The sequence below is a fragment of the Mycobacterium lehmannii genome (assembly GCF_002245535.1).
In the GTDB taxonomy this organism is placed as follows: Bacteria; Actinomycetota; Actinomycetes; order Mycobacteriales; family Mycobacteriaceae; genus Mycobacterium; species Mycobacterium lehmannii.
The window spans coordinates 1-55,408 of sequence record NZ_NKCN01000029.1 but is presented as its reverse complement, the minus strand read 5'-3'; the positions used below and the strand labels follow the sequence as shown (position 1 = coordinate 55,408).

Genomic DNA, 55,408 nt, shown 5'->3' with positions numbered 1-55,408 from the left:
GCTGATGTGACGCTCCCACCACCACCAGCCGGCAAGGACCGCCACCGCGCCGACAACGCAACCGAGGGTGGCAGGCGATGCCCAGCCCCACGTCTGGCCCTGGCTGATCGCCAGCAGCAGCGCCGACAGTCCCACCGCCAATCCGACCGCGCCCAGCCAGTCGATCGATCCGGCGACGTGGCGCGGGCGTCGTGGCACCACCAGCAGCACGATCGCGATCACCGCGACCGTGAACGCGGTCGTCAACCAGAACACCCGGTGATAGCCGGCGTCGCCGGTCATCAACAGGCCCACGACGACGAGGCCGGTTCCGCCGCCGAAGCCCAACGTCCCGGACAACACCGCCATCGCCGACATCAGACGATCGGGGGGCAGTTCCTCGCGCAGGATCGCGATGCTGATCGGGTAGAGGGCGAAGGAGGCGGCCTGGAGCACGCGGGCGACGATGAGCAGTGCGAGGGAAGACGTGACGGCCGCGAGCAGTGATCCGGCCAGCACGACGACAAGCACGCCGAGCAGGACGCGGTGCTTGCTGTGAAGGTCCGCAAGCCGGCCGAGCAGCGGCGTGGCCGCGACGGCGGCCAGCAGGTTCGCGGTGACCGCCCAGCTGACGCCGACGATGGATGCGTCGAGTTGGTCGGCGATGATGCCCAATACCGGGACGACGGCCGTCTGCAGCACCGCGACGGTCAAGACGACGATGGACAGCCCGGCGACCAGTAGGCGAGGGGAGCGTTCGCGACCGATCGAGGGCGAGTGCGCCGCGCCGGTCTCGACCACAGCCGCTCCGATCCTTAGATGACCTTCCGTTCGGTCGATTATGTCTGCGCGTTCCGGAGGTACCTGTACCGGGCGGTGCAGGGGACGCGGCTACGACTCGCTGTAAATGACGGGTTGTCCGGCCGACTGCGCGGTCGTGGTGATGAAATCGTCGAGCAGGTCCACCACCTCACCGGGGCGTTCCACATGCGCAAAATGCCCGACGCCTTCGAGCACTTCCAGCCGGCATTCGGGCCGTGCCTCTTGCGCCACGTACGCGTGACCGACCGGAATGATGCGATCCTGGTCACCCCAGATGGCCATGATGGGCATCTCCGATGCGACGTGCAGCCGGTTCAGGGCGCTGACGGCTTGGCCGCGATAGTCGACGACCGAGCGCAGTGTCCGAAGGAAGGCGTGGCGTGTCTGCGCGTCGGCCAGTGAGGAATAGGCACTCCACATCTCCGCGCCGCGTGGCGATTGGATGCCCGCGGTGGAGAACCAGTTGCGCAGCCGGTTGCCCGCGGCCAAGACGGCCCGGGGCGCGATGAGCGGTAGCAGGAATTCCGAACCTGGCGCCGAGAGCAGGCGAAGCGTCCAGCCGACGTCGGGTCCCAGCCCGCCGCTGCTGATCAGCACGAGGCGTTGACAGTAGTCGGGATGCTGGTAGACGAACTGCATGGCCACCCCGCCGCCCAGCGATTGGCCGACGATGGTGGCCTTGGACACCCCGAGTTCATCGAGCAGGTCGCGCAGCCACACCGCGAACGCGCCCAGCGAGTAGTCGCCGCGGGGCTTGTCCGATTGACCGTGCCCCAACAGGTCGGGCGCGATGACGCGATATCGCCGCGACAGCTGGGGGATCACCGCCCGCCACGTTTCGGAGCTTCCGGCCATGCCGTGGATCAGCAGCAGCGCTTCTTCACCGCTGCCGACGTCTCGGTACGCGACGCGGTCGCCGTGCAACTCCAGATAGTTCATCTCAGTCATGAGCGTGGTCCCTCCCCGGTTCGGCCTCATATACCCGGATCGAGCCCTACGTATTGCTCGGACGGTCAGGATCGGCGTGTTCGGCGGCGAGCTGCTCGACCGATGCGCCGTCGACCAGCCGGTCCAACGCCCCGGTCATCGTCGGGCATTGGCGGGCGGGGTGGTCGGTGAGGCAGTGCATCGCATGCGTAAGGAACTGCTGGGCGCCGCGCGCCTGCGCGATCACCTCGTCGAGTTGGCCGATCTGCTGGCGCACGAGTTCGCGCCACTGCGGGCTGGGCGCGTCGAGGACGGCCGCAGCGGTGTCCAGCGGCAGCCCCAGTTTGTTGAAGATCTTCAGCAGCGCCAAGCGGCGCAGTTCGTCGATGCCATACATGCGCCGACCGGCCAGCCGCTTCTGAGGACGAACCAGACCGCGCTCGTCGTAGTAGCGCAACGTCGACGAGGCCATCTGCAACCGGGCGGCCGCTTCGCCGATGGGAATCGCGTCCATACCGCCATTTGACTTCAGGCCGACTTGAAGCGGCAAGCTTGTGGTCGTGAGCGCCGCCGATAATCTGCCCGTCAACCATCACGCCGACCATCCCGGCTTCGCAGGCCCGATGGGCGCGCTGGTCGGGCTCGTCTTGATGCTCATGGGGCGGCCGAGTGCCCGCCTGGCCGCGGACCTCACTGGTGTGTCGGCCGCGGACACCGTCGTCGACATCGGGTGTGGGCCCGGGTCCGCGGTCCGCGAGGCCGTCCGCCGTGGGGCGGCCGCGACCGGCGTTGACCCGGCGCCCGTGATGCTCCGGCTCGCCCGCATGTTCACCCCCGACGGTTCCGTCGCGTGGACGACGGGCACCGCCGAGGACGTGCCGCTCTCGGACCAGTCGGCGACCGTGGTGTGGTCGCTGGCGACCGTGCACCACTGGCAAGACGTGGATTCAGGTCTGAATGAGGCGGCTCGACTGCTCGTTCCCGGTGGCCGCCTGCTCGCTATTGAACGACAGACGAAACCGGGTGCGACGGGCCTGGCCAGCCACGGGTGGACGCGCCAGCAGGCTGACGCGTTCGCGGAGCGGTGTCGCTCCTGGGGTTTCGCGGACGTGACGGTCGGCGGGCACAAGGCCGGGCGGCGCGACGTGTGGGCGGTCTTGGCCGTTCGCCGGTAACTTTCGGTGCCGATCTCCGGCCTCGAGTGTGCGATCTGCTACACCTGAAGGACGCGCGTCAGCACTCCTTGGTTTGCGGATGCTTCACTGATCGGCATACGCGTTCTCTGACAAGGGATCACGAAAGGACAAGTGAATGAAGACAGCGGTCGTCACCGGCGGCGGCTCGGGGATCGGACGCGCGGTCGTGGATCGGTTGCGTGCCGACGGCTACCGCGTCGCGAGCGTCGACTTGGCGCCGAGCGACGAGGAGTTCACCTTCACCGCCGACGTCACTGATCGCGGTCAGGTCGACGCCGCGCTTTCGGCCGTACGTAGCCAGCTCGGGCCGGTGGCGATTCTAGTCAATGCTGCGGGCCTGGACGGCTTCTCGCGGTTCGGCGACATCACGTTCGAGCAGTGGCAGCGCGTGGTCGATGTCAACCTCAACGGCGTCTTTCACTGCGTGCAGGCGGTACTGCACGACATGGTGGACGCGGGTTGGGGTCGGATCGTCAACATCTCGTCGTCGAGCACGCATTCCGGTGCGCCGTATATGTCGCACTACGTGGCGGCGAAATCCGCGGTGAACGGGCTGACGAAGACGCTGGCGCTCGAATACGGTCCGGCAGGCATCACCGTGAACGCCGTGCCGCCGGGCTTCATCGACACGCCGATGCTGCGAGCGGCAGAGGCGCGGGGCTACCTCGGCGACATTCAGGCCACCATCGACGCGACTCCTGTGCGCCGCATGGGTAAGCCCGAGGACATCGCGGCCACGTGCGCATTTCTCGTCTCAGAGGAAGCCGGCTACATCACCGGTCAGATCATCGGCGTCAACGGCGGTCGCAACACCTAGCAGAAGCGCGTTTGGCTCCCTGTGCGAAGATCCGCAGATGAGCACTGACCCCGCGTATTTCACGCCGACGGCGGACGGCGCATACATGCCGTCGATCTTTGCCCAGAGCCACTGGGGTGATGATCACCTCAACGGACCGGCCATCGTCGGGTTGGCCGCGCAGGCGCTCGAGAAGGATTGCGGTTCGCCGGAGTTCATGCCGACGCGGATAACTGTCGACCTGTTCCGGGCGGCGCGCAACCTGCCGACGACCGTTGAGGTGCGGGTGATCCGTGACGGTCGGCGCGTACGCAACGCGGAATGCGAAGTGGTGCAGGATGGTCGGCCGGTCGCACGTGCCACGCTGGTGCAGTACCGACGATCGGCTGCGCCGCCCGGTGAGGAGTGGGTCGCGCCTGGCGGCGTCCCGCAACTGCCGACTCCAGACGAGGAACTCGTACCGTTCATCGGTAGCGACGATGCGGGTTGGACGCGTTCGCCGGCAGCGCACCAGAACACGTCGCGCAAGCGGTTCTACTTTTCCTGCGCGGACATCGTTGCGGGAGAGCCAGTCTCACCGTTTGTCAGGGCGGTAACAGTGGCGGAGTCGACGAGCCTGGTGAGCAATCTGGGCACCGAGGGGATCGGTTACATCAACGGGGACCTCACGGTTGCGTTGACGCGGATGCCATTTGACGACTGGGTTCTGGTGCAGGGCGACTCACATTGGGTGGCTGACGGAATCTCGGTCGGCACGGCGACGCTGTTCGACCGGCAGGGCGCCTTCGGGTCGGGCATGGTGACCGCGGTGGCGAACCCGGCGGCCCAGATCGACTTCCGCGGCCGGCCGTTCCCGCGCGGTGAAGTCAACTACGAATGATCGCTCGGCGGCTTGCCGTCAGGGTTTCTTGCGGGTGCGCCCACCGGGGGGCTTCTTTTCTGCCGGCGGGCTCGAGGTCCGAGATGCAAACCGGCCCACCGTGGCAACGCCGGGGATCCGGCCAACGGCGTTGTAGACATCGTTGCCGGTGGCAATCAGCGCCTCGAGCTGCGGCACGATCGCGTCCATGGTCCGGATCATCGGATCGGCCAGTGCGAGATAGCGTTCCGCGCGGTCGATCGCCGCATTGAGACGCTCCGTCGCCGCGGCCATGTTCTCGATGAGGTCCGGCACCTGGGCCATCATCTGTAGCGATGCGGGTGGGATGCGCATCGCCTCACTGGCGACCGTCTGGGCGGTCTCGGCGGCCGCCTGCGCCGCTTCTCTGATTTCTTTAGGGGTGGGAACCTTGGGGCTCATGTGACAACGATCCCGCACGGTGACCGCATTGTCCGGTATTTGCCGCGAACGATTCGCGCGATGGACAGGCGGGGAGTGCGCAAATCGTCACGTGACATAACGATGGGCGTCTGGGGCGGGAAGAGCCGAGGGGTGAGGTCGCTGCTTTGGTGGTGCCGGCGACGGCACGAGCCCGATGACGCGCGCCCTTCTCGATATGCGGGGTGGCCGAGCTTTTGGTTGCTATCAGTCTGGCGGGTCGCATGCTCGAAATAGCCTCGGGGCGAGCGCTTTCCAGGTCCGGCTAGGTGGCATCAAATCGTCACAGTGACAAAATGACATCGCATAGCGGGGAAGTCGGGAGGTACCGATCGAGGCGTCCGAGCCGGCCTGGTTGTCCGTTCTCATTGATTCTGGGGCATTCTCATTGAATCTGGGGTAAGTGCGTGTCTTTCTCATTGAATCTGGGGCACGAGGCTTAGCGTTTATGTGTGCTGACGTCGGCTGTTTCGGCTGGGCCAGGTGTAGCGAGTGCAGTGGACTTGGAGTTCAACACCCGCGAGGGATGCACGCGGCAATCGCTGGACCGATGTGCTGCAACCCGGTTTGAGTTGGACTGTTCACCAGTGCGGAATTTCCCCTCGTTTCGAGGTCAGCGTAACTTTCCCGGGCTGTGGTGGTTCGCCACAACCGGCGCACATGTAGGTCACGAGTCCTGGGTAGAACGTGACCAGTTGATGGCGTTGGATGCCGATCCGGATGTTGTTGGTGTTCTGTCGCAACCATTTTGGATTCATTGGCGTGACGGCACGCGGCATGCTCCTGACTACTTCGTGCGGCGCCGCGATGGATCTGTCGTCGTAGTCGACGTTCGTGAGGACGACCGGATCTCTGACGCTGATCGGGACGTGTTCGATCGGTCTGCCGCCACGTGCGCGATGGTCGGTTGGGATTACCTGCGTGTCGGTTCCCTCGATCCAGTGCTGCGGGCGAATCTACGTTGGTTGTCGGGTTATCGGCATCCGCGAGTATTGAAGATCGGTTTGGCTGATCAACTGGCGGAGGTCTTCGCTCGGGTCCGTCCGTTGATGGCTGGTGTGCACGCGGTCGGGACTCCTTTGGTGGTGCTGCCCGTACTGTTTCATCTGCTCTGGCACGGCCGTTTAGTTGCCGATCTGCAAGGAGCGGCACTTGGCGACGACACGGCGATTGGCCTCGGGACCGGGTGGTGACCTGACGTGCGAACGGGTGTCGTCCGAGAGGGAGACGAAATCCGTTTATCAGCAGGTGTTTTCACCGTCGTAACCCTGTCGGGCGGATCAGCTCGACTGGTTGACGCTGTCGGCGAGCAGATTGTGGTGCCGCTCTCGCAGCTGATGGTTGATCCGGCATTGGAATTGGTGTCGGGGTCGCGACCGCCACTGTGTTCTGAGGAAATGCTGGCTGGCATTCCCGAGGCAGCCGTCGAGCAAGCACGGTGGTGGGAGCGCCACATCGTGGAGATCCTCAGCGGCCGCCCGCCTGGGACGGCCGCGGGCATTCGTCCCCGCCCAGAGTTCGACACGGCGAAACGATCTCTGCGGCAGCGTGAGCTGGCCAAGTTGGACGAGCTGCGTGCCGCCGGCCACGACGTGAGTCGGAATGCGTTGCAGCGTCGCCGATTTGCCTACGAACGGGACGGGCTCCTGGGAGTGGTTGACGGGCGCCATAATCGGCGGCGCGCGGTATTCGGCCGTGTGGACGACCGTGTCGTCGCCGCGGTGCGGGATGCGATCGAGGGCGAGACCGACCTGTCAACGGGAACGGTGCAGCGTCTGCAACGGCGGGTCGCCAAGACGCTGGTGGCCACCTATGGTGCCGACGACGCGCCCGCGATGCCGTCGCAGCCCACCTTCTACCGGCTGGTCAAGCGCCTCGCGGAAGGACGGCACACGTTCGGGTCAGCACGGACGCGGCGATCGCTGTCCAAGCAGCCCGATGGCCCATTCGGGTCGATCACCGTGGTGCGCCCCGGCGAGATGGTGGAAATCGATTCAACCCTTCTGGATGTACGGGTAGTGCTCGATGACGGCATGGTAGACCGAGTCGAGCTGACTGCGATGGTCGACAACGCTACGCGGTCCATCCCGGCCGCGGTGCTGCGACCGACGACCAAAGCAGTGGACGCGTCACTGCTCTTGGCGCGGGCATTGACGCCCGAACCGATGCGCCCGGGATGGGCCGATGCGCTGCGGATGTCCCGGTCGGTACTTCCGCACCACAGCCTGACCAGTGTCGATCAGCGCCTGGCCGATGCTGCGGCCAGGCCGGTGATCGCTCCCGAGACGATCGTCTGCGATCACGGGAAAGCGTATCTGTCCCAAACATTTCGGCAAGCGTGCTGCACATTGGGGATCAATCTGCAGCCGGCTCATCCCGACTGCCCGACCGATAAGCCGAAGATCGAGCGGACATTGCAGTCGGTGGGCACCCTGTTCGCACAGTACGTGGCCGGTTACGTCGGTTCATCGGTGGAGCGGCGTGGGAAAAACGCCGAGGACGACGCGGTGTGGTCGATGATTGAGCTGCAGGCGCTGCTGGACGAGTGGATCATCGCGGTGTGGCAGAACCGCCCCCACGATGGCCTGCGGGATCCGGTGACGCCGGGGAAAGCGTTGTCTCCCAACGAGAAATACACTGCCCTCGTTGAGGTGGCTGGCTATGTACCGGTCCCACTGGACGCCGACGACTATATCGAATTGCTTCCCGTGCAGTGGCGCACAATCAACAGTTACGGGGTCCGGATCAACCATCGCACCTATGACGCCAAGGCGCTCAACCCATACCGGCGCCAGCATTCCGGGGTCGATGCCCGTAACGGACAGTGGGAAGTGCACTACGACCCGTATGACGTGTCGAGGATTTGGGTGCGCAATCACCACGAAGACGGATGGCTGGCCGCGACGTGGACGCACCTTCGGTCCTCGCCGGTGCCGTTCGGCGAGACACTGTGGCGCCACGCCCGCTCCGTAGCCGACCGCAGAGGGGCCCAGAAGACCCAGGAAGCGGAGATTGCGGCCATCGCGGAGGACTTGCTGGACCGCGCCGCCGCTGGGCCGCAGCAGCAGACGAAAGCCGAGCGCCGAGTGACTGGACGGACCAGCGCCGCGAGCGCCGGCCGGGACTGGCCGGACCCGACGGAATCATCCGAACATCATGGCCCGTCACCGTCGGAACGGGCCGCCGACAACGAGACTTTCGACGATGACGGCGAGATGGCGGAGGTCATACCCCTGCCGGTGTTTGATGCACGCAAGGAGGCCCAAACGTGGCGACTGTGACCGAGATTGCGGCGGTGGGTCAGTTAGAGGATCGCCGCCAGCCGACCACGACGCTGGAGGGCTGGCGGCGTTTTGTTGATGCCGATCCGCCGGAGTTCACGTTGCTCGCCGACGACGAGTGGGCCAGCCTCGGTGAGGACGAGCGGACGGCCTACAACGAGGCCCGGGTTGCGCATCATTCGGAGCTGGTGGTGGTCACCACGTCGGCGATCGAAGCGATCACCCATCAGGGCCGGCTGTTGACATTGCTCAACCAGCGCGAGATCGGGGCCCGGCGCGGGCTGATCATCTCCGGCGGGGCAGCGACGGGGAAAACTACGGCGATCAAGCAACTGGGTCGGTTTCACGAATTGCGCACCCGTGCACGGTTTCCCGGCGATGAGAGCCGGATTCCGGTGGTGTATGTGACGGCCCCGCCGAAAGGGTCGCCCCGCAAGTTGGCGATGGAGTTCGCACGGTTTCTGGGGCTTCCCACGCTCAATCAGCGGATGAACGTGACCGATATTTCCGATGCCGTGTGCCAGGTGCTCATCGATGCCCGTACCGACATCGTGGTGGTCGATGAAATCCACAACCTCAACCTCGACACCCGCGCCGGCGAAGAACTGTCCGACCACCTCAAATACTTCACCGAGCATCTGCCTGCGACATTCGTTTACGCCGGGATCGAAGTGGAACGCTCGGGGCTGTTCACCGGCACGCGGGGACGGCAGTTGGCCGGCCGTTGCGGGGTGATCCACACCAGCGCATTCCCCGACGCCAAGGAGTGGCGACAACTCGTCGCCGCCATGGAAGGTACCTTGCGTCTGCATCGACACGAACCGGGAAGCCTTGTCGCCCAGGCCCGTTACCTGCACCGCCGCACCGGCGGGATGATCGGCAGCCTGGCCCACTTGATCCGGGCTTCAGCAATCCAAGCGATGCTCGACGGCACCGAGCACATCACCCGCGAGGCCATGGACGATATTTTGATCGACTACGCCGCCCACACGGCCGCGGCCCGCACGGCCAGCTGACGTGGCAACTGTCAGGCCGTGGCCGCGCGGACCACGCCAGCGGCTCCCGCGAACGATCGCACCGTTCCGTTGGGAAGCCGTATCGTCCTACATCGACAGGCTGGCCCGCGCCAACCATATCGGCGTCTCCACACTGCGCGGCCATGTCGCCGAATCATGCGCAGCCCGGCCGCGACCGGACTGGTTGGCCGTCGTCAGCGGCCAACCTGAGCAGGTAATCCGGTCCCGTCTCTGCGGGCTTGCTGGCGACCCCACCGCGCTCAAGCAATATCTCCGCCGCCCTTTGTGTCAAAGATGTATGGCACGCAAGGGAATACACGAACCCGTCTACTGCTACCTGCCTGCACATGTCTCCGTATGCCACCGTCACCGACGCTGGATCGGTTCACCAACGCGCGTTCTTGACGACCAGGTGGATCTTCGTGACCGGCCCACGGTGCTCAGTGCCGGGCGCACGCATCGGCGCTTGGCCCGTCAGTATTCAGAGGTCGACCTTCATGACGCCTTGGGCGACGCCCGCCACATCCTGGTCTTCTGGGCTCACGCAGAGCGTCACGTGGCGGCGGGGATTCTGCAGAATGGCCTAGAAGCGCACGTGGTGGCCTACCCCGATGTGATCGCCGTAGCCGCAACATTGCTCACAGCTCGCCCTCGGGTTGAACAGCCCAGGACGCCAACGGAACCCGCCTGGCCGACGCTACTGCTCGACCGCATCAACGAACGCACCGGCGCCCACCATGCCGACGCCACCCCCGTCGAGCAATGGGCGCAGTACCGACGCCTATTCGCCACTGCCGTATTGACGACACGCTCAGACGGCGCAGAACTGGCGTGTCGCGCTTAGGGGTCGGCAGTCTTGAATGTGCCTTATCAGTAAGGCACTTGTGGTGTGCATCTGACTGTGTCCGACGGTTGTATCTATCGGCTTTCTAATCGTTAGGGACAGTGGTATCTGGCTGGGTGTATCGGCCGGTGAATCATCACCGGCGGCGCTGCTTGCCGGTGATTGGCCGGCGGTGGGTGGTCCAGCACGCGGCCACCGCGCTGACCACCACAGCGAAGGCGGCAATGACGCTGGCCGGGAGGGCGTGGTCCTGCAGCCATCCGGTCGCGGTGGCCGACCAGCCGGTGAGCAGGTTGCCGCCGCTGGCGGTGTGCCCGGTGGCCGCGGGCAGCCAGTACCACGCGAGGTAGGCGCCGGTGGCGATGAGGACAACGGCGGTGACGCGGGTCCCGTGGCGGGCGAGGATACCCAGATGCCGGGTCAGGGCCGTGCCGGCGATGGCGGTGCCGACGCTGACCAGCATCAAGATGGTGGCGGCACCGGCTGTGTATGCGGTGAACACTGCCAGCAGACCGCCCCATCCGCTGGTGGCCTGGGCCTGGGCGATCACCGCGAGCAGTACCCCGAAGGTGCAGGACAGTGACGCCAGGGCGTAGCCGATTCCGGCCGCGAGCACACCACCGGCTGTTGGGGAGTCCGGCCGATGACGCGTCCGGGCAGGCATACGCAGACCGATGGTGCGGCCGGTGAGCATGAAGCCGCCCAAGATGGCCAGGGTGAGCCCGATCGTGATCCCGAGCCAGGGAGCAGCCGTCACCAGGGTCCGGGCACCGGCACTGATCGCGATACCGGCGAGGGTGAGGGTGCCGGTGAACCCGATGGTCAGGACGGCCCCGGTGCGCAGTGCCCGGGCCAGCCGCACGAGCACCGCATCGGTGCCGCCGGTGGCGATGGTGCCGGTGATCCACGCCGGTAGCAGCGCGAACCCGCAGGGGTTGACCGGGGCGAGCATGCCAGCGGTAAACGCGAGCGCGAGCAGGTTCACCGTGCGGCGCTGCTGCCGAGGGCGGCCAGGATCTGATCCTGGGACGGGGCGTGGCCGCGGTAGCTGATCTGCCCGGACGGGTCGATGACGAGGGCGGTGGTCGGCGCGGTCACCTGGTAGCGGCTGGTCAGGGCCCCGTTAGTATCGACGACCGCGGGCAGGCTGGTGCCGCCGATCTGGTCCAGGAAGTGGCGAACATCGGCGGGTTTCTCGGTGGGGACGATGTCGACGGCTAGGAACTTGGCGCTGCCTCCGGCTTTCTCCACGGCCGCCCGAGCAGCGGCCAGGGATTTACCGCCGCCGACGCATTCGCCGCACCCGTAGGAGAAGAACAGGATCGCGGTCGGGGCGGCAGCGGGCAGTTCGACGGTTTTGCCGTCCACCGTGGTCAGTGTCGCCGCCGTCGCCTGGGTTGTGGCGTTGGCGTGTGGCGGTGAGGTCGGATTGCTGGTTGTGGCCGATTGGCCGCACGCGGTCAGCGCGCCCGCTGCCAGCATCACAGCCGTAACGCCCGCCCACCTGTGGGGTGTAAACGAACGCGTTTCAGACATTGTCGATGCTTCCTTTCGTCAGGTCGTCGAGCGTGTGCGTCGCGGGTGAATGGCTGTCGGCGGGACAGCAGTGATCGCCGCGTTGACCGCGGCGGGCGAAGGCGACCACAGCCGCCAGCAGCAGCGCGACGGCTGCCCCGATGACCCATGGATTCTCGAGCAGTCCACACACGGCGGCGAGCGCGCCGCCGGCGATCAGGACTGGCGCGGCGCAACACAGGGCCGTCACCAGCACCGCTGCCGCACCCAGCAGCACGGGATTTCTTCGTGGACGTTGATTCATTGATTTCTCCTCATCAGGTTGGGTGCGGCTGGTCAGCTGCAGCAGCCGGGGTGGGCAGTTGGCGGGGTATGGAGCTGGGTAAGGATTTGTGTGGTCAGGGCTGCGCCGAGTTGGTGGGCCTCAGCGACGCTGACGATCTGACCTTCGGGGTGCTCGGCGAGCCACGGCGCGGCGTCCTGCGCGCAGGTGAAGTAGTGCACCTGGTTGCAGAATGAGGACCGGATCGAGGTGAGGTCGTCGGGGTTGACCAGCGAGACCACCGCGGTCTCGGGCTGCACGCTGGTGACACCGTTTTCGCCGACCGAGACCCTGATCGGGTGCCCGCTGACGGGTGATTCGGATTCGATGCTGGCGGGCCGGTCCAGGATGGTGGGAAAGATGAGGGTGTCCAGGGCGCACCAGGTGTAGAGCTCTTGGCCGGCCACGGTGAATCGGTGGCGGGTCGGGCGCAGGGTCAGGCCCTGGCCGACGATGCGGCCCTGCTCGTCGTATTCGGTGTCGGGTACCGCGGCCAGACGCCGGGTCACCTCGTCAACCGGGAGGCCGACGGCCGCGGCGAGCGCCTCCACGGTGACCGGCTCGCCGGCGGCGAGCAGCCGCAGCAACGGCACCAGCATCGTCGGGTCGAGCCCGGACTCTTCCGGAATGGTCAGGCGGTCAAGGAAATTGGGCATCAGGAACCTTTCGAGTGAGCCATGCGTCAGGATGCGCAGCAGGACAGTCGGGACATATCGGCGCTGAAGGACTGGGCGGCGATTTTGATGCCTTCGGCCATGGTCAGATACGGGGCCCAGGACCCGGCGACCTGGTCGACGGTCATCGCGGCGTCGAGGATGTAGACCGCGGCGGCGGCGATCTCGCCAGCATCCTTGGCGACGGCGGTGATGCCGTGGATGCGGCCGGTGCCGGCGTCGGCGACGAGTTTGATGAAACCGCGGGTGTCTCGGTTGACCACCGCACGCGGCACATGTTTTAGCGGCAGCACCCGGCAGTCGCACCGTGTCCCGGCGGCGAGGAGCTCGGCCTCGGTCGTCCCGGCCGCACCGACCGCGGGGCTGGTGAACGTCACGCGGGGCAGATGGCGGTAGTCGACCCTGCGGCCGGCGTCGGTGAAGATGTTGTCGGCGACCATCGCGCCGTGATGGGCGGCGACGTAGACGAACTCGCGGTGCCCGGTCACGTCGCCGGCCGCCCAGATCCGTGGGTTCGACGACTGCAGCCCGTCGCTCACCACGACCTCGTTGTTCTCGCCGGTTTTGACCTGCACCGCTTCGAGATTCAGGCCGTCGGTGTTCGGACGGCGGCCGGTGGCGACGAGGACTTTCGCGGCACGGAACTGCTGCGTTCCGCCGGTGATGGTCGCGGTGACCGTGACCTGATCGTCGGCCTGCTCGACCTCGCTCACCGTGGCGCGGCGCACCACCCGGATGCCGTCGTCGGCGAACACCTCCAGCAGCGCCATGCCGACTTCCGGCTCTTCCTTCGATGCCAGCGTGGAGCGGACCAGCACCGTCACCGTTGACCCGAGCCGGGCGAACAGTTGCGCCTGCTCCAACGCGACGTAGCCGCCGCCGATCACCAGCAGCGACTCCGGGACCTCGGTGACTTCCATCGCGGTGGTCGAGGTCAGGTAGGCGACGCCCTCGAATGCGGGCGGGATGACTGGGTTCGCGCCGGTGGCGATCAGGTAGTGCTCGGCCTCGATGGTGGCATCGCCGACCTCGATGACGGGCGCGTCCGGGGTTCCGGCGAACCGCGCTTGGCCCTGAATGCGCTGCCAGCCATACGATTCGGCCACGTTGAGGTACTTCTCTGAGCGCAGCGACTCCACCAGATCGTGCGTGCCGGCGATCAGGGCCGCCATGTCCACCGGGCCGGCCGTGGTGGCGATCCCCGGGAACCGGGCAGTGTCGGCTGCGGTATGCCGGGCCTCGGCCGCTGCGATCAGGGCCTTTGACGGCACGCAGCCGGTGTTGACACACGTGCCACCGAAGATGCCGCGCTCGATCATGACGACGGACTTGCCGAGCGCGGTAGCGCGGATCGCCGCGGCCATCGCCGCGCCGCCGGAACCGATGACCGCGAGGTCCAATCCCTGACTCATGCACCCATCCTTGACCTTCAAGTAGGCTTGAAGGTCAAGTGTTCTGAGGAGACATCGTGAGAATCGGGAAGCTCGCCGAGGCGACCGGGGCCACCACCGCGACGCTGCGCTACTACGAAGACGAAGGCCTGCTCCCGCCCGCCGAACGTTCCCCGGCGGGGTATCGCGACTATGCCGCCGACACGATCGCCCGGGTCGGCTTCATCCGACGGGGACAGGCCGCCGGGTTCAGCCTCGCCCAGATTCGGCAGATCCTCGACATCCGTGACAGCGGCCACGCGCCGTGCACGCACGTGCGCGACCTGCTCGACATCCGACTGACCGACCTCGACGAGCAGATCAGCGCACTGGTGGCACTGCGCGAGACCATCGCCCGGCTGCGGCAGGGCGCCGAAAGCGTCGACCCGGAATCATGCAGCGCCGATGACGTATGTCGATACCTCTAGGAGCCACCTCCGTGGCACCGGAGGCATGTATTTCGTCAAGTCCGTTGACCCCGGCAGTCGTCATGAATTTCCGCCCCACTGGAGGTCGTTGGTGCGCGGGAGCGCGGGGCCTGCTGAGCAGTAGGCTCACCCGATGCGGTGGGATTTCACTCGAAGCTGGTCGCATTGGCCGTGCTGAGCCCAGCCACACTCGTTCAGGCGATCGCCACCTTCGCCATCACCAATATCGACGACATCGTGGTCCTCGCGGTGATGTTCGGCCAGGCGCCCGGTCATCGTGGCGCAGCCATCCGAGTGACCGCCGGTCAGTACCTCGGCTTCACCGCCATCTTGGCAGTTTCGGTCGGCGGCGCACTCCTGGGTGCCACGCTGCTTCCTCCAGCCGCACTGCCGTACTTCGGGCTGCTGCCCATCGTGTTGGGGCTGCGGGCGGCATGGCTGGCCTGGCGGGATCGCCGCACCCAACCGGCGCCGACCGATGATCCCGCAACACTGTTGACGCCTGGCACCTGGCAGGTCGCAGTCATCACCTTCGCCAACGGCGGCGACAACATCGGCGTGTACGTTCCGATCTTCGCCGTCTCAACGATCGCCACCATCGGTGTTTACATCATCGTGTTCCTCATCGGTGTGGCCATCTGGTGCGCGGCCGGCCGATATTTCGCCTCCCACCCGATCATCGCCAAAGCACTCTCACGCTGGGGCCACATCGTTCTGCCCGTTGCACTGATCACAATCGGGGCCCTCATCCTCATCAAAGGCGGAGCGTTCGCCCTCTAGCTCGGAGCAACTTCACCACTCAGGGCCAGGAGGCGCTCCTGCATCGGCATGTGTTGGCGTTCAACCACTTTGGTGATGTCCCGGCCCGTATCCGCTATGACAATCTAAAACGGGCGGTGGCCAAGGTGCTCAAAGGCCGCAGCCGGCACCCGAACTACCAACACGAGCGAGCGCACCACAGAATCATGATCGTGTGTCACGAGAGACACGATCACAGTAGTTATACCGAAGACGTACCCGAGCCAACGGAATCGACAGGAGACCATTCCGGCTACCCTGCTGCGCTCGCAGCCGGGCGCGGAAGCAGGGTAGCCCCAGATTCAATGAGAAACGTCGCGATCGAAATTCTCATCCAATCTGGGGCAATGCAGGTCAGACTAGTAAATGTGCCCCAGATTCAATGAGAACGGACACTGGTTGACGACGCCACGAAGCGACCACGGTTCACCGGGCCTGATGTGGACATCGCTAACCGGTTGATCGCGCGCACGTGGTGCGTGGAATCAACCAGTTAAGGGTCGCCGGACGGCGTGTTGGCCGGAACGGAGCGGTCCGCCGGCAGGCGCTCCGGGACGCCGGCCGTAACGAACAACCGGCCCGGCAACACATCCGCCAGGTCAGCCAAGTGCCGATAAGCCACATTATGTCAAGTAGGGTCCGCCTGATTGCGCTGCGACCCAAGGGTTCTCGCTTATCGAGCAAGGCCGAGGAATGCCATCATCGGTCGCTCACTCGACGACTTGTCGATCATCAAGTCACTGCACTGAATCAGTGATCCGGGTGGGTGACCACACGTAGGTCTAGCTGGGGTATCCCAGAGAAGTCACTGGGATTGCATGTGTATAACGGCACACCGTGCGCGACGGCACTGGCCGCAATGAGCGCGTCGTAGGCTCGCGCAACTGGTTTGCGGCCCGACGTACGCAGCGCGGCAGCGATGCCTCCAAACGCGCGCGCACTTTCGGCGTCGAATGGAAGGACTTCGAAATCCGCCTCCGCCTGCTGCAGGTGTTGCTGGCGTGCGCTGCGTTCGACGTCAGCTTGGGCGACATGCGGACCCACGGACAGCTCAGCGAGTGTTATCGCGCTTATTACAGACTCGTTTGGCAACTCGTCGGGATCTGCCAGCCGGCCGAGCAGAATTACCGTCGACGTGTCGAGCATGCCTCTCGACCGGCCGGCCGATCCCCTCACAGTGACGGATCCACCACGCTGTCCACGTCCGAACGCAACTTCTCCACGTTCACAGGTGGCAGGTTCCGGCGCCGGCGAATCAGCTCCCTGGGACTCACGCTGGGCCGCGGCAACGGGGTCAGCTCGGCTACCGCCGCACCATCACGCGTCACCACTATCCGCTCACCACGCTCCACTCTGCGCAGCACTTCCCCACCGTGGTTGCGAAGGTCGCGAACAGTCACCACCTCAGTCATACGCACCAGAGTATCACCGGTGAGACATATCCGCACGGCCCGATGCCCGTGAACCCTGGCGAGCCCACCACCCTCCATCCGCGCGTCGTCGAGGTGGCCGCACGCCTTAGGGATACGGCGGAATCGAAAATGGCGGACACAGCCGGTGCTGTCTCGCGTTGATACCTCCAGCGCAGGGTGTCGAGGTGGCCCTCACGAAGTCCTGGACTCTGCATCGCGGTGGTCCTCATGGTGCAGACCCTTCTGCTAGTCACTCGTGATCGCAATCTCGGCGGGCAGGGCGGTGAGAAAGAGGAGCACGCCAGCGATACCAACGATCCAGCTCACGGTGGTGCGCGAGTTGGCGGTAAGCCTGCGCTGCCAGCGTTCGAACCGTTCACTCATCCGCTCGCGCAGAAGTGTCCACGCCAGAAACAGCACGATGCCGGGCAGGATCATGATGAGTACGTAGGCCCCTAGTAGGACGAGCCACTGAGGCGGTTCGAGGCTGGCGGAGGTCATGATGCCGATCGCCGCGAAATACGGTATTGCCGTGTAGAACTCGAACAGCCATGTCCCCAGCCCCAACAGCACGATCGACTGCACGGTGAACGTCTCGACACGGGGCTGGCTCGTCTCCCTGGCGGGGATGAACCAACTGCCGATGAACAACGCGACCCCGATCCCACCTTGCACCCACGCCCACACCCCCGGGTCGATCACCGGAAGCAGTGCGCCGAGCCCGAGCTTGAGTAGGACGCCAAGAACGAAGTACGCGCCGGCAACGGTCGTCAGGTAGACCGCCAGCAACATTCCGACCCTCCGCGGGCGGGCGAGAAGGAGATAGAGCGTCACGCCAATGAGCGCAGGGCTGAGCATGTCGAGCGCCGCAAGCGCCAGCACCGCCCCCACGGTGACTATTGGCATTCAACTCCCCCCTTGCTCTATCGGTGAGCGGCGAGCATCGGAAATAACACGCCCGTGTTACCATACCGCAGTGCCTCGGCTCGTGGATCACGATCAGCGGCGCGCCGAGATCGCTAGCGCTGCCCTTCGGGTCGTGCTCCGTGAAGGGCTTGACGGTGTCACCGTGCGCGGCATCGCTGCCGAAGCGGGTTGGTCGACGGGCTCTTTGCGGCACTACTTCGCCAACCAGCACGATCTGCAGGCATACGTCATGCAAACTGCCACTGACACTCTCCGCACACGAGTGCTCCCCCGCGTGCAACGACTGCGCACCAGCGGCTCGGTGGTTGAACGCGTCGCCTCTATTGTGGAGGAACTCCTTCCTCTGGATACCGAACGCCGAGAGGAGTACGCGCTGTGGGATGCGGTGACTGAATGGGAGCGCCGTCATCCGCCGGCAGGCGGGTCCCGCACGTGGCAGGACCAACGCGCCCTGTACCGCCAGTGCATCGCCGCACTGCGAGACCAGGAGACCACGAGCGATCCCGAACTGGCCACAGTTCCCCACGCGGACAACGAGATCGAGGAGTGGAGCGCTCTGCTCCATACCTTCGTCGACGGACTGGCCTCGCAACTCACCAATACACCCGGAGAAGTGACACCAGCGTCGGCCAGAAACCTCCTCCTCTCGCTACTGCGGATCGCGCATTCGGAATCGACGAAGACATGACGCCAGTTCTTTCGGCAGCCTGGGTGGACCGCCGCCGTTAGGACGGCTCATACCCGCCACTGGAGATAATCGCGTCTAGCAATCCTCGCTTCCGCAGCTCATCCGCCCAGCGCCCGGCGGCCGTGCTGATTTTGCGGCTGAAGATCGACCAACGGTCTTGATGCCCGAAGCAATCGTGCAGCCTCGTCACGTATTCCGTCAGCGTATCGATGTCATCAATTGCAGCCAGGTACCGGCAGGTCTTGTCATATTCGATGAGCAGGTTGTTGTCGACTGCGTATCGCACCAATTGCTCTGTGGTGCTTATCCGTTCCATCTCAACCAGTACCAAGTCAAAGCCGTCGCAGAGCGCGCCGGCGAACTGCCGCATGTCGGTGCGACGGTCGAACCGCACCTCGTATGGCAGATCGGGTACCAAGTCCTCCCACCGACGTTGCAGCAGCGAACCTTTGAGGGGATGTCTCACTCGCTCGTATCCAGGACATGCGGCGTCGACCTCGACTGATCCGATACCGACGTTGACGAAGAACCCGTGCCACGACATCGTGCCGTTGTGCCAGTCGGGCTGAAGGTGGATCACGTCGTAGAGCGGCCCCCGCTCCCGCTTGAAACTGCAGTCCGATATGCCAAATCCGCGCGCACGTAGAAACGGGCCGACATCGGCGGAGACGACCGCCTCGTAAGCCCGTTGCAATGAACCGTTGACTGCCCCCTCGCCCATGACTCAAGGCTAAGGCGGCGGCGCCATCCTTCAGCGCACCAATTTGAAGCTACTCAAGGGCGACGCAGCCGTGCCCGACCATGAGGGCGAAAACTACCTTGCCCATTAATGTGGTAGCGGTGAGATCCCGGGGCCATCAGGGAGTTCGACCTGACGCCGAATTCGATTTCATCATCGTGGGAGCGGGCAGTGCCGGCTGCCTGCTCGCCAATCGCCTCAGCGCCAACCCCGACCACCGGGTACTCCTGATCGAGGCCGGCGGCACGGACAACTGGTTCTGGATCAAGGTGCCGGTCGGCTACCTGTACACCATTGCCAACCCCCGTACTGACTGGTGCTTCACGACGGAGCCCGACCCAGGCTTGGCCGGCCGAAGCATCATCTACGCGCGGGGTCGCGTGATCGGCGGATGTTCGTCGATCAACGCCATGATCCATATGCGCGGGCAGGCAAGCGATTACGAGGTGTGGGCGCAAGCCACAGGAGACGAGCGGTGGCTTTGGGGCGGCCCAGACGGTCCAGGCGAAACACTCGCAATCTACAAAGAGTTGGAAGACTACTTTGGCGGAGCCGACGACTGGCATGGCGCCGGTGGTGAGATCCGCGTTGAGCGACCGCGGGTGCGCTGGAAGATTCTGGACGCCTGGCAGGCCGCCGCGGCCGAACTGGGTATCGCGCCGATCGAAGAGTTCAACCGGGGCGACAACTCCGGGAGCGCCTACTTTCATGTCAATCAACGACGCGGACGGCGCTGGTCGATGGCCGATGCCTTCCTGCACCCCGTCACCCACCGCTCCAACCTCACCGTCTACACGCAGACTCAGGCTCTCCAGTTGCTCATGGACGACCAGGTCAGCGACGATCAGCGTCGCGGCGCCTGGACCACGGCGCGGCACCGCGTCACCGGCTTACGGCTGCTCAAAGACGGAAAGATCGTCGACGTCCGAGGCTGTCGGGAGGTGATCCTGAGCGCCGGCGCCATTGGCTCGCCTCATCTGATGCAGGTCTCGGGGTTGGGCCCGGCGGAGTTGCTCTCCCAGCACCACGTGCCGGTGGTCGTTGATCTGCCAGGTGTCGGCGGAAACCTCCAGGACCATTTGCAACTTCGAACGGTCTACCGCATTCGGGGCGCGCGAACCGTCAACACGCTGTACCGGAATTGGATCACCCGGGCGGGCATGGGAATTCAGTACCTGCTGATGCGATCGGGACCCATGACGATGCCGCCGTCCACACTGGGGGCTTTCGCCAAGAGTGAGCCCGCGCTGGCCAGCCCGGATATGGAGTGGCACGTGCAACCCCTGTCGTTGGCCAAGTTCGGCGAGCCGTTGCACCGCTTCGGCGCGATCACACCTTCGGTCTGCAATCTAAGACCCACTTCGCGCGGGCACGTGCGCCTGGCCGACGCGGATCCGCTGACCTACCCGAAGATCATCTGCAACTACCTGTCCACTGATGCCGACCGTGAAGTCGCCGTGCGCGGCCTTCGGATGACCAGGCAGATCATGGCTGCCCCTCCTCTAGCCCGTTACTGTCCGGAAGAAATGCTCCCCGGGTCGCAAGTGGTGAGCGACGAAGACCTACTGGCGGCGGCGCGTGAATTGGGGACCACCATCTTCCATCCGGTGGGCACCTGCGCGATGGGTGCCTTTGATACACGCGGTATGCCACGGTCGGCCGCCACGGTGCTCGACACCGACTGCCGCGTGTTTGGTGTCGCGGGTTTGCGGGTGGCCGATGCTTCGGCGATGCCCACCATCACGTCCGGGAACACCAACGCGCCGGTCATGCTGATCGCAGAGCGCGCGGCGCGGACGATCCTAGAATAAGTCGGTCACACGGCTCGTACCGCGGCGTTTCACGCAGGTCTCGGATAGCCCCATCGATTTGCTTGAGTCGTGACCGTCAGTCCTCTTCGTCGTCGTCACGGTGCGCGGCTTCGATCACCTCCGGTGGTGCGGGCTTCTGCAACCAGGCGCGGATCCGCAGTAACCCGCCGGCGACAGCCCCGCCGGCGAATACCGCAACCACAATCCAAAGCGCAGTGGACATGGATCAATTCTCCGCCCGCGGCCGAGTATCGAAGCTACTTCCGCACGTTGCCGACAAGCCTGTCGAGCCAACGGCAGCAAACACCTTCTAGAGCGGCGCCGTCGTAGCCAAAAACGAGTCACCACCCCACTGCGGTGACCGGCGTGAGGGCAGTTGGAGCCGGGTGCCGCGACGACATGTTAAGACGCTTAGGCGCTATTCGTATGATCTATCTCGCCTGAAGCTCGCATCTGCCTCGTAAAACGCTCCCTACATTGACACCGATCCGGTGATGGTCATACGCTTCGAAACAAAACGTCTAACTCGTGAAAGTCGCTTCTGATGACCGTGACCAGCGCCGCTTCCAATGTCTTCGATGCGGGCCTCCCTTCCTTCGACTACGGCCTCACCGCGACACCGCACGACATCCTCGAGGATGTCCGAGCGGCGCAGGCACGTGCACCCATCGCCATCGGCCCCTTCGGGCCGGAAATCCTGTCATATGAACTTTCCCGCGAGATCCTGCGCGACAGCAGATTTCGGCTTCCGCCCGGCATTACTCTGGCCTCGCAGGGCATCACGTCGGGTCCCTTGTTCGACAAGATGGCGAACAGCCTCCTGGGGCTGGAAGGCGCACCTCATATGCGCCTACGCAAACTCGTGTCCAAGGCGTTCACGCCGCGGGCGACATCGCGTCTTCAAGTCACCATCCAGGAAGTGGTGAACGGGCTGATCGATCGAGTGGCGGACGCCGGACGGTGCGACGTCGTGACCGACATCGCGCGCCCCTACCCCACTCCGATCATGTGCGCGCTCATCGGTGCGCCCCGGGAGGATTGGCGCCTGTTCGCAGATTGGACTGAGGAGGTCTTCAAGGCCCTCAACTTCCAGCCCGACGCCAACTTCGACGAGTCCGCGATTATGCGGGCGTGGGGCGAACTGGACGCTTACGTCGACGACATGGTCGCCGCCCGTCGAAGCAGCCTCACCGATGATCTGCTCTCCGAACTCATCCGCGCCGAAAGCGACGGCGACCGCCTGAATCTCGACGAACTCCGCATGCTGGTGGCCGGCTTCCTGATGGCCGGAACGGACACCACGCGGAATCAACTGGCCGCGTCGGTCCAGGTGCTCTGCGAGCACCCCGATCAATGGATGATGCTGCGCGACCGACCGGAGCTTGCGATGCAGGCTGTCGAGGAGAGCATGCGACACTCACCGGCGGCCAGTATCGTGCCACGGGCCGCGACCGAGGATGCCGAGTTCGGTGGCTACCTGTTCCCGGCAGGCACCTTCATACTGGTGAACACCTTTGCGGCCAACCGTGATCCAGCGATCTATCGCGATGCCGAGCGGTTTGACATCACCCGCAAAGACGTACCCCCGATTCTGACTTTCGGCGGTGGTGCCCACTACTGTCTGGGAGCCAACCTCGCGCGCCGCGAGCTGGCGGAGGCACTTGTGGTCCTCACCCGCCGTCTCGATGCACCCCGCCGCGTCGGTCCGGCGCCGTGGAAATCCCTGTTGGGAATGACTGGTCCGCTCACACTTCCGATCGAATTCACCAGCGCAGCGATTGCGACAGCGCATGCGTAGCCGCGGCTGGGCAGGCGCCACACCCAGCTCAGACGAGGAAGCGATTACCCGCATCCTGGACGCGGTGGACGAAGTAGTCGCTGAGCACGGACCAGCGTTACGCCTTGCTGACGTCGCCCGCAGACTCGGGGTCACACGGCAAACGGTGTACCGCTACTTCCCCAATGCTGACGCGTTACTGATCGCCAGCGCGATGCGGGCCGTGGATGGTTTCATCGATCAGGTCGTCGACCACGTCAGGGGTGTCAACGACCCGGTCACTGCGGTCGTCGAATGCGTGTCGTTCGCACTCGAGACCCTCACCGGCGATCCTCAGCTGGAGGGCCTACTGGCCCGGCGACAGGACGGCGAAGCGGTCACCTCGTTGACCTCCGACACGGCGAAGTCATTCTGCCTGACGTTTTTCCATCGGCTGGATGTCGATTGGCAGCTTCACGGCTTCGACAGCACCGCTCTCGAAGAGCTGGCCGAAATGACCTTGCGCACAGTGCAGTCCATGCTGACTGATCCTGGGCAGGCGATTCGCAAAGATGCCGCACTGCGTGGGTTCGTGACTCGATGGCTCGGCCCAGCGATCCTCTATCCACGAATGACCTCGTTGTCGATGGACGACAGGCGACAACCGCGCGGCACCGCGTGATGATTTCCACCCGTCCGGCGAGGAACGCCCGGATCTATGAGGTCGTTGCAGTTAGCGGATGGTTACCTCGAGGTTCGCGACAGGCGCGTCAATAATGCCCAGAGAACACACAGGCGTCTGCTAACTTCGCGAGGTGCCACTTTGCCAGCGAAGCGAAAGAAGCCGGAAGGCCTTCGCCGCAACCGTAATCGCCAGCCTGATCGTCGTTGCCGGGGCCGCCTGCGGTGGTGGTAGTGGCACAGAGCCCGACGAGACCCCGGCGGCAACAGCCGACCAATCCACGGCGGCTCAACAAGCTGAGGCGAATCCAGAAGATCAACAGGCTCAACCGATCGTCAAAGACGAGGACGGCGATGGCCAGCCCGAGATCACGGGCGGCGTCTACGGAGATCCTGCGGCCGCCCTTCACTTTTGGGAGCAACAGACCGAAAGCGACTGCGGGTTGATGGCCACCCGCATGGTGGTCGGCGAGATCACCGGAGCACCGCCCACTGAACGGGAGATCATCGATCTCGCGGCCAAAACTCCGAGCGAGTGCGACCCGGGTGAGCCGGTGTATGACGAGAGCGTCGATCCCAGTGACGGCGGTGTCGGCCATGGCACCTGCACGACCGATCTTCTGCTTCTGCTCAAGCATTACGGAATCAAAGCCGACTACACGAATGACGACACGGCCGCCAAGGGTGGACTCGCCACCGGAATGGACGCGTTGGCGGACTATCTGGGTGATGGACGGCAAGCGATTGTGTGCGTGAACTCCGACACCATCTGGGATGGCGACGGCGACCGGACGGGATGCGGTCACCTGGTCACCGTCGCCGCCATCGATTACGACAACGACGCCGTCTATCTCGGCGACAGCGGCGGCGACGACACCAAGGGCGAGCACGTGACCACCGACGTGTTCGAATCCGCTTGGGCCGCCGGAGACCACGAACTGGTCGTCACTGCGCCACGCTGACATCGCCTGTGACTCAACCGATCACGAAACACTGGGGCAAGTCGCCCCCAGCAACCCGGCGGCCATCACCATGACCGCGGTGGTCAAGGTGGTCCGCCACCCGAAGGTGCGCGTGACCATGGCGATCCCTGTTCGACGCCATAACTCCTACATGTAACCGTCACTCCGGCAGTCGAACCTTTTTGGGGCACGACGAAAGTTCCTCGGTCCCGGATGGATAAATCGCGTCATCTGAGGGCGTTCTCCAGAAATGACAGGTGATATTCGGTAACGCCCTCAGGAGGACAGCCATGAGCGTGGAGAGCATCTCGGATTTGGGTACGACGAACGTCGACGAGTTGGTTCCGTCGAGGTACGCGGTGCAGGTCGGCGACATCGAGGTGCTGGTGATCAGCGATGGCGTGTTACCGATCACGGCCAGGACCATGGCGACCAATGCCGACCCGACCGAGTTCGGGAGCTGGCTCGACGACCGGTTCCTTCCCAGAGACGTGCTCGCCTGGCCACTCAACGTTGTCGTCGTACGCACCGGGGGTCGGACCATCCTGGTCGACGCCGGGCTCGGCGTGGAGTTCCCGGACTTTCCGCGGGCCGGGCAGACCGTCCGTCGTCTGGAAGCAGCCGGTATCGATCCCTCGGCGGTGACCGACGTGGTGCTCACCCACCTGCATATGGACCACGTGGGCGGACTGCTCACGAAGGGCCTGAAGGAACGGCTGCGTCCTGACCTGCAAGTCCACGTTGCGGCCGCTGAGGCCGAGTTCTGGGAGGCGCCCGACTTCTCCCACACCGACATGCCCGCTCCCGTTCCGGACGCGCTCCGGTCGATAGCCTCACGTTTCCTGGACGAGTACCGCGGTCACATGCGCACCTTCGAGACGGAGTACGAACTGGCGCCCGGAGTGCTCGTCGTCCGCACCGGAGGTCACACCCCGGGTCATGCCATCGTCCGCCTCGACTCCGGCGGTGACCGGCTGACGTTCGCCGGTGATGCCGTGTTCGCCCCTGGATTCGATAATCCGGAGTGGCACAACGGATTCGAACATGATCCAGAGGAGTCAACACGCGTGCGGATCGAACTTCTGCGGGAGCTGGCGGCGACCGGTGAGTCCTTGGTGGCCACTCATCTGCCGTTCCCATCGGTCTGTCGAGTCGCGACCGCCGGCGACGTCTTCCGTTGCGTGCCGACCGTCTGGGACTACTGACGAGAGCGCTGCCGTGCGTGACCGATGACCCGCGCGACATGCCTAGGGCGCATAAGGCTCGTCCCGGGGTCCACGCCTTGCAGCGTGCGGAGGAACGTCTCGGCGAGCGCCATGTCTGTCGACGCGGCGGCCATATAGGCGGTGGTGTAGCCGTTGAACGCCCGCTGCGGCCACGATCTCCATCCACTCGCCGGGGTGAAACCGAAGTCGTTGAGCCGGTTGGCCCACCAAAGAGGAGCCAGCCGCCGTGCAACATCGCGAAAGTACGCCTGACTCGACGGTTCACCGTTGGAGGCAAGGGTCTGTCGAAGGCTGCGAGCCTGCATCAGCGCCGATGTCATGCCCTGGCCGTACATCGGGTTCAAGCTACACACCGCGTCCCCAATCACCAACAGCCCGTGAGGAAATGGGGACATCCTGTCGTAGCGACGCCACATGCTGGTCGGGAACTGGCGATGATGCGTCTCCCCCAGCGGTTCGGCGTCGTGAAGCGCTGCGCCGATATGCGGGGGCACGCATTCGGCCACGGCGGCCAACACCCCCGGCAGTTCGGTGGGCAGCCTGTGTCCAGCGACACCGATCAGCGTCACGATCATGGTGTCGTTCTCGTAGGCGAGCATTCCGACGCCAGTTGGACGTTGCAGCGTCGGACTGACGAACACCACCTTGTCGTCCAGCGCCCCCGGCGTCATGCGAAACAGCTGACTGGCGTAGCTGAGCTGTACCCGATACGACCGCTCGACGGGGCGTGTGAAGCCATGCGCCGCAAGGAAGGCCGGTGTACGCGCCGAGCGTCCCGTCGCGTCGACCACGAGATCGGCGGGCAACGTCTGCCGCCGTGAACCAGCGCCGTCGCTGATACGAACACCGCGTACCGCACGATCGCTCACCACGGGCTCGACAACGTCGTGGCCGTCGAGCACCGTGACGTTGGACAGTGCGTGAACCCGTTCGCGAACAACGGATTCCAGCAGCGGCCTACTCGCCGGTTGCACAGGCATCGCGTCAGGGTCGGCCAATGCTGCCGTCCGACACAGCGCATGCCCACGGACCTCGATGTACACCGCCGACAGGGTGTTCGTGTCGATGATCGGTGCGCCCGCCGCTTTCAACTCCTTCGTGGCGCCGGGGAACATCTCCTCGAGGATCTTCAAACCCGCACTGGTCATCATGTGCAGGTGGTGACTCTGAGGCACGCCGGTGCGATGCGACACGTCGACGGGCAGCCTGTCGCGTTCCACGACGGTCACCGAGTCGTACGCGTCTGCCAGCACTCTCGCAGCGAGCAGCCCCCCGATGCTCGCTCCACACACGACCGCTGCTCGCGTCGCCATCGCGCCCCTCTTCGGCAGGCTGTATCCCGCTACCGTCGCACAGAGAGCGGCCGAGAGTGCGGTTTCATCCGCGACGCGCAGTGCCAGCCGTATCAGAACGCACATCCGCGGTCAGACCCCCACGGACCACCGGAGCGCCGTCAGCGCCGCTGTCTGTAGCGTGGCGACCGTGAATTCCTCGCGTGTGTCTCTTCCTGTCGGACTGATCGCCTGCACCGCATCGATGGTTCTGGCTCTTGCCGCGTGCGGCTCGGACACGGAAGCGTCATCGACTACCACGACCTCCTCGACGAGCACGTCCTCTCTGGCCGACGAGTTCATTCCCCCACCCGCCGAGACGGGCGATCCCGCCAGCGCGATGTGCCCGACGGCTCCGCCGCAGTTCGGTGGCACCCCCGAGTGGACCCTCAACGGCGACACCGGAAGCGTCGCCGTCACCGGATCCACCGACGCGACGGCACCGCTGATCAACGTGCAGCCGCCGTTCAGCGTGTCCGAAACCCAGGTGCACACGCTGAAGCCCGGTGACGGACCGGTCGTCTCCGAGACGGCCACCGTTTTCGTCTGCTACATGGGCGTCAACGGACGCGACGGGTCCGTTTTCGACAACAGCTACGAGCGCGGCATGCCGGTCGACTTCCCGCTCGACGGGGTCGTGCCCGGCTTCCAGAAGGCCATCGCCGGACAAAAGGTGGGGTCGACGGTCGCCGTGGCGATGACGTCTGCCGACGGCTACCCGGAAGGTCAGCCCGCCGCGGGGATCCAGCCCGGCGACTCACTGATCTTCGCGATCAAGATCCTCGACGCCTCGAGCTGACCCGTAGCGGTCAGCCGCCGGCGGTGACCGGGTTCTTCGACAGGTGGATGAAGGCGCCGTTCTTCCACACGCCCCAGCGTCCGCCCCAGCCGGAGTGCCATACGACGGGCTCGCCGAGCCAGAACTCAGCGGGCTTCCGCGGTGCCCACGACGGAACCGGTTCCCCGGCCATCGGCCGCGCCGGCGGCGGAGCCACACCAGGCGGAGGCGGTGCATAAGGATTGGGGGCCTCCGCGGCCAGCATCGGCGGTGGGGGCGGCGGTGGAGACGGCTGGGCGCTTGCCGGAGCGCTCAGCCCTAGAGTCGTCGCTGTCAGTCCGCCTGCAATGGCAGCCAGCGTGGTCTTGGAAAACCTCATGAGCATGCCTCCAGCGGTAGTCGCGAATCCGATGCTTCGAATTTATAGCCTGCATTTGCTACGGCCAAACCAGGGCGCGTCTGTATTTACGATTGCTCGGTGCTCTCATCGCGTTCGGACGCGTCGCTGTCCTCGGTTTCTTCCTGGGCGTCGCCTGTCGGCTTCGGTTGCAGCGCGACACTGCGCGTGCGCGGGATGATCTCCGACGGTTGATCCTCGGCCGGAGCGAGGTGCACGACGCGGCCCACCGCACGACGTAACCCCGGTGGTCCTTCCTTGCGAATGAAGTCGCCGATCCGGCCGGCCCGGTAGCGCAGCGGCGAGCCGATGAACTCACCCAGGACCACGCCACTGCCCAGGGCGAGCGCGATCGCGATCGCCGACATCATCTGGCGGATTCCGTTGTCGAAGTTGCCGTCCACGGCAAAGGAGAACACCGCGCGAAACACCGCCAGGCCCGGCAGCATCGGCATGATGCCCGCCGTGGCCGTCACCAAGGCAGGCGCTTGTCGACGGATCGAGATCAGCGTGGCGACGAGACCGACACCGACCGCGGCGGCACCACTCGCGAACACCTGACCGAACCCGGCGTTGCCCAGGGCGATCAGAACCGCCTCGGCGAGTCCGGCTGCCAGCCCTGCGGTGAGGATCGCCCGCAACGGCGCATAGCTCGCCACGGTCAGGCAGGCGCCCGCCAGCGCCGCGCCGAACACCGCGACCGCGATCCGTACCGCCCCGCTCGGCGCGATGAACGATTCGGTCGCATCGACATGCAGCGAGATGGTCACTCCGGCGATCTCGGCGATCTGCAGGCCGGCGAGGATGCCCACCACGATCCCCGACGTCAGCAGCACCGCTTCCCCCAACCGGGCGACCGAAGTGAGCATGTAGCCGGTCACCGCGTCCTGCATCGCGCCGACGAACGTCAAACCAGACAGCAGCACCACGATGCCGGTGGCCACCATGACCGTCGGTCCTATGTCGGCATACAGAAAAGCCGCCACGGCGACCGAGGTCGCGATCGCCGCGCCCGCGACGTGTTGGAAGAAGAACGGTGTGCCCCAGCGATTCAGCCGCCGCCCCACCTGGTCGATGACCCCCGACGTGACTGCGGCCAGGATGCAGGTCAACCAGCCACCGCCGAGAAGCATGGCGATGCCCAGCGCAAAACCCGCCCAGCCCGCGGTCGCGAGCCACCGTGGGTAGGGGTGCGGCCGTTCGGTCAACTCGTCCATCGCGTCGTGCGCTTGATCGACCGTCACACCGCCGGAGGTGATCCGCTGAACCAGACGGTCGAGTTCGCCCAGTCGCGTGTAGTCCGTCGACCGAGCGTGCACTGCTCGAACGATGGTAACGGGCGGGCTGTCCGCGGTCGGCAGAGCGGACACGATGACGGTGGTGACGAAGATGTCGACGACACAGTCGGTCAGTCGGTATGCCTGGGCGACGTCCTGGGCGGTCGCGACGACGTCGGCGGTGCCCGAGCCCGAAGACAGCATCACCTCGGCGAGGCGGATCGTCAGATCGAGCACCTTGCGGGTGTGCAGGTCGCCCATCCCGTCGGAACGGCGGCGCCGCTGACCCGCGACGGGCGCCGGATCGCGCGGGCCGCGCAGCGCATTGCGTAAGCCGCGGCGGACGCGGCCACGCGGTGTTCGGTCTAACGGCATCGACGTGAACGATACTGACGCGCGGGCATCATGGCCCAGGCGGCTAATCCCGCTGCGGCGCCCGACAACACATGCCAGAGGCCGTGGTACTGCCACAGGCTGTCGGGCCGGCACAGCGGCGAGCCCGTGCGCCCGGCGGCATAGGCGGCCAGGCCGAGCGCGAAGACCGCTGCAGCCGCGACCCACACCGAGCGCCGCCCTCGCGCGCTGCCGATCACCCCGATCACACACACCCCCGCAAGCGCGACAATCGGCCAGTCGTGTACCGGTCCCGCCCAGGGCGGCTGGGGTCCGTGGAAGACGAAGCTGCCGAAGCCGACGGCGACCAGCGCCACTCCTGCGGCTCCCGCCAGCACCGCTCTGCCCCGTATGGCCCAGCACAGGACGGCTATCCCCACGGCGACGTACGCCAGGCTGGTGAGGGCGAGGACGGGTTGGCCAAGCATGGCGTCGCCGATGCGTTCGCAGTCCGAGCGTCCGAAGGCCGCCGGGGCGGTCCAGGCCTGCATCCAACTCACGATAGCCGCCGATGGTGTTGGGCAAGCGAACCGAACGTATTCGTCTGTGCCACAGCCGCATTCTGCGGGCATCCACCGCCCATCGCACGACGCCAAGAGTGGCCAGATTCCGTTGAATCTTGGCTACTTTGCCACTAGTCGGGCATGCCGGAACCGGGCACTGTCAAGGCATGCGTACCGAAGACATGGCCACGCTCGCCGACGCGAAAGCCGACGTGGACAGCTGGGCTCTACCCGATACCGAAATCTGCTCGGAAGCACTGCGATACGTCATCGACGTCTCCCCGGATTTCCTCATCAACCACTGTGTCCGCAGTTATCTGTTCGCGCGCGAGATCGCCTCGGGCCAGGGTATGCGCAGCGGTACCGACTACGACGACGAACTTGTCTTCCTCGCCTGTCTCCTGCACGACCTGGGGGTCACGGATGCCGGCAGGGGTGATCAGCGGTTCGAGGTCGAGGGGGCCGATGCGGCGGCGGACTTCCTTCGCCGACAAGGGCTTTCGGCCGATCGGATCACGACGGTGTGGCAGGCGATCGCACTTCACACCAGCGCCGGGTTGGCGAACCGGTTCGGGCCCGACCAGTCGGTGGTCTTCAACGGAATCGCCCTCGACATCAACGGCATGGACAAGCACCTGCTCTCCCCCGGCTTCGCCGACCGGGTTCACGCCGCGTGGCCACGTCACGACCTCGGGTACGCGATCGCCGACGCCGTGGCCCGCGATGTGCGCCTCAACCCGATGAAGGCTCCCCCGTTCTCGTTTCCCGCGCACCTGCACGAACTGATCAACGGGTCGACGTTCTCGTTCTTCGATTTCGTGCGCGCTTCCGGGTGGGGCGACCAGCCTTTACGCGGCGACTCGAGTGCCCCATGACGCCGATGCATGCACAGATCGTGTTGTTCGACGGCTTCGACCCGCTCGACGCCGTCGCCCCGTACGAAGTGCTCGTCGCGGGCAGCGACTTCGTCGGAGGCGAACTGGAAGTCGAGTTCGTCTCGGCCGAGGGGCCGCGGCCGGTAGTCAGCGGTTCGCGGGGACTGACGTTGGAAGCGACCGCCCGACTCGACCCCGCCAAGCCGGGTTTCGTGATCGTGCCCGGCGCGGCAGGCCCTGTCGACGGCGACCCCGATGAGGGCGTCGCGACCATTCCTGTCCTGCTCGCGCGCTTCGGCGATACCGCCGCGGTGCCGATGATGCGTGAAGCCTTCGCAAATCCGGACATCACGGTCGCGACCGTATGCGGTGGGTCGCTCGCGCTGGCGATGGCGGGCCTGCTCGACGGCCGCCACGCCAACACCCACCATCTCGGTGTGGACGTGCTCGACGCGACAGGCGTATTTCCGGTGTCGGCCAGGGTCGTCGACGACGGTGACCTGGTCACCGCAGGCGGCGTCACGTCGGGGCTGGACCTCGCGCTCCATCTGCTCGACCGAAGCTACGGTCCGCGCATCGCATTGGCCGTCGAGGAGTTGTTCGCCTACGAGCGGCGGGGCACCGTCTGGACCGACACCGGCCGCGCGCCGAAAGCCTCGGCATGACGAGCGTCGTGGGCGACTGGGATGTGCGCATCAAGACACCGGTCGGAGCCTTGGAAGTGGTTTACAGCTTCGTCGAACAAGACGGTGCGATCACCGGCACTGCGCAGAGTAAATCCGAAAACGTGTTGCTGAGCGACATCACCGTCGTCGAAGATGTTGACGGACAACGGGTCACATGGCGGCAGACGGTGACCAAACCGATGAGCCTCAAACTCGAGTTCGATGTGCAGGTGCGTGGTGATCATCTGGCTGGTCACTCGCGTGCCGGACGCCTGACGCGCTCGGCAGTCGCCGGGGTGCGACGCACCTGACGGCCGACCGTGTCAGCCGTCTTCCGGCGGTGCTACGTTCGCCTGCCATCGCCTGCGTCGCTGTTCGTCGGTCTGCTCCCACCACGGCGGTGAGCCCCGCTCGCCCAATGCGACCTTGACCGCGTGCACACCGGCCCGCGCGGTCTTCTCGTCTGCAGTTCCCTTGGTGCGGCGCACTTCTCGGCGCCATGCCATGAGTATCCGGGTCAACTCCGCGCGCCGATTCTCGGGTATGGCCGGATCGGTGGCGCGCCACCGGCGACCGTTGATGACGAGGAAGTGGCCGTCATCGGTCAGCTGGGGCTCACCCATCGGCCGATACTAGCTCCGACTAATCCTGCTTTACGGGCACGGCCCGGGGATGAACAGTGACCAGCACCAGCCCGGCGGAAGGGGTGGGGTGAAGCCGGGCGGTGGCGGTGGCGGCGGTGGTGGCGCCTCGCCTTCGAAGATGTTCTGCGCCACGTTGCCCTGCCCGTGGTAGACGTACCAATACGTGTGGCACACGTTGTTGTCCCATACCACCGGATTCACCCGCAGATTCCCGGTCTGCACCGGCGGATCACCCGGGCACCACCGGCAGGGCCCTGACGGATTCTCGTCCGGACATCCGGGCCAGGCTTGCTGCGGCGTCGGCCCACCGGGCAGCGCTTGGGCCGTGCCCGCCAGCGACCCGAAGCCGGCGCTCGTGATCGCGAATGACATCAATGCCGCGCCGAGGATTCGCTTCGATGTGTGAGGTGTGGTCATGTTTCGCCCTTGCTCGGTTCGGCGCTCGATGGCCGTCGTCGAGGCAAGTACACGAGATCCGGTCGGCTACCGATCCCAACTCCGCGGTTTCCGTGACAAGGGGTTCGGGTATCGCTCGGCGAGACCATCGCCGACTAGGAGAGAACTGATGAGCTCACCCGAACAAGCCTCCGACGACGCGAGCCAGGGTGAGGGCGCGGACCAAGGCGTCCCGCCGACGGCTCCCGCGTATTCGTCGCCGCCGCCCGAGGGAATCCCTTCGGCCGACGACAAGGACGGAGCCGACTAGCAGGGGCGGTGCCGGATCACGACCCCCTGCGCAGATCAGCAAGCGAGTTCTGCACACCGCCGTCCATGCGGATCTGGATACCGGCCACCGCCAGCATCACCGCCGAGGTCACCAGATGCACGATCGCGTCGGTGATGTTGTTGGGGAACGTGAACACGTACGCCACCTGGTGCGAGAAGAACGCCCAGATGCCCGGCAACGCCCCCGCCACCGCCGCCACGAGCAGATACAAGACCGACCACGACTTGCGAAACGCGAACACCAGTCCCGGTCCGAACAGGGCGAGACCGGCGACGGCGTGCCAGCCGTTGTAGTCCATCCCGAGTACCTGCGCAGTCGGTGCGCCCGGGCCTGTCGCGAAGCTCGGCTCCACAATGAAGCCGATCACCGCCTGGATGACGTGGAACGCGGCGATGACCAGCAGGCCGACCTGGGCGAAACTCCACTTCACGGCGACACCCTTCTGGTTGTCGATACCCCGGTGAATACTACGCTCGGTAGTAGTGCCTTGTTAAGGGGTCGAGTGCAAAATCCCGCCAGGCGGCTCGCTCGCTCCGTCGCTAACCTGTCCGGGTGGCAGAAGTGCTGTCGGTGAACGTTGCGCGAGTGCGGGTCAATCCCGATGCGCCGTCGAGGTCGACGGGTATCGACAAGGTCGCCGTGCTGGACCGGGTCGCGGTGCGCGCGCCGGGGCCGATGCGCGGCGGCCTGGGCAGCGGACTCGTCGGCGACACCATCGGCCATAAGAAGCTGCACGGCGGCGACGATCGAGCCGTCTACGCATACGCGCGAGAAGACCTCGACGACTGGGAAAGTCGACTGGACCGCCGGTTGACCAACGGCATGTTCGGCGAGAACCTCACCACCACGAACGTCGACGTGACACAGGCGCGCATCGGTGAACGTTGGCGCGTCGGCACCGACGGTCTCCTGCTCGAGGTTTCGGCGCCGCGCACACCGTGCCGCACCTTCGCCGCCTTCCTGCAGATCGACCGCTGGATGAAAACCTTCACCACAGCCGCCAAACCCGGTGCGTACCTGCGCGTTATCTCACCCGGAACGGTGGGCTTAGGCGACGAGATCTCCGTCGAGTACCGCCCCGACCACCAGGTGACCGTCGAGTTGGCGTTCCGCGCAAGGATGTCCGACGCGTCGTTGCTTCCACAGCTGCTCGCCGCCGACGCGTTGTCTGCCGAACTCAAGACCTACGTCCGCAAGCGCCTGTCGACCAACGGCAAATAGGCATCACCGCGGTCCGCCGGCGGAACCGTGACGCACCCCACGCTTCGGTAACGGGGCCGCTGCCGGTGCCGACATAACCGTCAGCAGCGGCTACGCGCGGCGGGTGTCCCGTATCGCGGCAGGTGTGAAGCAGCAGCGCCTGAACCGGCAGCCCCGACCCGGCTCCGGTCCGCCCATCCGCGATGACCGCTCGGCGGTATCCCTCGACCAGGAAGTTCACAGCGATGACATTGCGACACAGTTGGGCGCGCCGCATGATGGCCGGCGCGCTGGCGGCCCTGCTCATACCGGGCCTGGTCGCGGCGGTGGGTGGCACGTCCACCGCAGCGGCATACTCACGACCGGGCCTTCCCGTCGAGACCCTGATGGTCCCGTCGGCCGCCATGGGCCGCGACATCCCGGTCAAGTTCCAGGGCGGTGGCCCGCACGCGGTCTATCTGCTCGACGGTTTGCGGGCGCGCGATGACAACAGCGGCTGGGACATCGAAACCGCCGCGTTCGAGAACTACTTCGAATCCGGTTTGTCGGTCGTGATGCCGGTCGGTGGCATGTCGAGCTTCTACACCAACTGGCAAGGACCCGCGGTCGGCAACGGCGGGCGCTACTCCTACCAGTGGGAGACCTTCCTGACGTCTGAACTTCCGGCGTATCTGTCCGCCAACAAGGGCGTCTCGCGCAGCGGCAACGCGGTGGTCGGCCTGTCCATGTCGGGCAGCGCGGCGCTGATCCTGGCGGCCTACCACCCCGGCCAGTTCCGCTACGCGGCATCGTTGTCGGGCTTCCTCAACCTCTCCGAGGGCATCTGGCCGCTGCTGGTCGGCGTCGCGATGCGCGATGCGGGCGGATTCAGCGCCACGGCGATGTGGGGCCCGCCGGGAAGCTCGGCCTGGAAGCGCAACGACCCGACGGTCAACGTCGGCAAGTTGGTGGCCAACGGCACCCGCATCTGGGTTTACTGCGGCAATGGCGTCCCTTCCGAACTCGGTGGCGGCGGCGACATCGCCGGCCAGTTCCTCGAAACCATCACGCTGGACAGCAACAAGAGCTTCCAGCAGGCCTACGAGGCAGCCGGTGGAGGCAACGGCACGTTCAACTTCCCCGCCAACGGCACCCACGGATGGGGCTACTGGGGTTCGCAGCTGGCCGCGATGAAGGGCGACATCCAGGCCACGCTGGGCGCCTGAGCTCGCTGACGCCACTGGGCGACCGCCTCGTGCGGTCGCCCAGTGCGCGTTGGAGACAATCACGGGGTGACGCAGCAGCCGCGACCGACCATTCCCGCGCTCTTGGCGCATGCTTGCCACGACTTTGGAGACCACACCTATCTGGTCACCCCGACGGACCGACTCACCTACCGCGAGGCGCACGAGCGCTCGGCGCTCATCGCGCGGTGGCTCCTAGGGCAAGGCGTCGGCAAAGGAACCCGCGTCGGCCTGTTCTTCCCCAACGGAGTGGACTGGGTGCTCTGGTGGTTGGCGGCCTCCCGCATCGGCGCGCTGGTCGTGCCGCTGAGCACGCTATACGCCCCGGTCGAGATCGCCAAAGTCGCTCGGCTGGCCGACGTCGCGCTGATCGTCGCTCCCAGCCGCGTGCTGAGCATCGATGTCGCCGACCGGTTCGAAGCGGCCTGGCCGGAGTTGACGACCCAGCGGGGCGGAGGGTTGGCCATGACGGGCGCCCCGTACCTGCGTCGAATCGTGTTCGTCGACGGCCCGGTTCCCCCTTGGGCCACACGGTGGGGCGGCGACGCCGACGGCCTACCTGGCGAGCTACTGGCCGCCGCGGAGGCCGAGGTGAGCCCCGCCGATCTGGCCGTTGTCATCCACACGTCGGGCTCGACAGCGGACCCCAAGGGCGTCATGCACACGCACGGCACCCTCGTGCGACAGACGTCGACATGGCCGGATGCGATCCGCGCGGTGTCCAAAAGCGAAGGCGCAGTGCGGATTCTGTGTGCGATGCCGTTCTTCTGGGTCGGCGGGTTGCTCGCGGCGACCGGTGCGCTGCACGAACCCGTCACGGTGCTCGCCATGCCGAAACTGGACGCCGAGGGTGCGCTCGATCTGATCGAACGCGAACGGGCAGCTGGAGTCGTCGGATGGCCCGCGTTCACCCAGCGGCTCCGTGAACATCCGAGCTTTCCCGGCCGCGATCTGGCCTGCGCGCCGATGTTGCGCGACGGACCGCTCGACATCGCGATGGTCGACGTACCCGACGGATATCCGGTCCACCGCACCATGTCCGAGACCGCGGGCGGGTTCGCATACACCGACATGTGCATCGTCGACGACGACGGCGCACTGGTTCCCGACGGACAGGTCGGCGAACTGCTGATCCGCGGCATCGGCGTGATGGCCGGCTACAACAAACGCGAACGGTCGGAGACCTTCGACGAAAACGGTTGGTACCACACGGGCGATCGCGTCTACCGAAGACCGGGCGATCCGCGGCTCTTCTACGTGGGCCGGACCACCGACATGATCAAGGCCGCCGGGGCCAACGTCTCACCGCTCGAGGTCCAGGCGGTCATCGAGGAATCCCCTGCCGTGGCACAGTGTCTCGTGCTCGGAATCGACGACCCGCAGCGCGGGGAGCAGGTGTGCGCAGTCGTCGTCCCCACCGCTGCAGGTGTCGACATCGACGCGTTGGCCGCCCACGCCCGCGCGCACTTGTCGACATACAAGGTGCCGACCCGCTGGGTGCTGGCCTCCAGCGACCAGATCCCGATCCTGCCCAGCGGGAAGTTCGATCGCAAGACGCTGGCCATCATGATCGTCGACGGCGTCCTTGAATCGGTTGTTCGGTGACCGAGATGGGTGATCGCCGAATTCATCGCCCGCACAGGGTGATCAGAGCCCGAACTGGTCATCGATGATGCCGAGCCACACCTGAGCCGCGTCGATCGCCACCTTCTCGCTGATGAACGCGTGCTGGGTGCCGGTGTACATGTCGCGGAAGGCACGTTCCAGGCGGCTGCCCTCGCGGATCGCACTGGTGCCCGCGGCCAGATGTGCCCACTCCGCGCACTGACGAGCCACGTCGGTGGCGTACACCGCGGCCACCCTCATGTCCGCGCGCAGGGTCGGCGTGAGGTCCTCACCGGCCGCCACACTGGCTTCTGCCGTTGCGAACGCATCGAGCACCAGCAGCCGCGCCGCCCGCCACGCCGCGACGTGATGGGCCAGCCCTTTCTGGAAGGTCGGCCGGCTCGCCAGCGACGCCATGTCGCTCATCCGGAACTTCGTGGCGGCCAGCTCTTCGACGTCGTCGAGCATGCTCTTGGCGACGCCCAGCGCCCACGACGCATGCCCGGCGGCGGTGACGGGCATCATCCCCATCCGCGTCGCGGGCGACGATCCGCGCAACGGCTCTCGGGTGAACAATGCGAACGTGCGCTCGGCGGGAACGAACACGTCCTCGACGCTGTAGTCGTAGGAACCCGTCCCCTTGAGCCCTTGCACATGCCAACCGTCGTTGAAGCTGACCTGCTCACGCGGCAGGATGGCGATCTGCATGTCCGGCACACCTTCGCTGACCCAGCGCATTTCGGTCCCGTCCATCGGCAGGAACCCCGCGGCGACATACTGCGCATGCCCGATCCCTGAACCGAAGCTCCACGACCCGGTCAGCCGGTAACCACCGGGCACGGCGGTGCCTTGACCGTTCGGGAAGAACTGCCCGCCCATCGTGACCTGATTGTCGTGGGTCGTGAACACCTCGGCGAATCCCGCGTCCGGCAAGTACGCGGCGGCAGCGAACGACGACGGCAGGTTGGCGATGCCGATCCAGCCGAAAGACCCGTCCTGCCAAGCCATCTCAATCCAGGTCTCGATCATCTCGGCGAACGATGGTTCGCTGCCGCCGGCGGGAGCGGGGTTGAACGCCGTCATCAGCCCGGTGTCCCACATCGCCTCGACCACGGTCGGGCTCAGCGTGCGCAACCGCTCCGACTCGCCGGCCTCTTTCTGCACGATCTCGCGCAGCGTGCGCACCCGTCCGGCGATTCCCTCGGCGGCTTCCAATGTCGACGTCATCAGTCCTCTTTATCAGCGATCGTCGCGGCGCACATACACTTCGGCCGTGCACGTCACCGCGCTCAACATCGCCCCGGGTCGCCGGCTGCCGATGCGCTCCGTCGGTGAGGTGGTCGCCGAGGCGGGAACCGGCCTGGTCGGCGACCGCTACCACGGCACCCGGCATCGTCACGTCACCGTCCAGTCACAGGAGCTGCTGGATCGTGCGGCGGTCGATCTGGGTTACGCGTTCGACCAGGCCCAGACCCGACGCAACGTGACGGTGGACGCCGGTGAGATCCCGACCAGACCGGGCACGCGGCTGCTCATCGGCGATGTGCTGGTGGAGGTCGTGCGGGTGTCGGCCCCGTGCCGCCTGCTCGACGACTGGATCGGTGCCGGCGCCGCCGCAGCGCTGCGCAGGCGCGGCGGCTCGGCCTGTCGCCTCCTGACCTCGGGGACGATCCGGCTCGGGGATCGGGTCGAGGTGCTGACCGACTCAGAGTCCGAGTGACGTCGCTCCGCTCACGTTCACTTGATGATCCGAACCAGGTAGGGCGCCATGTTGGTGGTCCGCACCGGTGACACGGCGACGCCCGAGTCGGTGGCCTCCAGCATCTGCCCGTTGCCCAGGAACAGCGCGACGCTCTGATTTCCGTTGGGGCCGTAGAAGATCATGTCACCGGGCAGCGCCTCGGAGGGCAACACCTTCTGCCCGACGTTGTACTGCGCGCCCGAGGACCGCGGCAGCTTGACCCCGATACCGGCGAACGAATAGACCATCAGGCCCGACGCGTCGAAACCGACGGTGCTGAGCGCGGGATCCAGGCCGACGATGTGGCCTTCGCGGTCGAGTCCGGCGACGTTCTCGGGCGTGCCGCTGCCCTTCGTCGGCCCGTTGGCGTCTCCCCCGCCGTAGGAGAAGGGGACGCCTCGCTGCGCGAGACCGCGCGCGATGACGAGGTCAACCGCCTGCTGGTTCGCCGCGGAGCGGGAGGATGGTGCGGCGACCGCCACCCCAGGGATGGCCACCAAAAGGGTGACACCGATCACCAAGGCGTAGATGCGTCTCATGGTTCGTTTGCTCTTTCTTCGTCTGCGCGCATACCGATGGCGCTGTAATCACTTGTACGCGTGGTTTGCTCGTGACGCCAATTCGCGCCTGGCTCAGCGTCAATGAGATGCAGTACCGTAACCGAACAGTGATTACCTCCCTTTGTTGCGGCGTCCGGCGATGATCGAACGGATCGCAGTGGTCGGCGGCGGCATCCTCGGCGTTGCGGTGGCCCGCGAGATCGTGCGGCGTCGTCCCGATTCCGATGTCATGCTCTTCGAGAAGGAAAACCGTCTCGCTTCGCACCAGACCGGCCGCAACAGCGGGGTGGTGCACGCGGGTCTGTACTACCAACCCGGGTCGCAGAAGGCCGTGCTCTGTCGTCGCGGGGTGAGCCTGCTCGAAGAGTTTTGCGCCGAGCGCGGGATCCGCCGGATCGCTTGCGGCAAGGTCCTGGTCGCGCTCACCGACGAGGAGAAGGACAGGCTCGCCGACATCGAACGGCGGGCGTCGGCGAACGGTGTCCCCGGGGTGCGGATCATCGGACCTGAGGAACTGCTTGAGCTCGAACCCAATGTGCGTGGCATCGCCGCGCTGCACTCCCCGTCGACCTCGATCGTCGACTACGCGGAGGTGACCAGGGAGCTTGCCGCCGACGCCACGAAGGCCGGTGCGAAAGTCCTTCTCGGACACGAAGTGACCGGCCTACGGGTGGGCGACTCCGACGTGGTGGTCAGCACCCGTACGGAGGGAATCGGCGACCAGGCCCGGTTCGACCGGGCCGTCGTGTGCGGTGGCCTGCAGAGCGACCGGCTCGCCGAAATGGCCGGGGACGGCCCGAATCCAGTGATCATGCCGTTCCGGGGCGAGTACTACGCGCTGAAACCCCATCGGCGCGATCTCGTCAACGGTCTGGTCTATCCCGTGCCCGACCCGCGCTATCCGTTTCTGGGTGTGCACCTAACCCCGCGCGTGGACGGTCAGGTGCTCATCGGACCCAACGCGGTGCTCGCGCTGGCACGTGAGGGGTACACCTGGGGCACGGTGTCGCTGCGCGATCTGGGCGCGATCGCCTCGACGCCCGCTTTTTGGCGGTTCGCCAGGCGGCATTGGCGCACGGGTGTCCGCGAGGTGTCCGGTTCGCTGTCCAAGCGGCGATTCATCACCGCCGCCAGGGCCTACGTCCCGGCGTTGCGTGACGAGGACGTGGTGCCCGGTACCGCCGGCGTGCGGGCCCAGGCCCTCGACCCCGACGGCGGTCTGGTCGACGACTTCCGGATCAGCGTGCGCGGCCGCGTCGTGGTGCTCCGAAATGCGCCGTCACCGGCGGCGACCTCCGCGCTGGCGATCGCCGAGCGCATCGTGGACACCTTCGAGGCGTCGACGTGACGCCTCCCTGCTGATAACGCCATCCCCGGCAAAGGCCGGGTCGTACTGTGGGGGCATGGCCATCATCGAAACGGACGCCGCGCCTCAGACCCCGTTCGACCAGGAGGTCGCTGCCACGCAGCGGTACTTCGACAGCCCGAGATTTGACGGCATCATCCGCCTCTACTCGGCCCGCCAGGTCGCCGAGCAGCGCGGCACGATCCCCTCCGACTACATCGTGGCGCGCGAGGCCGCCACGGCCTTCTACGAGCGCCTGCGCGAACTGTTCGCACAGAAGAAGAGCATCACCACGTTCGGCCCGTACTCGCCGGGCCAAGCCGTGACGATGAAGCGGATGGGCATCGAGGGCATCTACCTCGGCGGCTGGGCGACGTCGGCGAAGGGGTCGACCACCGAAGACCCCGGCCCCGACCTGGCCAGCTACCCCCTCAGCCAGGTTCCCGAGGAGGCCGCGGGACTGGTCCGGGCGCTGCTCACCGCCGACCGCAACCAGCAGTACCTGCGGCTGCAGATGACCAGCGAACAACTTGCGGCAGCGCCCCCTCCCGTCGACTTCCGCCCGTTCATCATCGCCGACGCCGACACCGGCCACGGCGGAGATCCGCACGTGCGCAACCTGATTCGCCGGTTCGTGGAGGCGGGGGTCCCTGGCTACCACATCGAGGACCAGCGGCCGGGCACCAAGAAGTGCGGCCATCAGGGCGGCAAGGTGCTGGTGCCCTCCGACGAGCAGATCAAACGGCTCAACACCGCCCGCTTCCAGCTCGACATCATGCGGGTGCCGGGCATCATCGTGGCCCGCACGGACGCCGAGGCGGCCAACCTGATCGACAGCCGAGCCGACGAGCGCGACCAACCGTTCCTGCTCGGCGTGACGAACCTCAAGGTGCCGTCGTACAAGTCGTGCTACCTGGCGATGATGCGGCGCTTCTACGAGGCGGGCGTCACCGAACTCAACGGCCATCTGCTCTACGCGCTGCCCGAAGGCGAGTACACCACTGCAAACGCCTGGCTGGACCACCACGGCATCGGCGAGGCGGTCGCCGAGGCCGCCTCGGAGTACCGGGACCGCCCCGACGGCGAGATCGACGCGATCTTCGACCGGGTCGAATCCAAGGCCGTCGACGCCTGGCAGCTCGACGCCGGCTTGATGACCTACGGCGAGGCGGTCGCCGAGCTGCTCGAGTTCCGCGAGAGCGAGGGCGAGCAACTCGACATGAGCGTCGCGGAGTGGCGGGCGTTCGCCGAGCGCGCGCCCCTCTACACCGCGCGCGAGAAGGCCAGAGAGATCGGAGCGGCGGTCGGCTGGGACTGCGAGCTGGCCAAGACGCCGGAAGGCTACTACCAGGTTCGCGGGGGAATCCCCTACGCGATCACGAAATCGCTTGCCGCCGCGCCGTTCGCCGACATCCTGTGGATGGAGACCAAGACCGCCGACCTCGCCGACGCACGCGAGTTCGCCGAGGCGATTCACGCCGAGTTCCCGGAAAAGATGTTGGCCTACAACCTGTCCCCCTCGTTCAACTGGGACACGACCGGTATGACCGACGACGAGATGCGGACCTTCCCCGAGGAACTCGGAAAGATGGGCTTCGTCTTCAACTTCATCACCTACGGCGGTCATCAGGTCGACGGTGTCGCGTCAGAGGAGTTCGCCACCGCGCTACGCCAGGACGGCATGCTCGCGCTGGCGCGGTTGCAGCGCAAGATGCGCCTGGTCGAATCGCCTTACCGCACACCGCAGACGCTTGTCGGCGGTCCCCGCAGCGATGCCGCGCTGGCGGCGTCGTCGGGCCGCCTGGCGACCACCAAGGCGATGGGCAAGGGTTCGACCCAGCATCAGCATCTGGTGCAGACCGAGGTGCCCAAGAAGCTTCTCGAAGAGTGGCTGGCGATGTGGGGTGAGCACTACAAACTCGACGAGCGGCTGCGGGTGCAGCTGCGCCCGACCCGGCCCGGGTCAGACGTGCTGGAACTGGGCATCTTCGGCGAGCGTGACGGTGAGGACGAGAAACTCGCCAACGTGATCGTCGACCCGATCAAGGACCGCCACGGCCGCAGCATCCTGACGGTGCGTGACCAGAACACGTTCGCCGAGAAGCTGCGCCAGAAGCGGTTGATGAGCGTCGTGCACCTGTGGCTGATCCACAGGTTCAAGCCCGAGATCATGTACTACGTCACGCCGACCGAGGACAACATCTATCAAACCGAGAAGATGAAGTCGCACGGCATCTTCACCGACGTGTACCAGGAGGTCGGCGAGATCATCGTGGCTGACATCAACCAGGCGAGGATCGAGGAGTTGCTGGCCCCCGATCGCGAGGCGCTGGGCCGGTTGATCCGCAAGGAGGATTAGGGCGCGCTGACTTCCCGCGCGGGCCTGCGGCGGACCCGTGCCCTCTCGTGCGGGCCTGCGGCGGACCCGTGCCCTCTCGCGGACTTGGTGGGCGCAGCGCCCACCTATCAGCGAAAAAGTCGCTGGGAGCGAATTTTTCGCTGTGAGGTGGGCATCGAAGGTGGTGCTGACCGCTCGACGCTGGGAGCGAAAATTTCGCTGTGAGATGGAACGCGCGAGAGTGCCTCAGCCGCCCGGCGGCGACCAGTGCACGACTTTCATGCGGTCATCTCGTCGAGCAGTTCCGGGCCGAAGCCGAAGCCGTTACCGCTTGCGCGGCGCGGTTGCGACGCCCCGCCGAACACATCGTTGATCTTCACGGTGCCCACCGGTAGAGCTCGCCACGCCTCTTGAGCGTGCCCCATGTCGGCGGTCAGCACGGTCGCGGCCAGGCCGTAGCGGTCGTCGGCCGCTTCACGCAACGCGGTGTCGAAGTCCGGAACCACTCGCACCGGGGCCACCGGACCGAAGGTCTCCTCACAGAACACCAACATCTTCGCCGTGCAGTCGGCGAGCACCGTCGGCGGGTAGAACGAACCGGGCCCCGGCCGCGGCGCACCACCGGCCAGGACGCACGCGCCGTTGGCCACCGCGTCGTCGATCTGGTCCTGCACCGCCTCGCGCTGACGCTCGTCGACCAGCGGCCCGATCCGGTCCGCCCAGCCACGCGCTTGCGTTGCCAACTCCTCGAGAAAGGCCTCGGCCAGCGACTCCACCACGAAGACCCGCTCCACCGAAACGCAGATCTGCCCCGCGTTGGCGAACGCGCCGAGCGCGGCCTGCTCGGCCGCCCACCGCGGGTCCACGCCCGCGTCGACGACCAACGCGTCGTTGCCGCCGTTCTCCAGCACCGTCTTGGCCCCGCGTTCCGCGCACACTCGAGCGATCGCCCGGCCGGTCGCGCTGCTGCCCACGTGCGCGACCACGTCGACGTCCGCTGCTGAGGCGAGCTGGGCGCCGACCGATCCGTCACCGTCGAGGATCTCCAGCACACCGTCGGGAAGTCGCTCGGCCAACAGTTCGGCGAATCGCCGACCAGTGGCCGGACACCGCTCACTTGGCTTGTGCACCACCGTATTTCCCGTCACCAGCGCCGCGCCCAGCAGGCCGGCCGCGACAGCGACCGGATCGTTCCACGGGGTGAGTACCGCAACGACGCCGCGCGGCTCGGGGACCATCAGATCGGTTGCGGACCAGGAGCCGTGCAGGCTGCGGCCGCGATGCACCGGGCCGAGTTCGGCGTACTGCACCAGCGTGCCCGCGCCCGCGTCGACTCCGCCCAACGCGTCGTCGCGGGTCTTGCCGGTCTCACGTTCGTTGAGCTCGGCCAGCTCGTCGGCGGCGGCGCGAACCGCTGCGGCCGCCTTGGTCAGCGCGGCCGCGCGTTCGGCGGCGGGGGTGCGCGCCCACCCCGGCGCGGCTGCGCGGGCTCGTCTCACGGCTTGGGCGCAGCTGGAGGGATCGGTGATCGGAATCCTGCTGACTTCGTCGCCAGTGCGGGGGTCCAGAACGGTCATTTCCATGGTCTGCGACACGCGGTGGGTGGTACCCGCTGCGATCGTGATCAACCGCGCCGCGCGCCGCGTCTTGGCGGCCCGGAGTGGTCAGCCGTAGAGCTCTTCGAACTTGCGGATCGAACGTTCGATGTCGCCTTTCACCGCGCGTACCGCCGTCGCGCCGATGGGCCCGAACAGCGGCGCTCCCCCGAGATTCATGGTGAGAGTGAACGCCGAACCGGCTTCGACCTCGGCGACCGTCATCGTGAGCCCGTACCTGGTGCCGCCGACACCTTTTCCGGTGACCTCGATCAGCTTGGGCGGGTCGAATTGCTTGATGGTCCACGTGACGCGGTTGCGCAACCCCTTGGCTGCCGCGACGCCGACAATCGTGGTGCCGACCGTCAGCTCGTCGGGCAGTTCGCTGCGCCAGCCTTCGTGCATGACCATCCAGTCCCCCAACGAGTTGAGATCCGATACGTGCTCCCATGCCTCCTGCGGAGTCAACGTGAGCTGACGCGACAACTCGAGTTTGGCCATCTTCGGATCGTAGTCAGGTCAGCTCGGCGCGGGCAGGCGTAACACCAACCGGGCCCCGCCGAGTGGGCTGGCCTCCATCGCGGCGGTGCCCCCGTGCAGCTCGGCCTGCTGGGCGACCAGCGCCAGCCCCAGCCCCGACCCGGATCGCGCCGCCGTCGAACCGCGGGAGAACCGCTCGAACACCGCGGCGCGCTCCTCCTCGGGTATCCCCGAACCGTTGTCGTCGACGGTGATCTGCACGCCTTCACCGGAAGCGACTGCGCCGAGCTGGATTTCGGTGGCGTCGCCGTGCTTGATCGCATTGGTGATCGCGTTGTCGACGACGAGCCGCAGCCCGGCAGGCAGGCCGACCATGAGCACCGTCGTCGACGACGACAGCGACACCTTCAGCCCGGGATAGTTGCGCATCGCGTCGTGTGCGGCCCGGTCCAGCAGTTCGGTGATGTCGACGGGGACGAAGTCGTCAACGGTGGTCAGTTCGCCCTGCGCGAGTCGCTCCAACGCGGTCAGCGTCGCCTCGATCCGGCTCTGGGTGCGCATGACGTCGGCGATCACCTCCTGGCGCTGCTCGTCACGCATCTGAAGCGTGGAGAGCACCTCGAGATTGGTGCGCATCGCGGTCAGGGGTGTGCGGAGTTCGTGCGAGGCCACCGCGGCGAAATCCCTCGCTGACTCCAGCGCCGCTCGCGTGCGCTGCTGTTCATCGCCGATCCGGGCGAGCATCCCCTCGACGGCTTCAGCGATCTCGACGGCCTCCTGCACGCCGCGCACCTGAACCTCTTCCGGTTTGGACTGGGCGTTGATTGCGCGCGCCTGCTGGGCCAGCAAGCGGAACGGGTTGATCATGATCGACCACATGACCCAGCCGACCAGCACGGTGCCGACAATCACGCCGCCGCAGATCAGCAGCACCCGTCGATGCAGTTCGTCGATGCGGCGTTGCGTCTCGGCCAGCGGCGCGCCGATCGCGATCAACGCGTCGCCGGCGGTGAACGTCCGGACGCGGTATTCGACACCGTCGATGGTGGTGTCGGCGTAACCGACGTCGAACCGCGGCAACACGATGTTCTCCGGTATGGAGACCGTGATCTCGTCGACGCGGGCCGTGCGGACCAGGCCGCCGTCGGGGATGGGCGGGTTGACGTCGGCCTGTTGCGCGGTGCGCAGCAGTTCGCTGATGTCGCCGAGGCTGCTCACTGAGTCGAGGCGACGGTCCAGCTGGCTGTACTGGTCGTTGGTGACGCCGAACCACACCCATGCGCCCAGCGTGATCACCAACGCGACCACCGACAGCGCCGCGACGATCACGATGATGCGCAGCGACATCACGCGGGTCAGCAGCTGGTACAGGCGTCCACCGAGTCGCACGATCAGCAACGATAGGACGGATCAGACCCGTCGCGGCAGTTGCGCGCCGATCAATGGCGCAATCTTTTCCGCCATGTAGGTATGACCCGCGTCGGTGGGGTGCACGCCGTCGGGGCCGATGAGCTCGGGCCGGTCCACGAACCACCTGGCGGCGATCGGGTCGACGAACGTCGCGCCCGCCAGTTCGGCCTGATATTTGAGGGTGTCACGGATGCGCATGACCGCGGCGGGAACGTCGGCCGTCGGCCACGGCGGCCCGATCACGAGGAAGAGCGCGGACGGCGCGATCCGCCGGGCCAACAGAAACGTGCCGTAGACCAGCACCGACAACTGTGTCGGGTCGACGTTCTGATCGTTGCGCGAACCGAAGAACACCACCAGCGTGTCGTCGGGCTTGACCGTCGCGGCGGTCAGATCCTCGAAGAGGCTGCCCCGGTTGCCACGGGTGCCGTAGCCGGCTCCCCCTTCGGCGCCGACGACCGCTGTGGTCGACAATCCCTGCTCGGCCAGGATCTGCCAGGCCTGGGTGGTCCAGGATTTCTCGCCGAGCCCGCCTTCCGGACCGCCGGTCGTGTACGAGTCGCCGATCACCGCGATGCGGTTGAGCGCGAAGCTGAGCACGTCGATTTCCTTGTGCTCCATCGGCTTCGGATGCTGACAACCGGTGACCACGAGAATGGCGATCGCCACCGCGACGGTCAGTGCGCTGCTCACCGCGCCGGCGTACGACCGTGAGAACACGGGCGCGAGAAGCGTCGTCACCCGGCGCGGGCCGTCATCACCTCGGACCTTTCGCGCGGGCGCGACACGGTGTGCAACCTGCCTGTCGCATCCGGGATCGACGCGGTGGGGCCGTTCAGCATGCTGCGCATCCATTTCCGGGCGGGCTCCTCGACAAAGTGGTACAGCATGACCGCGCCGATCAGCGCGGTGCCAAGCAAGGCAACCATTATGAGCTTGCTCGTGAAGTCCGATGACAGCGTCAGCCCGAATTGCTGCACCATCCAATCCCAGGTGGTGTGCACCAACTCGTGAACCATGTAGAGGCAGAACGACACATGCCCGAGGTACACGACCGGCCCCAGCGAAAGAAGCCAGGGCAGCGATCCGGCGCCGATGGCCAGGGTGAACAGCAGCGGCACGAACAGCACGTCGACCAGGCCGGCACCGTCGACGATCTTGGGCAGCGGGTGCGCGTCGAGTCGGTAGAGGATCGCGACGATCGCGGCGCCGAGCAGAAGTGCGGTGTACCCCGCGGCGCGCCGAGCCTGATCGCTTGGGTCGAGCTTGCGCACCGCCGCTGCGATCAGGGCCCCGGCGGTGAACTGCATCACGATCCGCGGCAGCCAACTCCACGGGGTGTAGAACTGCCCCGACGCCAGCAGAAGCAGGATCGGCGGCATCACGGCGACGAAGGCCAGCGCGATCAGGCCCCTCGCCCTAGTCGACCGCGCGATGCGGAAGATCACCAGGATCAGACCGCCGAACAGCAGATAGGCCAGCCACTCCGCGCTGATCGACCACGCCGGCCCGTCCCAACTGGAGCCGTCGAAATAGGGCACGAACCACAGTTGGACCATCAGCGCCTGGCGCAGATAGTTCGTCGCCGTCAATGTCTCGGCTGCCGGTGACGGCACCCTGCCGACCTGCAGGGTGAAGATGATCCACAGGGCCGCCAGATGCATCGTCACCAGGTAGACCGGCCACACGCGGGCCAGCCGAAGCCACAGGAAGCGCAGCGTGGCTCGCCACTCGAACGACGGTCCCATGCGGTCGAGATAATTCCATGCCAGCACGAACCCGCTGAGCATGAAGAACAGGTCGACACCTTGGGCACCGCAGTTGAGCAGCGGCGCGAACGCCGATCGGAACCCCGGCACGGACTGCTCTAGCAGGGGCCGGAAGTGAAAGAGCACCACCCATACGGCGGCGACGATGCGCAGGCCGGAAAGGGCCTTGATTTCTCCGGTGCGCACAACACTCTCTTCGCGGAAGTCCGTAGCGTTTTCGTTCGGGGTCCTGCCTGATAACCACACCGGGTTGGTCCGCTCCCCTGACCACAGACCCCGGCAGCCACCGAAGGGTAGCAGCGGGGCTCGCCACGGTTCAGGCCCGAAAAGTGCGCGCAGGGCGGCGTGCGACGTTCGAAACCGTTGGTAACAAGGCGCTTCGGCGACGACAGCAACATCGCCGAAAACTTGTACGACACGCCGATGAGCCAACCCTGAACACACTCTTGACTGATTCCAGAAAACGGAGCATATTGGCAGCGTGTCCCCTACGCCTGACTACGCGGATCGGTTACGCGCCGCCGATCTTCGCGTGACCCGCCCGCGGCTTGCGGTGCTGGAGGCGGTCTACGGCAACCCCCACGCCGATACGGAGTCGATCTTCAGCGCAGTGCGTCGCGCCCTACCCGACGTCTCGCGGCAGGCCGTCTACGACGTGCTCGCCGCGCTTACCACCGCGGGGCTGGTGCGCAAGATCCAGCCTTCCGGGTCAGTGGCCCGCTACGAGTCCCGTGTCGGCGACAACCACCATCACGTCGTATGCCGGTCGTGTGGCGTCATCGCCGATATCGACTGCGCCGTCGGCGATGCACCCTGCCTGACGCCGTCGGACCCGATGGGTGCGTTGGACGGATTCGTACTCGACGAGGCCGAGGTCATCTATTGGGGCTTGTGCCCAGAGTGCTTGGTATCGCAGGTTTCCCGATCACAACCGTGATCACAGCCCAAATAACCCACCGGAAGGAACGCTGTGTCATCTGATACGTCCGACGCTCGCCCGCCTCATGATGATTCCAAGACAGCCAGCCACAGCGAGAGCGAAAACCCGGCTATCGATTCGCCGAAGCCGAAGTCGCACGCTCCTCTGACGAACCGGGACTGGTGGCCCAACCAGGTCGACGTTTCGGTGCTGCACAAGCAGAACGAGAAGGGCAATCCGCTCGGCCACGACTTCAACTACGCCGAGGAATTCAAGAAACTCGACCTCGAGGCGTTCAAGGCCGACGTCCACAAGCTGATCACCACCTCGCAGGACTGGTGGCCCGCCGACTACGGCAGCTATGCCGGCCTGTTCGTCCGCATGAGCTGGCACGCCGCAGGCACCTACCGGATCTTCGACGGCCGCGGTGGCGCCGGCCAGGGTTCCCAGCGTTTCGCGCCGCTCAACAGCTGGCCCGACAACGCGCAGCTGGACAAGGCCCGCCGGCTGCTGTGGCCGATCAAGCAGAAGTACGGCAACAAGATCTCCTGGGCCGACCTGATCGCCTACGCCGGCAACGCCTCACTCGAGGTCTCGGGATTCAAGACGAAGGGCTTCGCGTTCGGGCGCGAGGACATCTGGGAGCCCGAGGAGATGCTGTGGGGCCAGGAGGACACCTGGCTGGGCACCGACCAGCGCTACGGCGGGACCAACGAGACCGAGCGCAAGCTGGCCGAGCCGTTCGGCGCGACCACGATGGGCCTGATCTACGTCAACCCGGAAGGCCCGGAGGGCAAGCCCGACCCGCTGGCGGCGGCGCACGACATCCGCGAGACGTTCGGCCGGATGGCGATGAACGACGAGGAGACTGCGGCGCTGATCGTCGGCGGCCACACCCTGGGCAAGACGCACGGTGCCGGCGACGGCGATCTGGTCGGGCCGGAGCCGGAGGCTGCGCCGATCGAACAGCAGGGCCTCGGCTGGAAGTGCGCGTTCGCCTCGGGTAAGGGACCTGACACCATCACCAGTGGTCTCGAGGTCGTGTGGACCCCGACTCCGACGCAGTGGGACAACAGCTTCCTGCAAACCCTCTACGGCTACGAGTGGGAGCTGACCAAGAGCCCAGGCGGCGCTTGGCAATTCGAGGCCAAAGACGCCGAGGCGATCATTCCCGATCCGTTCGGGGGCCCGCCGCGTAAGCCGACGATGCTCGTCACCGACATCTCGATGCGGGAAGATCCGATCTACGGCGCGATCACCCGCCGTTGGCTGGAGCATCCCGAGGAGATGGACGAGGCCTTCGCCAAGGCATGGTTCAAGTTGATGCACCGCGACATGGGCCCCGTCAGCCGTTACCTCGGGCCTTGGATTCCCGAGCAGGAGATCTGGCAGGACCCGGTGCCCGCGGTGGACCACGAGCTGGTCGACGAACAGGACATCGCCCAGCTCAAGAGCAAGCTGCTCGACTCGGGCCTGACCGTGCAACAGCTGATCAAGACCGCATGGTCGTCGGCGTCGAGCTTCCGCGGCACCGACAAGCGCGGCGGCGCCAACGGCGCGCGGATTCGGCTTGAGCCGCAGAAGGACTGGGAGGCGAACGAGCCCGCCGAGTTGGCTCAGGTACTTCCGGTGCTCGAGCGCATCCAGCAGGAGTTCAACAGCTCGGCGGCCGGCGGCAAGAAGATCTCGCTGGCCGACATCATCGTGCTGGGCGGCTCGGCTGCGGTCGAGAAGGCTGCGCGTGACGGCGGTTTCGAGATCAACGTGCACTTCGCGCCGGGGCGCACCGACGCCACGCAGGAGGACACCGACGTGGAGTCCTTCGCGGTGCTCGAACCACGGGCGGACGGCTTCCGTAACTTCGCGCGGGCGGGTGAGAAGGCTCCGCTGGAGCAGCTGCTGGTCGAGCGGGCCTACATGCTCGACCTGACCGCCCCTGAATTCGCGGTGCTGATCGGTGGTCTGCGGGTGCTGAACGTCAACCACGGCGGCAGCAAGCACGGCGTGTTCACCGACAAGCCGGGTGTGCTGAGCAACGACTTCTTCACGAACCTGCTCGACATGAGCACCGAGTGGAAGTCGGGTGCGGCGGAGAACGTCTACGAGGGTGTGGACCGCGCGACGGGACAGCTCAAGTGGACGGCCACCGTCAATGACCTGGTGTTCGGCTCGAACTCGGTACTGCGCGGCATCGCCGAGGTCTACGCCCAGGAAGACAGCAAGGACAAGTTCGTCGAGGACTTCGTCGCTGCCTGGGTGAAGGTCATGAACAACGATCGCTTCGACTTGGATTGACATCCGGGTCTGATCGTCGATAACGACATGCGGCACCCCGCGGGCTCATCGGGCTCGCGGGGTGTCGCGCGTCCGGCGCCCTTCCTGTTGCTCTCCATCCGCGGTGAGGACGAAGCCGCCGAGGACGAATACCGGGCGATGATGCGGTTCGCCGGTCTTGACACCACCGGCATGCGGCGCATCCGGTTGACTGATGAACCGTTGGGAGACATCGACCTCGACGACTGGTCCGGAATCATCCTCGGCGGCGGGCCCTATAACGTCAGCGATCCCGCCGATGCGAAGTCGGCGACGCAGCGGAGGGTCGAGTCGGAGTTACTGAACCTCATCGGGCGCATCGTCGATCGCGACTTTCCCTTCCTCGGCTGCTGTTACGGCGTCGGCACGCTCGGCACCGTCATCGGGGCCACGGTGGACCGCACGCACCCAGAACCGGTCGGCGGGCTCACCGTCACCGTCACCTCCGCGGGCCGTGACGACGAATTGTTCGCCGAGGTGCCCGACGTCTTCGACGCCTACGGCGGCCATCGGGAAGGCGCGACCTCGCTACCGCCTGGCGTCGAACGCCTCGCGTCCTCACCGGATTGCCCGGTGCAGGCGTTCCGGGTGGGGCACCACGTGTATGCCACGCAGTTCCACCCCGAATTGGACCTCGACGGCCTGATCACCCGGATCGATGTCTACAAGGATTACGGCTACTTTCCGCCGGAGTCCGCGGAAGTCTTGAAATCTGCTGTCCGGCAATGGGATGTCCGCTATCCGCAGACCATCCTGCGCCGGTTCGTGGAGCGGTATTCGCGCTGACGATTGGTTCCGCGTCCGTCGGGGCACTCCAGGGTGGTGCACACCGTCGAGTACTCCCCCGGCCGGTCCGCAGACATCTACGGCGACCCGGCGCAACGCACCGTCCTGATGTGGCACGGCGCGCAGACCGATTCGCGCGCCGCGATGCGGCCGTTGGCCGAACGGGTGCACGCGCACGAATTGTCGGTTGTGCTGGCCGATTGGGATTCGCACGCCGAGGACCGTGGGCGTAGCGACCTGTTGGCGTCGGCCGAGTTTGCGCGCAAGCATTCCGGTGACGGGGCGCTGGTAGTCGTCGGTTGGTCGATGGGTGGCCTGGCGGCGGCCGGTCTGGCGGTTCACGCCCCAGACTTCGGTGTGGCCCACACCGTCTGCCTCGCGGGGGCATTCATGGTCCCCGATCCGGTCAGCGGCTCACCGCTGCCGGCTGAGTTGAACGGTGTCCCTGCGTCGTTCACGCTGTTGCATGGTGCGCACGACGACGTGATACCGTCCTCGGCCAGCCGGGAGTTCGCCTCGACACTCGAGCGCAACGGCTGGCCCGTCTCGTGCGTCGTGCTGGAGGCCGACCACGGGTCGATCGCGGGCGCGACATACGACGCTGCCGCCGACCGCTACTCGCCGGCTACCGATCCGGCGACGCTATCGGTGGCGACGGATGTGGCGTCGCGCATCGCTGCGATCCTCTGATCATTCCGCGGTGTCGATGCGGTGGGCCCACCGCAGGTGCCCGCCGCCCATGTCGGTACAGACGAACGCCACGCCGTCGGAGCCCTGAGCCGACAAGTTCTGTTCGGGGCAGTCCATCGCGACGTTGTGGATGCCGACGAGCGGCCCGGCCGGTGTCCAGACGCCCACCCTGTTGCAGACGAACGTCGCCCCGGTGGGGCCGAGCCCGTAGTTGAAGTACTTGCCGGGCTTGCAGGGTGTTCGCTCGACGACATTGCGCGCGACGTTGGGAACGCAGTCGGCCGAGTAGCACACCGCCGACGCGTTGGGCGCGAGAGCGATCGAGGCGGCAGTGGTCGCCAGGGCCGCCAGCGCGGCGATGTGTGAGCGCGCCATCTCTCGATGGTGACACTCGGAGGCGAAATTCGGCGAGAAATCGCTTGACCTCAACAATGGTTCAGGTCACAGAGTCGATACATGACTACTTCGACGACGCAGTTGACCCCGATTCGGGACGATCTGTGGCAGACCCGGATGGACTCGCCGTTTCCTGGCCTCACCACGCACGCATACCTATGGCGAGGCCCGCAGGGCAACGTGCTGTTCTACAGCCCCGCCACGGAGTCGGATTTCGACGCCATCGACGCGCTCGGCGGCGTCCGCGCGCAATATCTGTCGCATCTCGACGAGGCCGGTCCGAACCTGAAACGAATCGAGAAGCGGTTCGGTCGCCGGCTGCACGCGCCGGAGGCCGAGATCGACACCATCGCCGAGCACGCGCGCGTCGACGTGGCCGTCGCTTGTGTGCGGCACGTCGATGGCAACGGTGTCGAGATACTCCCCACGCCGGGCCACTCCGACGGCAGCACAAGCTATCTCGTCACCGGTGCGACCGGTGAGCGCTACCTGTTCACCGGCGACACCATGTTCCCCACCCCCGAGGGCACGTGGGCCACGTTCCTGGTTCCGGGTCGCGGCGACGCCGGCCAGCTGCGCGAAAGTGTGAAACTGCTGGGCACTGTTGCGCCGGACGTGGTGATCTCGAGTGCGTTCGGTGGCGAGAGGGCCTGGATGACCGTCGACCCTCAACAGTGGGCCGAATGCGTGGCGCAAGCGCTGGCGACCGTGCCGTCGTAAGGGTGTCGCTGCGGCGCCCGGTGTCGGGGGCCTCCGCGGTCTCGCGGCCCTCGTTTGTGAAACCACCGACGGTTTTCACCGTCGTTGCGTCGGTGGTTTCACAAACGGGGTCGCTCTAGGGCGTGCGCTGGTCGTAGGTGGGCAAGGTTCGGAACGTGGTCGGCCATCAAGGAGCAGCCGACACAACCGTGTTCGGGCCAGCCCCCTAGCCCGGGAACGTCACCGTCACCGGTGCCGGGTTCGATGAACGCGCGGTAGACGAGCAGCTGGGGTCGGCCGTCGGTCTTATCAGCCGGAGCGGTTGAGCAAGCTTGCGATTCCGCTTGCGTCGGGAACGATGTGGACGATGCCCGGGAGGTCGGCGAACGCCGTGTCCGCCGAGACGAGTGCGGTGGCACCGGCGCCGGCGGAGGCCGCCGCTAGCACGGCGTCAAACGCGCCGAGTCGCGGCGTCGTCTCGAACAACGCCAAGCCGCGTTGGAGCGATTCGGAACTCACGCCCAGTAGCGGCGAGAGCAGTTCCGCGTAATCCCGGCCCAGCGCGGCCGCATCGGTGCGCTGCCGGCGACGGGCTCGAACGTGGACGAACTCCTGGATGACCTCGGCCGTCGTTGTCGCCTCGATGTGCCCGTCGCCGATTGCTCCGATCAACTCCCGGCAAGGGTCACGGAGGGGGTGATCGGCACCCTTCGCATAGACGAGCACCGTCGTGTCGAGCACGATCATCCGCGACGCGTGCGCAGCGTTTCCAACTCCTCCTTCAGTTCCTGCGGTTCAGGAACTGGCATGTCAGATGCTTCCAGGAGGCGTCGTCCCGCGGACTTCCGGCGGTTGGTGGGAGCAGCGAGACCGCGATCGATGGCCTCGCGCACCACCGTTGCGACTGACACACCCCGCGCGCGCGCCACTGCGGTGATTCGCCGATGACGCTCGTCGTCGAGCAGAATCTGCAGCCGGTGTTCAAACACGCTCATACATTAGCATGCTGTGGCCATCCCGGCTGGTGAGGCAGCTAGACGATCCACGTCGCGGCGATGGAACGCCTCAGCTAGATGTACTGACCGGAGAGGTTAGGTACGCGGGTGGCAGGTGGTTGGCCGCCGAGTGCGGTGTGGCCGCGGTGGTGATTGTAGGTGTGCAGCCAGCGGGGGAACTCGGCGCAGCGTTCGGCGTCGCTGCG

General features: G+C 66.1%; 61 protein-coding genes and 2 pseudogenes (1 of these 63 cut by a window edge). 30 read left to right on the top strand and 33 right to left on the bottom strand.

The window, feature by feature from the left end:
* The 3 genes from CEX87_RS23710 to CEX87_RS23700 form a co-directional block, all read right to left on the bottom strand.
* Window positions 1–780: the 5' portion of an MFS transporter gene (locus CEX87_RS23710; protein ID WP_233151499.1), read on the bottom strand. It extends 693 nt beyond the left edge of the window; only the first 780 of its 1,473 coding nucleotides appear in the window; the start codon lies at window positions 778–780; its stop codon lies off the left edge, out of view.
* A gap of 90 nt (window positions 781–870) precedes the next feature.
* Window positions 871–1,749 carry an alpha/beta fold hydrolase gene (locus CEX87_RS23705; protein WP_094289366.1) on the bottom strand — a complete coding sequence of 293 codons (879 nt, stop codon included), beginning with the start codon at window positions 1,747–1,749 and terminating at the stop codon, window positions 871–873.
* A gap of 46 nt (window positions 1,750–1,795) precedes the next feature.
* Window positions 1,796–2,242, bottom strand: coding sequence for a MerR family transcriptional regulator (locus CEX87_RS23700; RefSeq protein WP_094289364.1), 447 nt, complete (start codon window positions 2,240–2,242; stop codon window positions 1,796–1,798).
* Window positions 2,243–2,351: 109 nt separating this feature from the next.
* Here CEX87_RS23700 and CEX87_RS23695 point away from each other — a divergent pair, with 109 nt between their 5' ends.
* From CEX87_RS23695 to CEX87_RS23685, 3 genes are all read left to right on the top strand, one after another.
* Window positions 2,352–2,903 (top strand): class I SAM-dependent methyltransferase, encoded by a 552-nt coding sequence (locus CEX87_RS23695; protein ID WP_064427947.1) that lies wholly within the window; start codon window positions 2,352–2,354, stop codon window positions 2,901–2,903.
* 136 nt (window positions 2,904–3,039) lie between these two features.
* Window positions 3,040–3,741 (top strand): SDR family NAD(P)-dependent oxidoreductase, encoded by a 702-nt coding sequence (locus tag CEX87_RS23690; RefSeq protein ID WP_094289362.1) that lies wholly within the window; start codon window positions 3,040–3,042, stop codon window positions 3,739–3,741.
* A gap of 37 nt (window positions 3,742–3,778) precedes the next feature.
* Complete coding sequence (locus tag CEX87_RS23685; RefSeq protein ID WP_094289360.1) at window positions 3,779–4,600, top strand: thioesterase family protein; 822 nt, start codon at window positions 3,779–3,781, stop codon at window positions 4,598–4,600.
* A gap of 18 nt (window positions 4,601–4,618) precedes the next feature.
* Here the strand turns inward: CEX87_RS23685 and CEX87_RS23680 are convergent, their stop codons facing one another.
* Complete coding sequence (locus tag CEX87_RS23680) at window positions 4,619–5,020, bottom strand: hypothetical protein (RefSeq protein WP_064393834.1); 402 nt, start codon at window positions 5,018–5,020, stop codon at window positions 4,619–4,621.
* Window positions 5,021–5,490: 470 nt separating this feature from the next.
* On the opposite strand from CEX87_RS23680, the gene CEX87_RS23675 reads away from it, so the two are divergent.
* The 3 genes from CEX87_RS23675 (at window position 5,491) to CEX87_RS23665 (ending at window position 9,335) form a co-directional block, all read left to right on the top strand.
* Window positions 5,491–6,231 carry a TnsA-like heteromeric transposase endonuclease subunit gene (locus CEX87_RS23675; RefSeq protein ID WP_011894084.1) on the top strand — a complete coding sequence of 247 codons (741 nt, stop codon included), beginning with the start codon at window positions 5,491–5,493 and terminating at the stop codon, window positions 6,229–6,231.
* Between the two features lie 123 nt (window positions 6,232–6,354).
* Window positions 6,355–8,319 (top strand): Mu transposase C-terminal domain-containing protein, encoded by a 1,965-nt coding sequence (locus tag CEX87_RS23670; protein ID WP_005148662.1) that lies wholly within the window; start codon window positions 6,355–6,357, stop codon window positions 8,317–8,319.
* Window positions 8,307–9,335 carry a TniB family NTP-binding protein gene (locus tag CEX87_RS23665; protein WP_005148661.1) on the top strand — a complete coding sequence of 343 codons (1,029 nt, stop codon included), beginning with the start codon at window positions 8,307–8,309 and terminating at the stop codon, window positions 9,333–9,335. Before CEX87_RS23670 ends, CEX87_RS23665 begins: the two co-directional genes overlap by 13 nt.
* 980 nt (window positions 9,336–10,315) lie before the next feature.
* Here CEX87_RS23665 and CEX87_RS23655 read toward each other — a convergent pair.
* Genes CEX87_RS23655 through merA form a run of 5 tightly spaced genes read right to left on the bottom strand, consistent with a single transcriptional unit; the run spans window position 10,316 to window position 14,102 of the window.
* Window positions 10,316–11,164: a cytochrome c biogenesis CcdA family protein gene (locus tag CEX87_RS23655; RefSeq protein ID WP_024444598.1), complete on the bottom strand. Its 849-nt coding sequence runs from the start codon at window positions 11,162–11,164 to the stop codon at window positions 10,316–10,318.
* Complete coding sequence (locus CEX87_RS23650) at window positions 11,161–11,715, bottom strand: TlpA family protein disulfide reductase (RefSeq protein ID WP_005148658.1); 555 nt, start codon at window positions 11,713–11,715, stop codon at window positions 11,161–11,163. Before CEX87_RS23650 ends, CEX87_RS23655 begins: the two co-directional genes overlap by 4 nt.
* Window positions 11,708–11,998 carry a hypothetical protein gene (locus CEX87_RS23645; protein WP_005148657.1) on the bottom strand — a complete coding sequence of 97 codons (291 nt, stop codon included), beginning with the start codon at window positions 11,996–11,998 and terminating at the stop codon, window positions 11,708–11,710. The genes CEX87_RS23650 and CEX87_RS23645 overlap by 8 nt, the downstream gene beginning before the upstream one ends.
* A gap of 32 nt (window positions 11,999–12,030) precedes the next feature.
* A complete protein-coding gene (merB, locus tag CEX87_RS23640; protein WP_005148656.1) occupies window positions 12,031–12,672 on the bottom strand; it encodes an organomercurial lyase MerB in 642 nt (213 codons plus the stop codon).
* A 26-nt stretch (window positions 12,673–12,698) separates the two neighbouring features.
* Window positions 12,699–14,102 (bottom strand): mercury(II) reductase, encoded by a 1,404-nt coding sequence (gene merA, locus CEX87_RS23635; protein ID WP_005148655.1) that lies wholly within the window; start codon window positions 14,100–14,102, stop codon window positions 12,699–12,701.
* A 56-nt stretch (window positions 14,103–14,158) separates the two neighbouring features.
* Here merA and CEX87_RS23630 point away from each other — a divergent pair, with 56 nt between their 5' ends.
* Both CEX87_RS23630 and CEX87_RS23625 read left to right on the top strand, forming a co-directional pair.
* Complete coding sequence (locus tag CEX87_RS23630; RefSeq protein WP_005148625.1) at window positions 14,159–14,548, top strand: heavy metal-responsive transcriptional regulator; 390 nt, start codon at window positions 14,159–14,161, stop codon at window positions 14,546–14,548.
* Between the two features lie 138 nt (window positions 14,549–14,686).
* Complete coding sequence (locus CEX87_RS23625) at window positions 14,687–15,328, top strand: cadmium resistance transporter (RefSeq protein WP_079481877.1); 642 nt, start codon at window positions 14,687–14,689, stop codon at window positions 15,326–15,328.
* 768 nt (window positions 15,329–16,096) lie between these two features.
* Here the strand turns inward: CEX87_RS23625 and CEX87_RS23620 are convergent.
* From CEX87_RS23620 to CEX87_RS23610, 3 genes are all read right to left on the bottom strand, one after another.
* Entirely contained in the window at window positions 16,097–16,492 is a 396-nt protein-coding gene (locus CEX87_RS23620) for a type II toxin-antitoxin system VapC family toxin (protein WP_064393833.1), read from the bottom strand.
* 26 nt (window positions 16,493–16,518) lie between these two features.
* Window positions 16,519–16,758: a type II toxin-antitoxin system Phd/YefM family antitoxin gene (locus CEX87_RS23615; protein ID WP_082693841.1), complete on the bottom strand. Its 240-nt coding sequence runs from the start codon at window positions 16,756–16,758 to the stop codon at window positions 16,519–16,521.
* A gap of 246 nt (window positions 16,759–17,004) precedes the next feature.
* Window positions 17,005–17,664 (bottom strand): GAP family protein, encoded by a 660-nt coding sequence (locus CEX87_RS23610; RefSeq protein WP_094289358.1) that lies wholly within the window; start codon window positions 17,662–17,664, stop codon window positions 17,005–17,007.
* Between the two features lie 70 nt (window positions 17,665–17,734).
* On the opposite strand from CEX87_RS23610, the gene CEX87_RS23605 reads away from it, so the two are divergent.
* Entirely contained in the window at window positions 17,735–18,373 is a 639-nt protein-coding gene (locus CEX87_RS23605) for a TetR/AcrR family transcriptional regulator (protein ID WP_064393831.1), read from the top strand.
* A 37-nt stretch (window positions 18,374–18,410) separates the two neighbouring features.
* Here the strand turns inward: CEX87_RS23605 and CEX87_RS23600 are convergent, their stop codons facing one another.
* Window positions 18,411–19,094 (bottom strand): DUF4304 domain-containing protein, encoded by a 684-nt coding sequence (locus CEX87_RS23600; protein ID WP_094289354.1) that lies wholly within the window; start codon window positions 19,092–19,094, stop codon window positions 18,411–18,413.
* A gap of 119 nt (window positions 19,095–19,213) precedes the next feature.
* Here CEX87_RS23600 and CEX87_RS23595 point away from each other — a divergent pair, with 119 nt between their 5' ends.
* Complete coding sequence (locus tag CEX87_RS23595; protein WP_094289352.1) at window positions 19,214–20,923, top strand: GMC family oxidoreductase; 1,710 nt, start codon at window positions 19,214–19,216, stop codon at window positions 20,921–20,923.
* Between the two features lie 76 nt (window positions 20,924–20,999).
* On the opposite strand, the gene CEX87_RS27430 is transcribed toward CEX87_RS23595, so the two are convergent.
* Window positions 21,000–21,146: a hypothetical protein gene (locus CEX87_RS27430; protein ID WP_094289350.1), complete on the bottom strand. Its 147-nt coding sequence runs from the start codon at window positions 21,144–21,146 to the stop codon at window positions 21,000–21,002.
* A 321-nt stretch (window positions 21,147–21,467) separates the two neighbouring features.
* Here CEX87_RS27430 and CEX87_RS23585 point away from each other — a divergent pair, with 321 nt between their 5' ends.
* From CEX87_RS23585 to CEX87_RS23565, 4 genes are all read left to right on the top strand, one after another.
* Window positions 21,468–22,721 carry a cytochrome P450 gene (locus CEX87_RS23585; protein WP_064393828.1) on the top strand — a complete coding sequence of 418 codons (1,254 nt, stop codon included), beginning with the start codon at window positions 21,468–21,470 and terminating at the stop codon, window positions 22,719–22,721.
* A complete protein-coding gene (locus CEX87_RS23580) occupies window positions 22,714–23,361 on the top strand; it encodes a TetR/AcrR family transcriptional regulator (protein WP_064393827.1) in 648 nt (215 codons plus the stop codon). The genes CEX87_RS23585 and CEX87_RS23580 overlap by 8 nt, the downstream gene beginning before the upstream one ends.
* Window positions 23,362–23,494: 133 nt before the next feature.
* Window positions 23,495–24,322 carry a cysteine peptidase family C39 domain-containing protein gene (locus CEX87_RS27165; protein ID WP_142301125.1) on the top strand — a complete coding sequence of 276 codons (828 nt, stop codon included), beginning with the start codon at window positions 23,495–23,497 and terminating at the stop codon, window positions 24,320–24,322.
* Window positions 24,323–24,612: 290 nt separating this feature from the next.
* The gene (locus tag CEX87_RS23565) at window positions 24,613–25,527 is read left to right on the top strand and encodes an MBL fold metallo-hydrolase (protein ID WP_064393824.1); all 915 of its coding nucleotides are present in this window, start codon (window positions 24,613–24,615) and stop codon (window positions 25,525–25,527) included.
* Here CEX87_RS23565 and CEX87_RS23560 read toward each other — a convergent pair.
* Window positions 25,521–26,861: an FAD-dependent oxidoreductase gene (locus CEX87_RS23560; RefSeq protein ID WP_158220792.1), complete on the bottom strand. Its 1,341-nt coding sequence runs from the start codon at window positions 26,859–26,861 to the stop codon at window positions 25,521–25,523. The two genes, CEX87_RS23565 and CEX87_RS23560, sit on opposite strands and share 7 nt — an antisense overlap.
* Before the next feature lie 169 nt (window positions 26,862–27,030).
* Here CEX87_RS23560 and CEX87_RS23555 point away from each other — a divergent pair, with 169 nt between their 5' ends.
* Complete coding sequence (locus CEX87_RS23555) at window positions 27,031–27,678, top strand: FKBP-type peptidyl-prolyl cis-trans isomerase (RefSeq protein WP_174522746.1); 648 nt, start codon at window positions 27,031–27,033, stop codon at window positions 27,676–27,678.
* Between the two features lie 10 nt (window positions 27,679–27,688).
* Here CEX87_RS23555 and CEX87_RS23550 read toward each other — a convergent pair whose 3' ends face one another.
* The 3 genes from CEX87_RS23550 to CEX87_RS23540 form a co-directional block, all read right to left on the bottom strand.
* Window positions 27,689–28,036 carry a hypothetical protein gene (locus CEX87_RS23550; RefSeq protein WP_064394164.1) on the bottom strand — a complete coding sequence of 116 codons (348 nt, stop codon included), beginning with the start codon at window positions 28,034–28,036 and terminating at the stop codon, window positions 27,689–27,691.
* A gap of 86 nt (window positions 28,037–28,122) precedes the next feature.
* On the bottom strand, window positions 28,123–29,706 hold the full coding sequence (locus CEX87_RS23545) for a threonine/serine exporter family protein (RefSeq protein ID WP_064393822.1): 1,584 nt from the start codon (window positions 29,704–29,706) through the stop codon (window positions 28,123–28,125).
* Window positions 29,697–30,215 (bottom strand): hypothetical protein, encoded by a 519-nt coding sequence (locus tag CEX87_RS23540; protein WP_064393821.1) that lies wholly within the window; start codon window positions 30,213–30,215, stop codon window positions 29,697–29,699. The genes CEX87_RS23545 and CEX87_RS23540 overlap by 10 nt, the downstream gene beginning before the upstream one ends.
* 179 nt (window positions 30,216–30,394) lie before the next feature.
* Between CEX87_RS23540 and CEX87_RS23535 the strand changes: the two genes are divergently transcribed.
* Genes CEX87_RS23535 through CEX87_RS23525 form a run of 3 tightly spaced genes read left to right on the top strand, consistent with a single transcriptional unit; the run spans window position 30,395 to window position 32,078 of the window.
* Complete coding sequence (locus CEX87_RS23535; RefSeq protein ID WP_082693820.1) at window positions 30,395–31,102, top strand: HD domain-containing protein; 708 nt, start codon at window positions 30,395–30,397, stop codon at window positions 31,100–31,102.
* Between the two features lie 5 nt (window positions 31,103–31,107).
* On the top strand, window positions 31,108–31,767 hold the full coding sequence (locus CEX87_RS23530) for a DJ-1/PfpI family protein (RefSeq protein ID WP_064394163.1): 660 nt from the start codon (window positions 31,108–31,110) through the stop codon (window positions 31,765–31,767).
* A complete protein-coding gene (locus CEX87_RS23525) occupies window positions 31,764–32,078 on the top strand; it encodes a hypothetical protein (RefSeq protein WP_064425527.1) in 315 nt (104 codons plus the stop codon). Before CEX87_RS23530 ends, CEX87_RS23525 begins: the two co-directional genes overlap by 4 nt.
* Before the next feature lie 12 nt (window positions 32,079–32,090).
* Here CEX87_RS23525 and CEX87_RS23520 read toward each other — a convergent pair whose 3' ends face one another.
* The gene (locus CEX87_RS23520) at window positions 32,091–32,390 is read right to left on the bottom strand and encodes a hypothetical protein (protein ID WP_064418572.1); all 300 of its coding nucleotides are present in this window, start codon (window positions 32,388–32,390) and stop codon (window positions 32,091–32,093) included.
* Window positions 32,391–32,420: 30 nt separating this feature from the next.
* Window positions 32,421–32,828 carry a hypothetical protein gene (locus CEX87_RS23515; protein WP_233151497.1) on the bottom strand — a complete coding sequence of 136 codons (408 nt, stop codon included), beginning with the start codon at window positions 32,826–32,828 and terminating at the stop codon, window positions 32,421–32,423.
* Between the two features lie 148 nt (window positions 32,829–32,976).
* On the opposite strand from CEX87_RS23515, the gene CEX87_RS27285 reads away from it, so the two are divergent.
* Window positions 32,977–33,117 (top strand): hypothetical protein, encoded by a 141-nt coding sequence (locus CEX87_RS27285; RefSeq protein WP_158220791.1) that lies wholly within the window; start codon window positions 32,977–32,979, stop codon window positions 33,115–33,117.
* Window positions 33,118–33,133: 16 nt separating this feature from the next.
* On the opposite strand, the gene CEX87_RS23510 is transcribed toward CEX87_RS27285, so the two are convergent.
* Window positions 33,134–33,568: a DUF4383 domain-containing protein gene (locus CEX87_RS23510; RefSeq protein ID WP_064393817.1), complete on the bottom strand. Its 435-nt coding sequence runs from the start codon at window positions 33,566–33,568 to the stop codon at window positions 33,134–33,136.
* 131 nt (window positions 33,569–33,699) lie between these two features.
* On the opposite strand from CEX87_RS23510, the gene CEX87_RS23505 reads away from it, so the two are divergent.
* From CEX87_RS23505 to CEX87_RS23495, 3 genes are all read left to right on the top strand, one after another.
* Window positions 33,700–34,359 (top strand): MOSC domain-containing protein, encoded by a 660-nt coding sequence (locus tag CEX87_RS23505; protein ID WP_198957290.1) that lies wholly within the window; start codon window positions 33,700–33,702, stop codon window positions 34,357–34,359.
* Between the two features lie 224 nt (window positions 34,360–34,583).
* On the top strand, window positions 34,584–35,543 hold the full coding sequence (locus CEX87_RS23500; protein ID WP_094289344.1) for an esterase family protein: 960 nt from the start codon (window positions 34,584–34,586) through the stop codon (window positions 35,541–35,543).
* A 66-nt stretch (window positions 35,544–35,609) separates the two neighbouring features.
* Entirely contained in the window at window positions 35,610–37,166 is a 1,557-nt protein-coding gene (locus CEX87_RS23495) for a class I adenylate-forming enzyme family protein (RefSeq protein ID WP_094289342.1), read from the top strand.
* Between the two features lie 42 nt (window positions 37,167–37,208).
* On the opposite strand, the gene CEX87_RS23490 is transcribed toward CEX87_RS23495, so the two are convergent.
* Entirely contained in the window at window positions 37,209–38,393 is a 1,185-nt protein-coding gene (locus CEX87_RS23490; protein WP_064393813.1) for an acyl-CoA dehydrogenase family protein, read from the bottom strand.
* A gap of 46 nt (window positions 38,394–38,439) precedes the next feature.
* Between CEX87_RS23490 and CEX87_RS23485 the strand changes: the two genes are divergently transcribed.
* Window positions 38,440–38,886, top strand: coding sequence for an MOSC domain-containing protein (locus CEX87_RS23485; protein ID WP_064393812.1), 447 nt, complete (start codon window positions 38,440–38,442; stop codon window positions 38,884–38,886).
* A gap of 17 nt (window positions 38,887–38,903) precedes the next feature.
* On the opposite strand, the gene ripD is transcribed toward CEX87_RS23485, so the two are convergent.
* On the bottom strand, window positions 38,904–39,446 hold the full coding sequence (ripD, locus tag CEX87_RS23480; protein WP_064393811.1) for an NlpC/P60 family peptidoglycan-binding protein RipD: 543 nt from the start codon (window positions 39,444–39,446) through the stop codon (window positions 38,904–38,906).
* A gap of 160 nt (window positions 39,447–39,606) precedes the next feature.
* Between ripD and lhgO the strand changes: the two genes are divergently transcribed.
* Entirely contained in the window at window positions 39,607–40,815 is a 1,209-nt protein-coding gene (gene lhgO / locus CEX87_RS23475) for an L-2-hydroxyglutarate oxidase (RefSeq protein WP_094289340.1), read from the top strand.
* 55 nt (window positions 40,816–40,870) lie between these two features.
* A complete protein-coding gene (aceA, locus tag CEX87_RS23470; RefSeq protein ID WP_064393809.1) occupies window positions 40,871–43,171 on the top strand; it encodes an isocitrate lyase ICL2 in 2,301 nt (766 codons plus the stop codon).
* 257 nt (window positions 43,172–43,428) lie between these two features.
* Here aceA and CEX87_RS23465 read toward each other — a convergent pair whose 3' ends face one another.
* The 5 genes from CEX87_RS23465 to CEX87_RS23445 form a co-directional block, all read right to left on the bottom strand.
* The gene (locus tag CEX87_RS23465) at window positions 43,429–44,745 is read right to left on the bottom strand and encodes an aldehyde dehydrogenase family protein (RefSeq protein WP_233151496.1); all 1,317 of its coding nucleotides are present in this window, start codon (window positions 44,743–44,745) and stop codon (window positions 43,429–43,431) included.
* A gap of 69 nt (window positions 44,746–44,814) precedes the next feature.
* Complete coding sequence (locus CEX87_RS23460) at window positions 44,815–45,246, bottom strand: type II toxin-antitoxin system Rv0910 family toxin (protein WP_064418579.1); 432 nt, start codon at window positions 45,244–45,246, stop codon at window positions 44,815–44,817.
* Window positions 45,247–45,264: 18 nt separating this feature from the next.
* The gene (locus CEX87_RS23455) at window positions 45,265–46,572 is read right to left on the bottom strand and encodes a sensor histidine kinase (protein WP_082694195.1); all 1,308 of its coding nucleotides are present in this window, start codon (window positions 46,570–46,572) and stop codon (window positions 45,265–45,267) included.
* A 63-nt stretch (window positions 46,573–46,635) separates the two neighbouring features.
* Window positions 46,636–47,328 carry an Rv0518 family GDSL lipase gene (locus CEX87_RS23450; protein ID WP_064394160.1) on the bottom strand — a complete coding sequence of 231 codons (693 nt, stop codon included), beginning with the start codon at window positions 47,326–47,328 and terminating at the stop codon, window positions 46,636–46,638.
* Window positions 47,329–47,372: 44 nt separating this feature from the next.
* Entirely contained in the window at window positions 47,373–48,590 is a 1,218-nt protein-coding gene (locus CEX87_RS23445; RefSeq protein WP_094289338.1) for an acyltransferase family protein, read from the bottom strand.
* A gap of 295 nt (window positions 48,591–48,885) precedes the next feature.
* On the opposite strand from CEX87_RS23445, the gene CEX87_RS23440 reads away from it, so the two are divergent.
* From CEX87_RS23440 to CEX87_RS23425, 4 genes are read left to right on the top strand one after another with little or no spacing between them, the layout of a single operon-like run.
* Complete coding sequence (locus tag CEX87_RS23440; RefSeq protein WP_064393806.1) at window positions 48,886–49,341, top strand: Fur family transcriptional regulator; 456 nt, start codon at window positions 48,886–48,888, stop codon at window positions 49,339–49,341.
* Between the two features lie 33 nt (window positions 49,342–49,374).
* Entirely contained in the window at window positions 49,375–51,618 is a 2,244-nt protein-coding gene (gene katG / locus CEX87_RS23435) for a catalase/peroxidase HPI (protein WP_064418581.1), read from the top strand.
* Window positions 51,619–51,645: 27 nt separating this feature from the next.
* Window positions 51,646–52,422 (top strand): glutamine amidotransferase, encoded by a 777-nt coding sequence (locus CEX87_RS23430; protein WP_064425516.1) that lies wholly within the window; start codon window positions 51,646–51,648, stop codon window positions 52,420–52,422.
* A 36-nt stretch (window positions 52,423–52,458) separates the two neighbouring features.
* Window positions 52,459–53,112: an alpha/beta hydrolase gene (locus tag CEX87_RS23425; protein WP_094289370.1), complete on the top strand. Its 654-nt coding sequence runs from the start codon at window positions 52,459–52,461 to the stop codon at window positions 53,110–53,112.
* Here the strand turns inward: CEX87_RS23425 and CEX87_RS23420 are convergent, their stop codons facing one another.
* Window positions 53,113–53,487, bottom strand: coding sequence for a hypothetical protein (locus CEX87_RS23420; RefSeq protein WP_094289334.1), 375 nt, complete (start codon window positions 53,485–53,487; stop codon window positions 53,113–53,115).
* Window positions 53,488–53,568: 81 nt separating this feature from the next.
* On the opposite strand from CEX87_RS23420, the gene CEX87_RS23415 reads away from it, so the two are divergent.
* On the top strand, window positions 53,569–54,228 hold the full coding sequence (locus tag CEX87_RS23415; RefSeq protein ID WP_094289332.1) for an MBL fold metallo-hydrolase: 660 nt from the start codon (window positions 53,569–53,571) through the stop codon (window positions 54,226–54,228).
* Between the two features lie 134 nt (window positions 54,229–54,362).
* Here the strand turns inward: CEX87_RS23415 and CEX87_RS23410 are convergent.
* From CEX87_RS23410 to CEX87_RS27005, 4 genes and pseudogenes are all read right to left on the bottom strand, one after another.
* Window positions 54,363–54,518: pseudogene (locus tag CEX87_RS23410) on the bottom strand (DUF899 domain-containing protein); the annotation flags it as partial.
* Window positions 54,517–54,954, bottom strand: a complete 438-nt coding sequence (locus tag CEX87_RS23405) for a type II toxin-antitoxin system VapC family toxin (protein ID WP_094289330.1) — start codon at window positions 54,952–54,954, stop codon at window positions 54,517–54,519. The pseudogene CEX87_RS23410 and the gene CEX87_RS23405, both read right to left, overlap by 2 nt.
* Window positions 54,951–55,202: an antitoxin gene (locus CEX87_RS23400; RefSeq protein ID WP_094289328.1), complete on the bottom strand. Its 252-nt coding sequence runs from the start codon at window positions 55,200–55,202 to the stop codon at window positions 54,951–54,953. Before CEX87_RS23400 ends, CEX87_RS23405 begins: the two co-directional genes overlap by 4 nt.
* Before the next feature lie 74 nt (window positions 55,203–55,276).
* Window positions 55,277–55,408: pseudogene (locus CEX87_RS27005) on the bottom strand (IS481 family transposase); the annotation flags it as partial.

Bases quoted from the DNA above. Each gene is read 5' to 3' on its own strand.
- CEX87_RS23705 (WP_094289366.1), bottom strand. From the start codon at position 1,749: ATGACTGAGATGAACTATCTGGAGTTGCACGGCGACCGCGTCGCGTAC.
- CEX87_RS23700 (WP_094289364.1), bottom strand. From the start codon at position 2,242: ATGGACGCGATTCCCATCGGCGAAGCGGCCGCCCGGTTGCAGATGGCC.
- CEX87_RS23695 (WP_064427947.1), top strand. From the start codon at position 2,352: ATGGGCGCGCTGGTCGGGCTCGTCTTGATGCTCATGGGGCGGCCGAGT.
- CEX87_RS23690 (WP_094289362.1), top strand. From the start codon at position 3,040: ATGAAGACAGCGGTCGTCACCGGCGGCGGCTCGGGGATCGGACGCGCG.
- CEX87_RS23685 (WP_094289360.1), top strand. From the start codon at position 3,779: ATGAGCACTGACCCCGCGTATTTCACGCCGACGGCGGACGGCGCATAC.
- CEX87_RS23680 (WP_064393834.1), bottom strand. From the start codon at position 5,020: ATGAGCCCCAAGGTTCCCACCCCTAAAGAAATCAGAGAAGCGGCGCAG.
- CEX87_RS23650 (WP_005148658.1), bottom strand. From the start codon at position 11,715: ATGTCTGAAACGCGTTCGTTTACACCCCACAGGTGGGCGGGCGTTACG.
- CEX87_RS23645 (WP_005148657.1), bottom strand. From the start codon at position 11,998: ATGAATCAACGTCCACGAAGAAATCCCGTGCTGCTGGGTGCGGCAGCG.
- merB (WP_005148656.1), bottom strand. From the start codon at position 12,672: ATGCCCAATTTCCTTGACCGCCTGACCATTCCGGAAGAGTCCGGGCTC.
- merA (WP_005148655.1), bottom strand. From the start codon at position 14,102: ATGAGTCAGGGATTGGACCTCGCGGTCATCGGTTCCGGCGGCGCGGCG.
- CEX87_RS23620 (WP_064393833.1), bottom strand. From the start codon at position 16,492: ATGCTCGACACGTCGACGGTAATTCTGCTCGGCCGGCTGGCAGATCCC.
- CEX87_RS23615 (WP_082693841.1), bottom strand. From the start codon at position 16,758: ATGACTGAGGTGGTGACTGTTCGCGACCTTCGCAACCACGGTGGGGAA.
- CEX87_RS23610 (WP_094289358.1), bottom strand. From the start codon at position 17,664: ATGCCAATAGTCACCGTGGGGGCGGTGCTGGCGCTTGCGGCGCTCGAC.
- CEX87_RS23600 (WP_094289354.1), bottom strand. From the start codon at position 19,094: ATGGGCGAGGGGGCAGTCAACGGTTCATTGCAACGGGCTTACGAGGCG.
- CEX87_RS27430 (WP_094289350.1), bottom strand. From the start codon at position 21,146: ATGTCCACTGCGCTTTGGATTGTGGTTGCGGTATTCGCCGGCGGGGCT.
- CEX87_RS23585 (WP_064393828.1), top strand. From the start codon at position 21,468: ATGACCGTGACCAGCGCCGCTTCCAATGTCTTCGATGCGGGCCTCCCT.
- CEX87_RS23580 (WP_064393827.1), top strand. From the start codon at position 22,714: ATGCGTAGCCGCGGCTGGGCAGGCGCCACACCCAGCTCAGACGAGGAA.
- CEX87_RS23565 (WP_064393824.1), top strand. From the start codon at position 24,613: ATGAGCGTGGAGAGCATCTCGGATTTGGGTACGACGAACGTCGACGAG.
- CEX87_RS23560 (WP_158220792.1), bottom strand. From the start codon at position 26,861: ATGGCGACGCGAGCAGCGGTCGTGTGTGGAGCGAGCATCGGGGGGCTG.
- CEX87_RS23550 (WP_064394164.1), bottom strand. From the start codon at position 28,036: ATGAGGTTTTCCAAGACCACGCTGGCTGCCATTGCAGGCGGACTGACA.
- CEX87_RS23545 (WP_064393822.1), bottom strand. From the start codon at position 29,706: ATGCCGTTAGACCGAACACCGCGTGGCCGCGTCCGCCGCGGCTTACGC.
- CEX87_RS23540 (WP_064393821.1), bottom strand. From the start codon at position 30,215: ATGCAGGCCTGGACCGCCCCGGCGGCCTTCGGACGCTCGGACTGCGAA.
- CEX87_RS23535 (WP_082693820.1), top strand. From the start codon at position 30,395: ATGCGTACCGAAGACATGGCCACGCTCGCCGACGCGAAAGCCGACGTG.
- CEX87_RS23530 (WP_064394163.1), top strand. From the start codon at position 31,108: ATGCATGCACAGATCGTGTTGTTCGACGGCTTCGACCCGCTCGACGCC.
- CEX87_RS23525 (WP_064425527.1), top strand. From the start codon at position 31,764: ATGACGAGCGTCGTGGGCGACTGGGATGTGCGCATCAAGACACCGGTC.
- CEX87_RS23520 (WP_064418572.1), bottom strand. From the start codon at position 32,390: ATGGGTGAGCCCCAGCTGACCGATGACGGCCACTTCCTCGTCATCAAC.
- CEX87_RS23515 (WP_233151497.1), bottom strand. From the start codon at position 32,828: ATGACCACACCTCACACATCGAAGCGAATCCTCGGCGCGGCATTGATG.
- CEX87_RS27285 (WP_158220791.1), top strand. From the start codon at position 32,977: ATGAGCTCACCCGAACAAGCCTCCGACGACGCGAGCCAGGGTGAGGGC.
- CEX87_RS23500 (WP_094289344.1), top strand. From the start codon at position 34,584: ATGACATTGCGACACAGTTGGGCGCGCCGCATGATGGCCGGCGCGCTG.
- CEX87_RS23490 (WP_064393813.1), bottom strand. From the start codon at position 38,393: ATGACGTCGACATTGGAAGCCGCCGAGGGAATCGCCGGACGGGTGCGC.
- ripD (WP_064393811.1), bottom strand. From the start codon at position 39,446: ATGAGACGCATCTACGCCTTGGTGATCGGTGTCACCCTTTTGGTGGCC.
- lhgO (WP_094289340.1), top strand. From the start codon at position 39,607: ATGATCGAACGGATCGCAGTGGTCGGCGGCGGCATCCTCGGCGTTGCG.
- aceA (WP_064393809.1), top strand. From the start codon at position 40,871: ATGGCCATCATCGAAACGGACGCCGCGCCTCAGACCCCGTTCGACCAG.
- CEX87_RS23460 (WP_064418579.1), bottom strand. From the start codon at position 45,246: ATGGCCAAACTCGAGTTGTCGCGTCAGCTCACGTTGACTCCGCAGGAG.
- CEX87_RS23455 (WP_082694195.1), bottom strand. From the start codon at position 46,572: ATGTCGCTGCGCATCATCGTGATCGTCGCGGCGCTGTCGGTGGTCGCG.
- CEX87_RS23430 (WP_064425516.1), top strand. From the start codon at position 51,646: ATGCGGCACCCCGCGGGCTCATCGGGCTCGCGGGGTGTCGCGCGTCCG.
- CEX87_RS23420 (WP_094289334.1), bottom strand. From the start codon at position 53,487: ATGGCGCGCTCACACATCGCCGCGCTGGCGGCCCTGGCGACCACTGCC.
- CEX87_RS23415 (WP_094289332.1), top strand. From the start codon at position 53,569: ATGACTACTTCGACGACGCAGTTGACCCCGATTCGGGACGATCTGTGG.
- CEX87_RS23405 (WP_094289330.1), bottom strand. From the start codon at position 54,954: ATGATCGTGCTCGACACGACGGTGCTCGTCTATGCGAAGGGTGCCGAT.
- CEX87_RS23400 (WP_094289328.1), bottom strand. From the start codon at position 55,202: ATGAGCGTGTTTGAACACCGGCTGCAGATTCTGCTCGACGACGAGCGT.